This window comes from Providencia sp. PROV261 (genome assembly GCF_028477945.1).
GTDB lineage: Bacteria > Pseudomonadota > Gammaproteobacteria > Enterobacterales > Enterobacteriaceae > Providencia > Providencia stuartii.
Genome location: NZ_JAMPMC010000036.1, coordinates 1 through 46,463 on the forward strand (window position 1 = coordinate 1; position 46,463 = coordinate 46,463).

Consider the following 46,463-nt stretch of genomic DNA (forward strand, 5'->3'; position numbering starts at 1 on the left):
TGCGTACCCAGAGGATGGTGAGTTTTATGCTCCGGAATCAGTGGAGCCATTTTCTCCCAGAGTCCATCACTGATCTGCCACTTGTTGCCCGTCACGCTTCGCCCTCAGAAATTATCATTATGTATTATCTGACAATTCCTTTTGGGATAGGTTCTAAGACTTCCTTTCGTATACTCACGTTTTTATGAATTTTAGTTAAATAAACCAGCATATTATTTTTTTGCTAATATCCAAGATTAATTATAGCGAAATAATAAAGCTCGTCTTTTTTATTAAGTTAAATATTGATATCAAGCATTAAAATCACTATTTTGCTGATAATGCTACCTTTTTATTTCAGGTAACTTTCAGAGACAACTGATTTTTAATTATTAAAAATATAAGTTATATTTATAACATGCTATTGATCGCAGATCCGTATCCACTTACATCATGCTAAAGGAAATATTTATGAAAAAGAAAATATTAAGTTCTCTTATTCTAGCAGGTATTATCGCTATGGCGGTAGGTTGTGATGATTCATCAAAGACAGATCAAACGATGAAACAAACTGAAGAAAAAGTGGAGCAATTAAAAGATGCTGGTGAGCAAAAAGCAGCCGAACTTAAGGATAGTGCAGAAGCAAAAGCGAATGACCTTCAAAAACAAGCTTCAGAAAAAGCGGATGAAATTGCAGATAAGGCTAAAGAAGTAAAAGAAGCTAGCGAACAAAAAGCAGCTGAGCTTAAAGAGAACGCCACAGAGAAAGCTAATGAATTGAAAGAAGCTAGCGAGCAAAAAGCGGCTGAGCTTAAAGAGAGCGCTACAGAGAAAGCCGATGAATTAAAAAAGGCTAGCGAGCAAAAAATCTCTGAATTTAAAAATAGTGCCACAGAGAAAGCTAACGAACTTGAAAAACAAGCTTCAGCTAAGGCAGATGAGCTATCTGATAAAGCTAAAGAGCTAAAAGATGCGGCTGATAAAAAATCAGATGAATTAACTGAATCGGCAAAAAATAAGCTATCAGAAACAAATGTTGACATCCTCCCCCGCCTAAAGGCGGAGGATTCCTACAGCGTTCAGACCGAAGCCTGACTCGCCTCGGTGGGTTCCTGCTTCGACGGGCGGCCTGACTGCACCATCCCTCCACAGGCAAGTACGGCATGCCCTGCCGCTAATATGTTACGTGCGCCGTTGATATCGGCGTTCTCGGTGTAACCGCATACCTGACACACGAATTTACTTTGTGACTGACGATTATCCTTCGCTGTATGACCGCAGCAGGCACAACGCTGGCTTGTGTATGCCGGCGGTATGGCAAGTACCTGACCACCGCGCCAGAGCTGCTTGTACTCAAGCTGACGGCGCATTTCGTACCAGCCTTGATCCAGTATCGAACGGTTCAGTCCTGATTTGGCTCGGACATTTCGTCCGCGTTGCTCTGCCGTACCTTTTGCCGATTTCGACATGTTACTGACCTTCAAATCCTCAATGACAATCATTGCGTGGTTTTTGCTGATTTCCGTTGTGGTTTTATGAAGGTAGTCTTTCCTGATGTTGGCAATATGAGAATGCAGACGCTGGATTTTTCGCTTCTGTTTTTTCCAGTTGGCACTGAATTTGACTTTACGGCTTAATTTCCGTTGAAGCCTTGTCAGCTTTCGCTGGTTTACTTTAAAACTGTTGACTGACGGATATATCTTGCCGTCTGAAAGCGTGGCGAGTTTGGTTACTCCTGCATCAAGCCCTACTATTGAGGTTGATTCATGTTGTGGTTCTGTCGCTTCATACTCAGTCTGAATGCTGACGTACCATTTACCGCATGACTGACTGACCGTGACGTTTCTCACTTCTCCGACGACTTCACGACTGTTGCGGTAGCGCATCCATCCCAACTTTGGCAATGATATACGACTATTGGATTGATCGAGCTTCACTCCCTGCGGGTAGCGAAAAGCGTCATTTTTACTGCGTTTCTTGAATCGAGGAAAAGCGGTACGCTTCTGGAAAAAATTCTTGTAAGCCCGTTCCAAATCTTTAAGTGACTGTTGTAACGGTTGTGATGGGGCTTCCTTCAACCATTGTGTCTTTGTGTCAGATTTCCACTCAATGAGCCATGAAGCCATTTTTGTATAGGGAATGTATTTATTCCCTGCTTCGTGATTCTCATTCTGACGTGCTAATGCCCGATTGAAAACAAAACGACAAGCCCCTGCAAAGCGTCTCATCTCACGCTCTTGCTGAACATTGGGTCTTAACTGGAATTTAAAGGCTTGTAGACGTTTCATATTACCCATTATACTTTGGTCTATGAAAAATGAAACTAATATTCGCCGTGGCAGACATTGTATATTCCTGATGCACGTCCATTTGGTCTTTGTCACAAAATACAGACGAAAAATATTTGATCAGGATGCAATTGAAAAATTGCGAGGCTACTTTGCCAGTGTTTGTGCTGATTTTGATGTTGAACTGGTTGAAATGGATGGGGAACGGGATCACGTTCATTTACTGATTAATTACCCGCCAAAACTGGCTATATCTAATCTGGTTAACAGCCTTAAAGGGGTATCGAGTCGATTACTTCGACGTGATCGTCCTGATATTGCCCAACGTTATTACTACAAGGGGGTTCTTTGGTCGCCGAGTTATTTCGCGGGGAGTTGTGGTGGCGCACCAATATCCATTATCCGCCAGTACATTGAGCAACAGGAAACACCTAGTTAGTTAAAAAAACGCGCCTTATATCCCCGACCTGAAGGACGGGATTTTACGGCGCATCGGATAAATTGGAGACAACATGCAAGTGAGATATAGCCTTGGGTATACTGATCCTAAAATCGTTAATCACGCTTTCGCGCTTCGCCAACAAGTTTTTACCCATGAACAAGGCTTTCCTGCTGAAATCGATGTAGATGTATATGATGATGACGCATTACATGTGGTGCTATACCTAGAAAATAGCCCTGTTGCTGTACTACGTTGTATTTTACAAGCCGACAAAGTGATAAAAGTGGGCAGAGTCGCGGTACTTAAACAATATCGAGGCAAAGGCTTTGGACGTAAGTTAATGAAATTTGTTGAGCAGTACGCTATCGAGAACCAATTTCATGCTGTAGGACTATCTGCACAACATACCGCAATCGCCTTTTACGAAACATTAGGCTATCACACACAAGGCGAAATGTATGACGAAGATGGTATGGATCATATCTATATGGTTCTACCGTTAATTTAAGTTCTAACGCCTTGAATTTTCCATATCACCCCTTATGATCAATAAAGTGATGCTTTTTTGTACGAGGTGATTATGGCAAATGGTTGGGCTAACGAAAATGCGGTTCAAGAACAAATTGATGCCACTCTTGATGACGCTATCGCTAAGGCTCGCAGTCAACTCCATTCAGGCGAAAGTGCTGAATACTGTGTTGAATGTGGTGAGCCTATTCCTCTCGCCCGCCGCAAGGCACTCCCTGGCGTACAGCTCTGTATCACTTGCCAAAATGCCGCCGATCAAAAAAGTGCCACATTTAGTGGTTATAATCGCCGAGGGAGTAAAGATAGTCAGTTACGGTGAATATGCCCTATTCCTAAATAACACCGAAACTCTACCAATATTTATTTCTACCTAAAATCCGAATATTAATGTTAATTTAATTAACCTTTCTAAGCTTTTTATCTAACTTTTTGTTAAATAGTTAAAAAGATAACAACAATGATAGTTAATAATATGATTTATAAGGCTATATTTTTATGAAAACATAGAGGTTTTTCCTGTTTATTTGAAACCAGTCTCGATATATGGCAATATATCCGCCGGTTTTTTCGCAAATGGAGTAATAACAGCTAAAAAAACATTTGATAGCAACGGGCGCAATAACCGTTTTTATCGCTATCTCTGCAAACTGTTTCATTATTGTTCTTTCTACTGTTTCCCCACTGGGAACCCTTTCGCAATTTCATTGTTTCATTAAGAAGGACAGCGCGTTGCATACCCAACAGATTATTGGTATGTCAAAAATAAAATAAATCAAAGAAGGTTGTTATGAGTCAAAACGATACTGATTCTAAAAAAAATCGCTCAAAAATTAGTCCCCCGGTATTTTATACCTCTGCACTTGTGATTATGGTTATTGTTGGTTTTGCCGCCATCATGCCGGAAGTAGCAGAATCTCATCTAAGTCATCTCCAACAAAACCTATTCAATAATGCTAGCTGGTTCTATATTCTAGCCGTCGCTATCATTCTTTTGAGTGTGACTTATCTGGGACTCTCTCGTTATGGACAGATAAAACTCGGCCCCGATCACGCACAACCTAATTTTAGCTATGTGTCTTGGTTTGCCATGCTGTTTTCCGCAGGTATGGGGATAGGGTTAATGTTCTTTGGTGTTGCAGAGCCTGTAATGCACTACCTCAACCCACCAGTCGGTGATCCGCAAACGGTTGAAGCCGCGAAAGAGGCAATGCGTTTGACCTTCTTCCATTGGGGCTTACACGCTTGGGCGATTTACGCCATTGTGGCGCTGATTTTAGCCTTTTTTAGCTACCGCCATGGGTTACCGCTGACCCTCCGCTCCGCACTGTATCCTATTATTGGTGATCGTATTTATGGCCCTATTGGCCACTTTGTCGATATTTTCGCGGTTGTCGGTACTGTTTTTGGGGTTGCGACATCATTAGGCTTTGGCGTATTGCAGGTTAATGCAGGGATGAATCACCTGTTTGGTCTGCCTGTTAGCCCAACCGTACAAGTTATTCTGATCGTTGTCTTTACTGGCCTTGCGACGCTGTCTGTGGTTTCAGGCCTAGATAAAGGGATCCGCATTCTTTCTGAATTAAACTTAGGTTTAGCCTTTATATTGATGCTGCTGGTGTTGATCTTAGGGCCAACCGTTTTATTACTGAAATCATTTGTTGAAAACACAGGTGGTTATCTATCCGAGATAGTCAACAAAACCTTTAACTTGTATGCCTATGAGCCTAAATCCAGTGATTGGTTAGGTGGTTGGACATTACTTTATTGGGGTTGGTGGCTCTCTTGGTCGCCATTTGTTGGGATGTTTATCGCGCGAATTTCACGTGGACGTACTATTCGTGAGTTCGTCACTGGCGTTCTATTTGTTCCTGCTGGCTTTACCTTGATGTGGATGACGTTCTTCGGTAATTCCGCCATTAACCTGATTAAAAACCAAGATGCCGTTAAACTGGCAGAAACAGTGCAATCAGATGTTTCACTCGCCCTGTTTGAATTTTTAACCTACTTCCCTTTCTCTACCGTACTGTCATTTTTTGCTATGCTGATGGTGGTCGTCTTCTTTGTCACTTCGGCTGACTCTGGGGCAATGGTTGTTGATACTTTAGCATCGGGTGGTGATTCAAATACCCCAGTTTGGCAGCGTATTTTCTGGGCTGGCTTAATGGGTGTCGTTGCTATCACATTATTACTTGCAGGTGGCTTACAAGCACTACAAACCTTAACTATTGCCAGCGCCTTACCGTTTGCGATGGTACTATTAGCAGCAATTTATGGCTTATTTAAAGCATTGCGTATTGATGCTTATAAACGTGATAGCCAACAATTAGCCACAATTGCTCCGACAGCGAGCCGCAATCCAATTCCATGGCAACGACGCTTACGTAATATCGCGTATTTCCCAAAACGTAACCAAGTAAAACGTTTTCTCGGTGAGGTTGTTCATCCATCGATGGAAATGGTCTCAGAGGAGCTTGAGAAGCAGAATACGACTTGCCATATCTATAATGATAAAGATGATAGGATTGGCTTCGAGGTCGATTTAGGTGAGGATATGAACTTCCTATACGAAGTTCGCTTGCGCTACTATGTCCAACCTTCTTTTGCCCTTTCTGGCATGGGAACAGAGAGCGATGATGAAAAAAGCGAAGAGCAGAAATATTATCGTGCAGAGGTTCACCTTAAAGAAGGAGGGCAAGACTATGATGTTATGGGCTGGACCAAAGAACAGGTCATCCATGATATTCTCGACCAGTACGAGAAACATATTCACTTCCTACATCTACTAGGTAAGTAAACAACAAAAAGCCCCCTAATCAGAATGTTGCTGATTAGGGGGCAATTTATTTATTGCCCACGACATGCGAAATTCGCCCTAAGCGCTCTCTTTTTTATCCGCAATATGGCTGTAATCAGGACTTTCTAAAGCAATTAATTCATCCAGCAGTGCGGTTAATTGTTGCATTTTCTCCTGAGAAAATGCCTGCTCAATTTTTTGATAGCCCTCTTCCACTTCTTGACGTGCTTTATCGTACAATGTTTGACCACTAGGCGTCAGAGAAACATAGAGCTTACGCTGATCATTGAGTGGCTTTAAGCGAAAAATTAACCCTTCCCGCTCCATACGAGTCAAAATCCCTGTCAAACTTGGACGAAGAATACAGGTTTGAACTGATAACTCATGGAAATCAATAGAGCGTTTATCGGCAAGTACTCGGATAATACGCCATTGCTGTTCAGTCAAATTGTATGACTTTAAAATAGGGCGAAAGAACCCCATCGCGGTCTCTCTTGCCTGTAATAATGCAATTGTCAATGATTCATGCATAAGTTTAAAACTCACCACTCTAAAATGTTTATTTAATACCAATTAAATTGGTATTACACAATCTATTGCGCCTTTACACCGCAAATTTACCCTTAGTGATAGCCTATTCTATCCACTTAAAACCAAGGTTAGCACGGTAAAATAACAATCACAAAGAAAAACCCCAAAATATTAATGAGTAAACAATTCAACAGCAAACCAAAAAGTTAATAAAAAGTTACAATAAAAATTCAAAAAAAATATCAGAATACTGAATATCAATAGGTTACATAAAAACCTTCTGAATATGTTAAAGAGATCACAATTAAAATTAACAATTTCTCTAGCCTATTGCCAATTACCACTTTATACATTATTAATATATTAACAATCATTCGAAATCATCGTTTTCCTAATAAGGAGTTGTCAATGAAAGGCACTGTATTTGCCGTTGCCCTCAATCATCAAAGCCAAGTGGCTCACTGGCATGAGGCATTCGGGCAAGCCCCTTATAAAACCCCACCAAAAACACCTGTGTGGTTTATAAAGCCGCGTAATACTCGGATCAATTCAGGGGAGCCTATTTTGCACCCTGCCGGTGAAGTGGTGCAAAGTGGTGCAACGCTAGCACTGGTTATTGGTAAAGATGCACGTAAAGTCAGCCAGTCAGAAGCCAAAAATTATATTGCGGGCTTTGCATTAGCAAATGAAGTCAGCCTACCTGAAGACTCATTTTATCGTCCTGCTATCAAAGCAAAATGCTGTGATAGTTTCTGCCCTATTGGGGAAATGGTTGAAACAACATTAACTGCCCCTGTCGACATTATCACCCTCATCAATGGTAAAGAAGCTGACCGTTGGTCTACAAAAGATCTGGTTCGTGATGCCAGTGAGTTAGTTGCCGCACTCAGTGAATTTGCCACGTTAAAAGCGGGTGATGTGATACTGATGGGCACGCCTCATCAACGCGTCACCATTCAGCCTGGTGATGAAGTCACTGTTCAAGCAGAAGGCTTTCCGAGCCTAAGCAATAACGTTGTTGTGGCAGGAGGACAATAATGAAACACGCAAAAATTCGTTACCAAGGTACTGAGTATTCCGTTACGGTTGGTGAAAACGAGCAAATCACATTACCAAATGGCCAAGTTATTGCAGGCGATGATGCTAATGTTGAATGGTTACCTCCTGTTAGAGGCACACTGTTCGCACTGGGCTTAAATTATGCCGACCATGCTACTGAACTTGATTTCAAGCCACCTGAAGAGCCTCTGATTTTTATCAAAGCAGATAACACATTAACAGGCCATCGCCAAGTTTCAGTGCGCCCCGATAATGTTGACTATATGCATTATGAGTCAGAGCTTGTTGTGGTCATTGGTAAAGCGGCATACAAAGTATCACAAGAAGATGCGATGGATTATGTTGCAGGCTACACCGTATGTAATGATTATGCGATCCGTGACTATTTAGAAAATTACTATCGCCCCAACCTGCGTGTTAAAAGCCGTGACACTTTAACGCCTATCGGTCCATGGGTTATCGATAAAGATCAGGTTAAAGATCCCCATAACCTTGCGCTATATACCTATGTAAACGGTGAGTTGCGCCAGAAAGGAACCACTGCTGATCTCATTTTCAATATCCCATTTTTAATTTCCTATCTCAGTGATTTTATGACACTGCAACCGGGTGACATGATCGCAACAGGAACACCAAAAGGCCTTTCTGATGTCGTACCTGGTGATGAAGTGATCGTTGAAGTTGAGGGTGTAGGCCGGCTGATTAACTATATTGTCAGCGAAAAAGAATATGAGGAACGAGTGTAATGACTAAGATTAACCATTGGATCAATGGCAAAAATGTTGCCAGCAAAGAATATTTCCAAACCACCAACCCTGCAACAGGTGAAGTACTCGCTGAAGTGGCTTCTGGTGGTCAAGATGAAATAAATCAAGCCGTTGCGGCAGCCAAAGAGGCATTCCCTAAATGGGCTAATACGCCAATGAAAGAGCGTGCTCGTTTGATGCGCCGTCTTGGTGAATTGATCGACCAAAACGTCCCTGAAATTGCAGAAATGGAAACTCAGGATACAGGTTTGCCAATTCATCAAACCAAAAATGTGTTGATCCCTCGTGCTTCACATAACTTTGAGTTTTTTGCCGAAGTCTGCCAACAGATGAATGGTCGTACCTACCCTGTTGACGACAAAATGATGAACTACACCCTAATCCAACCTGTTGGTGTTTGTGCACTGATCTCCCCTTGGAACGTGCCATTCATGACAGCAACATGGAAAACAGCACCTTGTTTAGCCCTAGGTAACACCGCTGTTTTAAAAATGTCTGAACTGTCACCATTATCAGCAAACCGTTTAGGTGAGCTGGCATTAGAAGCGGGGATCCCTGCTGGCGTACTTAACGTTGTGCAAGGTTACGGCAGCACAGCAGGTGACGCTCTAGTCAAACACCATGACGTTCGTGCCGTTTCCTTTACTGGTGGAACAGCAACAGGCCGCGTGATCATGCAAAACGCGGGTCTGAAAAAATATTCGATGGAACTTGGCGGCAAATCCCCTGTTCTGATATTTGAAGATGCTGATATCGAACGTGCATTAGATGCGGCTCTGTTTACCATTTTCTCAATTAATGGTGAACGTTGTACTGCCGGTTCTCGTATTTTCATCCAAGAAAGTATCTACCCTGAATTTGTTAAGCGCTTCGCTGAGCGCGCTAATCGCCTAATTGTCGGCGACCCAACGGATCCAAAAACACAAGTTGGTGCCCTGATCAGTGAACAGCATTGGAACAAGGTATCCGGCTATATTCGCCTTGGTGTAGAAGAAGGGGCAACATTACTGGCTGGTGGCCCAGACAAGCCAACCGACCTACCTGCACATCTGAAAAATGGTAACTTCTTACGCCCGACCGTATTAGCAGATGTCGATAACCGTATGCGTGTTGCGCAAGAAGAGATCTTTGGGCCAGTTGCCTGCTTGATCCCATTCAAGTCAGAAGAAGATGGCCTACGTATGGCAAATGATGTTGAGTATGGTCTCGCATCTTATATTTGGACACAAGATGTCAGCAAGATCCTCCGCTTATCACGCAACATTGAAGCCGGTATGGTGTTTGTTAATACACAAAACGTACGTGATTTACGTCAACCATTTGGTGGCGTTAAAGCCTCTGGTGTTGGTCGTGAAGGCGGTGAATATAGCTTTGAAGTTTTTGCAGAAATGAAGAACGTTTGTATTTCCTTCGGGGATCACAACATTCCTCGTTGGGGTGTTTAATTTATTGAGATATTTAGTTTATTGGAAATTCAATAATAAATATTTAATCTAACTTATGCCCTAAATAATTCGGGCTGTAGCGAAAAATCACTCACACGCTACAGCTCGAAATATCACGGGGGAGGTAAAAACTTATGGGTAAATTAGCACTTGCGGCAAAAATAACGCATGTTCCATCCATGTACTTGTCAGAATTACCCGGCAAACATCATGGCTGCCGCCAATCCGCCATTGACGGTCATAAAGAGATCAGCCGCCGCTGCCGCGAACTTGGTGTTGATACTATTATTGTTTTTGATACTCACTGGTTAGTTAACAGTGCATATCACATCAACTGTGCCGATCACTTTAAAGGGATCTATACGAGTAACGAACTCCCTCATTTTATTCGTGATATGGAATATGAATATGATGGTAACTCCGAGCTTGGTCGCATGATCGGTGAAGAAGCCCGTAAACTAGGCGTTCGTGCTCAATCCCACGAAATCCCAAGCCTAACGTTAGAATATGCCACCTTAGTTCCTATGCGCTATATGAATAGTGATCGCCACTTTAAAGTGATCTCTATTTCTGCATTTTGCACCTCTCACAGTTTTGAAGACAGCCGTAAATTAGGCGAAGCCGTACTCACAGCCATCGAAAAATATGATGGCACGGTTGCTGTACTCGCGAGTGGCTCATTATCGCATCGCTTTATTGATGACCATCGTGCAGAAGAAGGGATGAACAATTATACCCGTGAATTTGATGAGCAAATGGATAAGCGTGTCGTCAAATTGTGGCGTGAAGGCCGTTTTAGTGAGTTCTGTAAGATGCTGCCGGAATACGCTGACTACTGTTATGGCGAAGGTCATATGCACGATACGGTGATGCTATTAGGCATGCTAGGTTGGGATAAATATGCAGAAAAAGTTGAAGTGCTGACCGATTTATTCGCCAGTTCAGGTACCGGACAAATTAACGCTATTTTCCCGTTGCCAAGCTATATCACCGATAAACAAAAAGTCAGTGCGTAAGGAGTCGTCATGCCGCATTTTATTGCTGAGTGTACCGACAATATCCGTGAACAAGCGAATTTGCCTGAGCTATTTTCCAAGGTAAATAGTGCATTAGCAGGAACTGGTATTTTTCCTTTAGGCGGCATTCGTAGCCGTGCTATTTGGTTAGATACTTGGCAGATGGCTGATGGTAAACATGATTACGCCTTTGTCCATATGACACTCAAAATTGGTTCAGGGCGTTCTCTTGAAGATCGTCAAAAAACAGGTGAGATGCTATTTACCCTCATCAAAGAACACTTTGCTCAGTTAATGAGTGATAGGTATCTCGCTCTATCATTTACCATGGAAGAGCTTGATCCCGTGTTGAATTACAAACAAAACAATGTTCACGCTTTATTTAAATAAGGAAGCCTGATGCCGACGCCATTCGATAAACAGATCCCTCGCTACTTGATCCCATTATTAGGGTCACTGGTTGCATTTGGGCCATTATCGATAGATATGTATCTGCCTGCTCTGCCGCAAATGGGAAATGACCTCCAGGCGAGCCAAGGGCAGATGCAGTATACACTCGGCGCATTCTTTGCTGGCTTCTGTATTGGCATGTTGTTTTATGGGCCACTCAGCGACATTCTTGGTCGCCGTAAGATGCTGTTAAGTGGCCTAACTATTTTTACGCTCGCAAGTTTACTGTGCGCGCAAGCCTCTTCGGCTGACGCATTAATTGCTTTTCGTGCGTTACAAGCCTTCGGTAGTGGAGCCGCCATTGTCATGGCACGAGCCATTGCTCGAGACGTTTACCCAACAGGTGAACTGCCTAAAGTTTTATCTTTGATGACGTTAGTCACTATGATAGCGCCCTTACTGGCTCCCCTACTCGGTGGCTTTTTATTAATTCACTTTCAGTGGCAAGCGATCTTCTATCTTCTTGCACTGATAGGTCTTTGTTCTGCAAGTTGTATTTTCTTCTTGCTTCCTGAAACCTTGACACCGCAGAAAGAATCTAAAAATTTACTCAGTGTCGCGTTTCAAAATTACGCTCAAGTTTTAAGCGATAGAGAAGCACTGAGTATTATCGGTACGATGGCATTCTCTTTTGCGGGTATGTTTGCCTTTATCAGCGGCTCTCCCTTTGTTTATATCAACTATTTTGGCGTATCGGAGCAACACTACGGTTTATTATTCGGCTGTAATATTCTCGGGATGATAGTGGTATTACTACTGAATGTCAGACTGCTCAAAGTATACAGTTTAACTCGCATACTCTGCCTACAAAGTGGTGCGCAATTACTGTTTGGGCTATTACTACTCATTTTCTACCAGCAAAGCCTGCCTATTATTGTTATTCTGGTGGTGCTGTTTTTATCGATGGTCAATGCTATCGGTACAAATAGCTTATCACTGTTATTGCAGCATCGAGGAAAAATTGCCGGTAGCGCCAGTGCGCTTGCTATTTCGATTCAATTTGCATTGGCGGCGCTGGCAAGTGTTGCAGTTTCTGTACTACAGGATGAATCCCCATTTGCTATGGCACTGGTTATGGCTGTCTGTGCCGGATTAAGTTTCACAAGCCAACGTTTCTCGGCTAAAAATGTCCGCTCACAGTTAGTCTCAGTGCCTTCGGAGAAAAAAGAAAAATGAGTATCAATGTCAATTCTACCTTATTCCGCCAGCAGGCTTATATCAACGGTCAATGGGTTAACGCCAACGACAATAGTCAATTCGATGTCACTAACCCTGCGAACGGTGAAGTCATTGCAAAAGTCAGTAATGTAGGTGCAGCACAAACCCAACAAGCGATTGATGCTGCGGAAAAAGCCCTACCCGCTTGGCGTGCTAAAAGTGCCAAAGAGCGTAGCCAAATTCTTAATAAGTGGTTCCAATTGATGATGGAAAACCAAAAAGAGCTTGCAGAGCTACTCAGTTGGGAGCAAGGCAAATCCATCACAGAATCAATGGGTGAAATCGCCTATGGTGCAAGCTTTATTGAGTGGTTTGCCGAGGAAGGTAAACGCGTTTATGGCGAAACAATCCCATCTCCACTTCCTGGTCGCCGCTTAGTGACGATTAAACAGCCTGTGGGTGTGGTCGCTGCGATTACGCCATGGAACTTCCCAAATGCCATGATCACCCGTAAGGTTGGCCCAGCACTGGCGGCAGGATGTACGATGGTACTGAAACCTGCGGCTGAGACCCCATTATCAGCATTAGCACTAGCAGCATTAGGTGAAGAAGCTGGTATCCCAGCAGGGGTGTTCAACATCGTGCCAGGTACAGATGCAAAAGCCATTGGTGGTGTACTCACATCAAGTCCTGTTGTTCGTAAACTGACTTTCACTGGCTCCACACGCGTTGGCAAATTACTGATGGCGCAATGTGCCGATACAGTGAAAAAGCTATCATTGGAGCTCGGTGGCAATGCGCCTTTTATCGTGTTTGACGATGCCGACCTTGATGCCGCCGTACAGGGCGCATTAGCGGCTAAATTCCGCAACAGCGGGCAAACCTGTGTTTGTGCTAACCGTATTTTAGTTCAAGAAGGCGTCTATGATGAATTTGCTAAACGCTTAGCAAAAGCAGTCACTGAGCTAAAAATCGGCCCAGCAACTCAAGCCGATTCACAACAAGGTCCTCTGATTAACCAAGCTGCGGTTGATAAAGTCACCGAGCATATTGCAGATGCGGTTTCTAAAGGCGCACGCGTACTGGCAGGCGGTAAACCTGCTTCATTAGGCGGATTGTTCTTCGAGCCAACCGTATTAGCAGACGTCACTGAATCTATGATCGTCGCCAAAGAAGAGACTTTTGGTCCATTGGCGCCTCTGTTTAAGTTCCGCGATGAACAAGAAGCCATTGATTTAGCAAATGATACCGAATTTGGTCTGGCTTCCTATTTCTATTCTAGAGATATCGGCCGCATCTACCGTGTTGCAGAAGCACTCGAAAGCGGCATGGTCGGTATCAATGAAGGCATTATCTCAAATGAAGTTGCCCCATTTGGTGGCATTAAGCAGTCAGGGCTGGGGCGTGAAGGTTCACGTTACGGAATTGAAGACTATCTGGAAGTGAAATATCTCTGCTTCGGTGGGCTATCTACAAACTAATTTGACCTTTACAGATTAGCGCACTGCCATCTGGCAGTGCGGGTTAGAAAGCGCCCAACGTTTCTTGCGTGATAAGCAGAGTTCAACAGGAGCAATACTCGCATGTTACAAAAAGATGTCATATCGCAAGTTGCACAGCGCCTTAATCAGGCCGAGAAAACACGTGAACAGATCCGTCAGATTTCATTGGATCATCCACAAATCACCATTGAAGACGCATACGCTATTCAACGTGAATGGGTTGGCCTAAAAATCGCTGAAGGTCGTTCACTGAAAGGCCATAAAATTGGCTTAACATCGAAAGCTATGCAGGCTAGTTCTCAAATTGATGAACCTGACTACGGTGCACTTCTCGACGATATGTTTTTTGACGATGGTTGTGAAATTCCAACAGATCGTTTTATCGTTCCACGTATTGAAGTTGAGCTAGCATTTGTTTTAGCAAAACCCTTAAGTGGCCCAAACTGCACCCTGTTTGATGTTTATAACGCAACTGATTATGTCATACCGGCACTTGAGCTTATTGATGCCCGTTGCCACGGTATTGATCCTGAAACAAAGCGCCCACGCAAAGTATTCGATACCATTTCAGATAATGCGGCGAATGCGGCGGTGATCTTAGGGGGGAGACCAATCAAACCTCGCGACCTTGATTTACGATGGATCAGTGCATTGCTGTACCGTAACGGTGTTATTGAAGAGTCTGGCGTCGCGGCTGCGGTACTTAACCACCCTGCAAACGGGGTTGCTTGGCTGGCAAATAAACTCGCGCCACACAACGTCCAACTAGAAGCTGGCCAAATCATTTTAGGCGGCTCATTTACTCGACCGGTTCCTGCTCGTAAAGGGGATGTATTTCATGTGGACTACGGCGTGATGGGTTCCGTCAGTTGCCGCTTCGTATAAGGAGATCATCGTGGATATCCTACAAAATAAATTTAAACATGCACTAAAAGAAGGCCGACCACAAATCGGTTTATGGCTGGGGCTATGCAGCTCATATAGTGCTGAATTGGTGGCTGGAGCAGGTTTTGACTGGCTACTGATTGATGGTGAACACGCTCCTAATAATGTACAAACAATATTAACTCAATTACAGGCAATCGCACCTTATCCATCGCAGCCGGTTGTACGTCCACCTTGGAATGATCCTGTCATTATTAAACAGTTATTGGATATTGGGGCACAAACATTATTACTGCCTATGGTGCAAAATGCAGAGCAAGCACAGCAAGCTGTTCGCGCCACACGCTACCCTCCGGCGGGGATCCGCGGTGTGGGGAGCGCTCTAGCACGTGCATCACGTTGGAATCGTATTCCTAATTATCTGCAACGGGCCAATGATGAGATGTGTGTCATTGTGCAAGTCGAAACCCGTGAAGCTATCAATAATCTTTCGGAAATATTACAAGTCGAAGGGATCGATGGCGTCTTTATTGGGCCAGCTGATCTCAGTGCAGACATGGGCTATTCAGGTAATCCAAATCATCCCGAAGTGAAGGCAGTCATCGAAAAGGCTATTGTCCAAATTCGTGCTGCGGGTATTGCCCCTGGTATTTTAATGGCAGCGCCAGACGTCGCTGAACATTATTTAAAATTAGGTGCACTATTTGTTGCGGTTGGTGTGGATACAACATTGCTAGCGCGTAGCGCAGAAGCATTAGCGGCTCGCTTTGGCAATACCGTTTCTGAAGTGACATCTAACACACCCAGTGTGTATTAGTGATTTGCAATACAGTAGTAAACACCCAAAGCCATTAAGATAACTCGATCTTTCGGTTGTAAATACTTCGAGTTTGTCTCTAAGCGCTAAGCAAAAATCGCCGAGGAGCATGGATTATTGTGTGACTCGGATAGATAAGCAAGAGCGAATAATGAAACAACTTGGAATATGGCAAACCAATTACCCTACAAATATCAATCTGGTGGCTAAGGGAAAACAACATTAACAACCCTGTACCTACGGGGCAGACATGTTATATGGCTGCCTAAGAGCTTTTTGTACCCATAATAGCATTAAATGCATATAAATGAGGGAATTACAAAATGAGCAATTTATCCAATGTTGCTGAAAAAAATCCTGCTGAACAGCATAAAAATTTAACTGAACCACAACAACGCGTAATTAAAAAATTATTTCGCCGCCTAATTGTCTTTTTATTTGTATTATTTGTTTTTTCTTTCCTTGACCGCATCAATATCGGTTTTGCGGGTCTGACTATGGGGAAAGACATTGGTCTGACATCAACGATGTTTGGCCTTGCTGCCACACTATTTTATGCAACCTATGTTATTTTTGGGATACCTAGCAATATTATGTTGGGTATTGTGGGCGCCCGCCGTTGGATTGCCACCATCATGGTACTGTGGGGCATCGCCTCAACAGCCACAATGTTCGCAACAGGCCCGACAAGCCTCTATATTTTGCGGATGCTAGTCGGCGTCGCCGAAGCTGGCTTTTTACCGGGTATCCTAGTTTATTTAACTTACTGGTTTCCTGCTTATTTCCGCGCCCGTGCTAACGCTTTATTTATGGTGGCCATGCCTGTCACAATGGCATTTGGTTCCCTAGCATCGGGTTACATCCTCGAAATGGATGGTATTTTAAACCTAAAAGGCTGGCAGTGGCTGTTCCTGCTGGAAGGTTTCCCTTCAGTGATCTTAGGCGTGCTGGTCTGGTTCTACCTTGATGATTCACCAGATAAAGCAAAATGGCTAACGAAAGAAGACAAAGAGAGTCTTCAAGAAATGATGGAGCAAGATAAGTTAGAATTGGTTCAGCCGCACGGTTCGAAAAGCCATACGGCATTACAGAATACTAGCTTATGGAAAGAGATTTTTACCCCTGTTGTCTTAATGTATACCGTGGCCTATTTCTGCCTGACCAATACGCTCAGTGCCATTAATATCTGGACGCCACAAATTATGCAGAGCTTTAATGAAGGCAGTAGTAACGCCATGATAGGCCTACTGACGGCTATCCCTCAGTTCTGCACTATACTTGGTATGGTGTATTGGAGCCGGCGTTCTGACAGATTACAAGAACGTAAAATGCACACCGCACTCCCCTACCTATTTGCAGCGGCAGGTTGGGTATTAGCGGCACTGACACATCATCCTGTCATCCAATTAATTGGTATCATTATGGCATCGACAGGTTCATTTACCGCAATGGCTGTATTCTGGACCACGCCAGACCAATCCATCAGTTTACGTGCTCGTGCTGTTGGTATTGCTGTTATCAACGCAACAGGTAATATTGGTTCAGCGGTCAGCCCACTACTGATTGGTTGGCTAAAAGACCAAACAGGTAGCTTCAATTCAGGGCTGTACTTTGTCGCTGGGTTGTTGGTCGTTGGGGCGCTATTAGTCGCATTTATTCCCATGAAGAGCTCACGTCCTAGAGCAACACCGTAATATTCAAAGATAACAAAATAGTCGAGCCGCAATCCTCTGTATTGCGGCTCGAAACCAACAGAGTAAAGGGAGAATGTGGTGTCATCATTAATAACCAATATTGATATCAGTAAAGATTATGATGAAACACAAGGGAATGATGATGTTCATTACCAAACATTCGGTAATATGGCCGCCTTTTTTGGCCGTGATATGCAAGCACATCGACATGATGGCTTTTTTCAGTTGCACTACCTTGAAACAGGTCATATCACATTACAACTTGATGACCTACGTTATTCAGTCCAAGCCCCTTTATTTATTCTAACGCCGCCTTCTGTTCCTCATGCCTTTTTTACTCAAGAAGATACAGATGGGCACGTGCTGACCGTTCGCCAAGATTTAATCATCCCTTTATTAGAATCACTTTACCCTGCTAACCCTGATTTAGTCTCTATTCCTGCGATTTGTTTGTCCGTTGCTGATAAACCCGATGACCTTGAAACTTTTAATCACTATTGGGCACTAATGGCTCGCGAATCGGCCAATAGCTACGCCGGACGCGATCAGGTATTATCCTCTTTAGCTCAAGCGCTATTTACTTTCCTATTACGCTCAATTCCCCTTGATGACCACCCAGTTAGTGGTGTAAGAGGAGAACATCGCCTATTCCAACGTTTTAACCAGCTTATTGATTCACACTACCATGAGCACCTTTCTGTTCCCGAATATGCCGACAAACTGGGTGTTACCGAATCTCGTCTCAAAGATATGTGCCGACGTTTCGCTAACCGCCCCCCCAAGCGCCTGATTTTTGACCGCATATTACGAGAAGCGAAACGTATGCTATTGTTTTGTGACAGCCCTGTATCAGAAATAGCCTACCAACTTGGATTTAAAGATCCGGCTTACTTTGCACGCTTCTTTAACCGTTTAGTTGGGGATTCCCCTAGCCAATGGCGAGATAAAAATATCCACTAATCTATGATAGTTAAACTTAATCATGACACGTGGTTATTGAAAATTTTAACGCTGTCTATTAACGCGTTTCTCTGTTATTTATCGCAATAACCATAATAAAAATGTTTAATAAACTGCTTTATTTATAAATTGTTCATTACTAATATCTATAAGTAATAATCAATGCGTATTTTCTATTTTTCATTGTCATTTTTATTTATTAATAATAACTATTAAAATGAAATAAATTAACAATTACTATTTATTCAAATTTCACAATTAAATCATATTTTAAAATTAAATCAGGATGTTATATAACGTATCTCTATAGATTATTTACATATTAATCAATTAGGTATTTTTACTTAATTCTATAACTAAATATTATATCAAAATAAGATGATTTACCTAAAAGACCATGGTAAAAATCACTCATTCTACGTGTAATGGTGTTTGTTATTCTCAGGGTGAAGGTTAACTATGTACGATGATTTAAATTCATTAAGCCGTCAGCTTAAAATGGATAATTTTTCTTTCCTTGAAATTGAAGAAACCACTCAATCCAAGGATGAACAGCCATTATCTAATATGGCTATTAAGCAAGAACTCCCATTACCTGAGAAAATTGAAGTGGTTTCTGAATCAACGACTCAGCCCCAGCCAACCCAACCAAATGAGTCTCACTCAACAATTAATGAGTTTTCTCATTTCCTTAATTATAAAAATAATCACTACCATAATACAGCGGACTCAGCTTCTCATACGGAGCAACTTGTTATACTCAGTGAACTCTTTTCAAGTATTAGTAAAAAATAAAATACTCATTTACCTATAGTATAATAAAACCTCATTATGAGTTAGTGACATGCAAAAAACACTCAAAATCGTTACGTCTATACTTTTGTTATTCTTATTTATTTTATTAATTATCATTCCTCTAGATAGTGATAAACAGTTTCTATTAGGAGGCGTGTTAATTGTATTTACATTCTTTATTGGAATATTTAAAAATAAAAAACTACAGCTTGCCTTGATATTAATATCACTACTTTGTACTTCTCGTTATATCTGGTGGCGGGCAACAACGACCCTTTATTTTGATTCTTATATTGAGCTGATTTTAGGATCATTACTATTTATTGCGGAACTATATTCATTAGCTATTCTATTATTCGGTTATATTCAAACCTGTTGGCCATTAAAAAGAACGATCGCCTCCTTACCGAAAGATACTTCATTATGGCCAACGGTTGATCTATTTATTCCAACCTATAATGAAAGTATTGATATCGTCAAAGATACAGCGCTTGCTGCACAGTGTATCGAATATCCTAAAGATAAATTAAAAATTTATATATTAGATGATGGGAAGCGAGATGCGTTTCGCCAGTTAGCTGAAGATATTCAAGTTGGCTATATGATCCGCCCTGATAATAACCATGCAAAAGCAGGAAACCTTAATCATGCATTAACAAAAACGCATGGTGAACTGATTTGTATTTTTGATTGTGACCATGTAGCGACACGCGTATTTTTACAAGCAACAGTAGGGGCATTTTTAGTCGATGAAAAACTCGCTTTGATCCAAACCCCCCATTATTTTTACTCTAAAGATCCCTTTGAACGTAATTTAAGTGCGGCTAAAAGAGCGCCGCATGAAGGTGCGCTATTTTATGGTCCAGTGCAGCAAGGTAACGATAATTGGAATGCCGCGTTTTTCTGTGGCTCTTGTGCGGTAATTCGCCGTAGTGCCTTAAAAGAGACAAATGGATTTGCGGTAGAAACGGTTACCGAAGATGCCCATACGGCCCTTAAATTGCAGCGTAATGGATGGAATACCGCTTTCTTAGATATTCCTCTTTCAGCGGGTTTAGCGACTGAACGCTTAACTTTGCACATTAACCAACGTATACGTTGGGCACGAGGCATGACACAGATTTTTCGCGTCGATAACCCGCTATTAGGTAAAGGTCTGACATTTACACAACGTATCTGTTATTTAAATGCCATGCTACATTTTCAGTATGGGCTACCTCGAGCGATTTTCCTCTTATCCCCTTTGGTTTTTATTCTATTTGATTTAAATATTATCTCATCATCCGCAACACTCATATTTTCTTATGCGCTACCTCATTTGATTACTTCTAACTATGTCAATTCAAAACTTGTCGGTAGCTATCGCTATTCTTTCTGGGGGGAAATTTATGAAACAGTGATGGCTTTTCATTTAATACTCCCAACATTGATGAGCTTAATATCGCCAAAACTCGGTAAATTTAATGTTACTGATAAAGGTGATTTAACAGATAAAAACTATTTTGATCACACGGCCGTTCGCCCGCTCCTTATTGTCGCCGTACTTTTAGTCGCCGCAATTGGGATTGCCTTATTCAAATGGATTATGGGTCTATATCATTATATTGATGACGGTGTCATTGTGATTAACCTTATATGGGGTATTTATAGCTTACTGATTGTCCTCGCCTCTATATCGGTAGCAAAAGAGACCAAACAGTTACGTCGAGCCACGAGGGTTCCTGCATCAATCCCTGTGACCGTTTATTTTTCTGATAATAGCGTTATAGAAACTCAATCCATTGATCTCTCCATGAGTGGGGCAAGACTTAACTTCCCATTTGAGCATAATGTTACACAGACATTTATTACACAAATTGCCATTGGTATAGGCAAAGAAAGAGCATTTATCCCGATCCAGCAAGCATGGATTGATAATAAGCAATTAAGAATGGAATTTGCTCACTTAACTCATGCTATTCGACGTGATGTTGTACGTGTTGTATTAACTCGAGCAGATGCTTGGTTTAAACCTAAACATGCAAACGACAAACCATTAAGGTCATTTATCGACGTGCTGCAATGTGCATTTGAATTGTTCATTATCCGTAAAGATAAGAAGGCCACGGATAATTCCATTTTGCTTTCAAAACAAAATAGTAAAGAGCAGCATCATGTTTAACCGCCTGAAATTAATATTTATCGCTTACGCGTTATTAATAAGTCATACGGCCGCATTTGCCGTAGAGAGAGTGGATACACAGAAAAAAGTTTCTGCGCCATTAGACTTTATATTAAATAATGGGCTAATAAAAAATAGCGATGTTATAGACACTACCGCTGAAGAAATTACCTTGAAAAAAATTGGCCTCATAAACGGCCTGACCTTAAGTAGTGATAAACTCCAATCTGGTATTAGTTTTACTTTGCCCTATGATTTTATTGTTATAAATGCAGAAATACGCTTAATCATTTCAATCAAAGAAACTGAAAATATCGAAAAGGATAATTTACAAATAACGCTAAATGATCAGTCTTTAGGTTCGATACCGTTATCTCAACTTCATGAAAATAAATCGACTTTTACTTTAAAAGTACCAAACGCCATTCTCTCTTCAAAGAACAATTTAAACTTTCAGATCATTAGTAATGATGACATCATTAATAATGAGTGGACATGCCAGCGCCCAGACTTAAAAGATCTTAATCTTGAGATTTCCCCTTTAACCTCAATGGCATTAAAAGGGGTATTAATGAATACGCGTAAATCACTCATGGATTTTCCTCGGCCATTTTTAGATCCTTTAAAAATGAATAGCAATGAACTTGCTTTTATCTATGCCGCTTCACCGACCCCAGATACCTTAATGGCCTCTGCCATTGTAGCCTCTATTTTTGGCATCAAAAGTGGGGAAAAAGGGAACCATTTCAATGTTTATCTTGATGAATTACCGGAAAAGCATGCTGTTTTATTCACAATGGCGGATGAGACCATTTCAGGGATCTCCTTTAATCAGGCTAAAGGCCCAAATATCAGAATTATAGATAACCCTGTAAACGAGAAATACAAAATCTTGGTCATTAGTGGACGTCATGCACATGAGCTGCGTCAGGCCGCTTACCAACTCTTTACACCTGATTTACCTGACAGCAGCGATATGGCTATCGCCAACTATCATGTACAAAAACGGCAAGCTTATGATGCCCCTAACTGGCTTTCGGCGAAAAAAATAATCACTTTCAGCCAAATAATTAAAAGTCGCGACGCCCTGCAATCCCGCTTGTTTTGGAATGAAGAGAAAAACATTATTTTTCGCCTTCCACCTGATGTATTCATGTTATCAGGGAACAAAATCCCCGTGAAAATAGACTATACGTTTGATGGTAAAAATTGGATTGATATGAAGCATTCGATGCTAACTATCGCATTGAACTATCAATTTTTAAAAAATATTTCTGCTCAAAAACACAGCATTATTAGTCCAATCACAGAGTTTTTTACTAATAACCACGACAACAGCACAACACTTTATCTTGATAGCGCAAGCTTATTTGGTGAAAACAGACTAAGCTTTTATTTTAATATCACACCGCATCAAGAAACGCCTTGTAATATCCGTAATAATGGTGAGATTGTTAATCAAATATTGTCTAGCTCTACATTTGATCTCAGTAATATTTCCAATTTTGGGGAGCTACCAAATACGGCTTGGTTTTTAAATGGCCTATTCCCATTTACGAAATATGCCGATTTATCAGATACCGTCATTTTATTAACCAAAAATCCAGCTAAAGAAGAAATCGCATTAATGCTTCATTTAATGGAAAAAGCAGGACGCATTACTGGCTTTCCGGTTAGTCAGGTCACCATACTCACTGATACAACAAAACCACAAAATAATTTAAAACTCACGAGTTCGAATATTATTGCAATCTCTAAATTAAAAGAGATCGCAGCATTCAAGCCACTAATAAAAGATACCTCTTATCATTATAGTTATGGGCAATTACAAGTCATTCCCCCTTCTCTATTGCAGAAACTGAAACTGCTTCTACTCGGAGAATGGAAAAATCAATTTGAAGAAGCAAACAATATTTTAATAAATTCACAAAAATGGCGAGGGTTACTCAGTTTCCCATCACCTTGGTCTAGCAACAAAGTCGTGACCATTTTAACTGCGACTAACAGTGAACAACTGAAAAAACTCCATGATGATATTGATAAGCCTGGAAGACAACAACTCGAATCGGGTGATATCTTGCTATTTAATGATTTTGATGATGTTAAGGTTCTGCGAGTTAATGCATCATTTTTATCAGGCGAATTACCGCTACACACATTAGTCCTTTGGTTTTTTAGCCAACATTTATTTCTATTAATGGCTATGTTATTTACCACCTTATTCCTTATGAGTTTGTATTTGTTTAAAAGATTAAAAAACCATGAATCCAAACGTCTATCAAGGATGAAAAAATAAAATGAAAAATAGCTTATTAATAAAAGTATTTATTACTTTGCTCTGTGGTACATACCCACTATCGACGTTAGCTCGATCATTAGAAAATGAAACAGCCATTAAAGTTCTATTAGAAAAGGCCAATTATTGGCACAGTAAATCTAACTATGACCTTGCTTACGATGCGCTGAGTAAAGTTTTTGCCATTGAGCAATATAATATTGAAGCATTATATCTAATGTCATATTACAAAATTCAGCAAGGTAAAAAACAAGAAGCGGCTCTCTGGGTTAATAAACTCAAAAAATATGCCCCAGACGATCAGCGGCTTTCACAATTAGCCCAGTTTTCGCCCCGTGAAAATCGTTCCGATGAGATACTCAAAAAAGCCCGAGAATTTGCAACACAAGGTCAGATTGAACAAGCAATACAGGCGTATGACAAATTATTTACGCATAATCCACCTAGTGGTGACTTAGCGATTGAGTATTATGAAACACTCGCTGGCAGTAAAAAACACCTAGAAAAAGCGATCGCTGAGCTAAGAAAAATAGCACAGCAAACACCATCAGATGAGAAGGTACAGCGTATTCTTGCAACGGTATTAACCTATCAAGAGAAAACAAGGCGAGAGGGAATTCAAAAGCTCATCCAGATCGAAAATAAAGATAAGGCGGTGGTTAATTCATTGAAGCAAGCACTACTGTGGTTACAACCCGATGAAAAAGATCTGCCCGCTTACCAGCATTTTATGAATTTATCACCAAATGATAGCCTTGTAATGGAACACTATAACAATCGCATTGGTAACAGTGATATTCGTGCTGGATTTACGCTATTAAATAGAGGTAGCCTTGAACAAGCAAAGCAAAAATTCACACAAGCGCTAACAAATGATCCTAAAAATATCGATGCCACTGCGGGTCTGGGCTACGTGGCGCTCCGTCAAAAAAACTATCAAGAAGCAGAGAAGTTATTAAGTGAAGCGGCTAATAACACAACGGATCATAAAAGAGCCCAATGGTTAAAAGATATCAAAAATATTAACTACTATTCGCAACTAGATAGAGTTAAACAATTAGCGCGTAATCAGCAATTTGATCACGCGATTAGCTTACTTAAAAGTACCAGTGTGAGTGACCCACAGCAGCAACTTGCTCTCAATTTATTACTAGCACAAACCTATCGTGATAAAAAAGACTATGCTAGCGCAGAGTCGTTATATCGGACGCTTCATCAAAACTACCCTAATAATAAAACAGTGAAAGAGCAGCTAGTCTGGTTATTTAACGAACAAAAAAAATATCAAGAATTAGAGCTATTATTACAAACCTTCTCTCCTACTGAGCGCTATGATTATCAGCAAAAAATAAATTTCAGTGAGCAATACCGAAAAAATGCAGAAAAAGCACTTAATAATGGCTTAGTGAATGAAGCGGAAAATATTCTCACACAAGCCATTAATAAAGATCCTCAAAATGCTTGGCTGCACCTCGATTACGCCAGACTGCTACTTAAAAAAGGTGATCATCATAAAGCAAATGCAGTGATGAATAATTTGGTTGCAACCTACCCTTCACCTGCAACTTGGCATAGCGCGATCATTTTGGCAAGCGAGCAAAATCACTGGAAGGATGTATTGAATTTAATTCATAAAATTCCTAGTGGATCACAAACGGCAGAAATAACAGAGCTTAAACATCGCGCTAAATTTAATCAACAAATTGATATTGCCCAACACTACATTGATAGTGGGAATCACAATGCAGCATTAAATACCCTAAAAATAAATATTAAATCATTACCTCAGAACCCAGCCGATATTGGCCGCCTTGCTCAGCTATATATAGATGCGGGTGATAGTCAAATGGCGCTAAATGTGATCCATCAAAACCTATCCGTTGAACCACAAGGAAGCCTAAAAGATTATACACAGCAAATCCTTATCTTACGCCGCTTAGGATACTTTGCAGAAGCAGAGAGCTTGATGAACTCCCCGGCTTTACTCGCCACAACCAGCGAAAAAGAGTTAAATCACATTAGAGCGGGCTACCTCAGCGAACAAGCCGATTTATTTCGCGAAAAAGGTCATCTCAACGAAGCTTGGGAAATATTAGCGCCAGAAATAAAAAATGATCCGAATAATAGCCAACTCTTATTAGCTGTTGCCCGAGTTTATCAATCAAATGATCAACCCGAGCAAGCGAGTGATGTTTATCAATACCTATTAGCTATTTCCCCTAAAAATCAGGATGCATTAATAGGCTTAGTTGATCTAGCGATTAACAATGACGACAGTGTGGCAGCAAGAAAATATTTTGCAGAGATCAAGGCAACCAACAAAACCGATTACCTGATTTTGTCGGCTCGCCTTGCTGAGCTGGAAGGTCATAATACCCAAGCACTCAAATTATTAAAAACAGCACAATGGGGATTAATTCAGCCGCAAGAACAGCCAACTTATTTACCAGTAAATCACCCATTAGCTGGGCAAATACTCATGCACACTCAGCACAATCCTCGCCAAAAGGCCCAGTTAGACCATATTGAAATGATGCTTACAGATTTACAGCAAAAAACATCTGTCGCATTGAATAATACCATTCAGGTAAACAGCCACTCAGGGGAGTCAGGATTAAGCAAATTTACCGAAATCAAAGAGACCCTCACACTCTCTCTTCCACTGCTTGATAATATTAAGTTAGCGCTGAGCGTATCCCCTTCGGTTATTAGTTCAGGCAAAACTCCCGCTGAAAATGCCAGCCTTGTGGGCAGTGGAGCGTTAACGAGAGCCAATCGCCGTAGCCTAGTTGAAAGTGCTTCACGCGCTAATGTACATGCCGATGAAATTAATAGCCGTTCAATTCAAGGCTTAGAATCAAATATTTTATTGAAAGGCGATAACTTTCAATTGGATTTCGGGCATACCAATAGTGATGGCTTAATTGTTTCCTTAGTTGGCGGAGCTGAATGGTCAATTAACACCTCACCACATAGCCAATTAACTTTAGCAGCCGAACGGCGAGCGGTAACTGATAGCCAACTTTCATACAGTGGGCTTAAAGATAGTGTAACAGGTAGAACATGGGGAGCCGTGACACGCAATACGCTGTCAGCACAATACGCATGGGATAATAGCCATTATGGTACTTATGCCAAAGTTGCCGCTAATAAGTATATTGGTACCCACGTTCCTAATAACCAATCTGTTGATCTCAATGCTGGCTCTTATATTTATGGAATAAATGAAAATAATAAAACTCTAAAATTAGGCGCTAATATTCATTATATGGGATTTGATAAAAACCTTAATTATTATACATTAGGGCATGCAGGGTATTTCAGCCCACAGAAATATATTGCAGTTTCATTGCCTATTTCTTATGAGCAAAAATTAGATAATTTATCAGTAAAATTAAACTCCACTGTTGGATATCAATCGTACACGACTGAAAGTGCAGATTATTACCCTACAGATAGACAACTACAAGATGAATTAAACAGTTACACAGATAATGATGAATATATAGATACTCACTATAAAAAGAGCAGTAAAAATGGCATAAGTTATTCTTTTGGCGTAGAGACTAACTATAAAATATCACCATCTTCATTTATTGGAGCGAATGTTAGTTATAATACTTTTGGTAATTATGATGAGACAAAAGCTAATATTTACTTTAAATATTTATTCGACAAAGATATACTAGGAAAATAAAAATGATGTTTGACCAAGATAGTTACTTACAACGTGGTTATAAAACAGGCTGGCATGATTTAATTAATTTTTTATTTTATGAGTTTTCGTCAGGTGAAACTAATGAAGGCTGTAAAACGCTACGGCGAATTGGGAAACAGCTTGGTGAATTACACACTATTGAGAATTCAAGTACATTAAGTCAATTAGAAAAAAATATTAATACTGTTCTAGAAGTGTTCAATTGGGGGTTTGTTAAAATGGCACCCGCAAATAGTGAATTGCTTATTATGCATTGTGCGTGGCCTCACGCGCCTAAATCGGTCAATAAAAAATGGCGTCGAGCTAGCGCTAGTATTTTAGAAGGCTTATATACTCAGTGGTTAACATCGCAAGGTGGTAATAAATCAGTGCCTGTATTGTGGAATGAAAATGCAACTGAAGATATTTTCATATTTCGTTATGCTTTATTTAAATAGATTCATCAAATATAAATTATCATGATTAATAAAACCAAAGAGTTATCAATAAAAAATGAAAAAATCTCATTGGACTTAATCATTGGTCAAACCTGTCTTTTTTTATTAATTGATATATATGGAAGAGTTTCATATGTTAGTCAACGTTTCTTAGAAACTTACAACTACAATCGTGCAGATGTTATTGGATATAAGCCAAGCATAATAAATAATCAGTTGGTTTTAGAAAAAAACAGTCTTGATTATATTTCTAATTATAGTAACACTGAAGATATTATTTTTATAACTAAAGAAAATAAAAAAATATTTTTTATAGCTAGATTAATGGAGATAGAAGAAAATAGCAACAATGTCTATCATTACTGTCTTATTTTATCTGAAGTAACAAGGCTAATAGCAGCTAAGAATAAACTCTCTTTCCAAGTATACCATGACCCTCTAACTGGACTATTAAACAGATATGGTTTTTATAGAAAAGGCAAAGAAGCTCTTAAATTAGCCAAAAATAGTAAAACAGAATGCTATTTGGCGCTTATTGACATTGATAAATTTAAAAAAATAAACGATACCTTTGGTCATGATTATGGTGATCGACTATTAAAACAGTTCACTAAAAATGTAAAAAAGCACTTACCGAGTGAGGTTATTTTTGCTCGATTAGGTGGCGATGAATTTGTGTTAATGGTGAATGACATACATCATCATCATGCAGAATCTATCTTTTGGGAGCTGGTTCACTTTATGGGGACTTATTCATATTGCCATTTAGAAGGAGAAGTATCGAATATCAATATTAGTGTCGGCATTGCACAATACCCGCGTGATGGTGAGCGTTTAGGGAGTTTAGTAAAAAATGCCGATATAGCCTTATACCATGCGAAAAAACAAGGAGGAAATCAAATAAAGAAATGTATTTAGGTTTAACTATATAGCTGTTTTAACTAATAAAATTTAAAACCGTACTTAGTTGAAAACTACACTCAACAAGTAAAGATTATAATAAATATTTTATTTATCAAGGATTATATATGTTGAAAGCTGTCATACCTGTTGCGGGGTTAGGTACTCGCATGCTACCAGCAACAAAAGCGATACCTAAGGAGATGTTACCTCTTGTAGATAAACCTATTATACAATACATAATAAAAGAATGTTATATGGCGGGTATCAATGAAATTATATTTGTTACTCATTCATCTAAAAATTCAATTGAAAATCATTTTGATACCTCTTTTGAATTAAAATCGTTATTAGAACAAAAAGGGAAAGAGCAATTACTCAATGAAATAAATGGTATTTGCCCTGAAAATTTAAAAATTATGCATGTTAGACAAGGCTGTGCAAGCGGTCTAGGCCATGCGATATTATGTGCTCAGCCTTTTATTGGTGATAATGATTTTATTGTTGTTTTACCAGACGTCATTATTAATGAATATGATTGTAATTACGCATCTGATAATTTACCCGCAATGATTGACCGCTTTTACTCGACAGGAAAAAGCCAAATATTAATTGAACAAGTCAATATCGAGCATGTCGAAAATTACGGGATTGTAGATTGCCATAATGAGGTTACTCATAGCGGAGAGTTTAATAATATCTATGCGATTGTAGAGAAACCACATAAAGAGAGTGCGCCATCAAACTTAGCTATTGTTGGCCGTTATGTTTTAAGTAAAGAGATTTGGCCATTGCTGGCAAAAACACCTATTGGTAAGAGTAATGAAATCCAACTGACGGATGCATTATCCATGCTTCTGAAAACCCATGCTATCGAAGGTTATCACATAAAGGGGCGTTCTCATGATTGTGGCGATAAAATGGGGTATATGAAAGCGTTCTTTGAATATAGTCGTCAGCATCAAACATTTGGCTCACAGTTTCATCGCTGGTTGAAAGATTCGGTAGAAACTGTTTAATCATAACGCCTATTTATAGGGTAGATTTTATGAATCAACAAAATCCAATCGCTAGTCTGATTTTTAGTTATATGCCTAATGCGAGATCTTGTTCTTTATTTTTTATATTTGTTTGTTATTCAAATAGATATAACAACTTTAAAAATCAGGATTGGATTTTTATTGCTAACAGAATAAGAAGATTACAATTAATCATGTTAATTCTTTTTTATTAAAAAAGTATGGGTCGTATTGAGAAATATTTTACCTCTGTCTGAATAAACTTATCTGATAATGATATCTCCTATGTAATACCTTAACAATGATGGATTAATTCGAGATTTCATTATGAATGAGTTTAGTCATCAGCTAAGTAAAACTGACTTCATTGAAAACAGATGTTTTATTATCCCATTACTTTAATGATTTTTGTTTAATTTTTATTAGTACTCATTCTCAGTCATGTAAGCAATGGACAATAACAACGAAATTTGATTTTTAAACCACAGCAGAGGCAACAAAATGAATATTAGAGATTTCGAGTATTTAAACGCATTAGGTAAGTTTCTTAACTTTAAAAAAGCGGCTCAATATTGCAATGTAGCTCAACCAACCTTAAGTATTCAGATTGGTAAACTAGAAAACACACTCGGCTGTTTTCTGCTAGAAAGAACCACCCGTCGGGTTAACTTTACACCTTTGGGTCTACAAATCTTAGAGCACAGCAAGATTATTTTAAAAGAGATAGAAGAAATTAAAGCCATTGCACAGCAATCTACAAATAATAATATAAAAACTTTTCATATTGGCATTTCTGATTCATTACCAGAGTATTTTGCCTCCTACATTACAGAAGCCGTCTTAGCAAGTGACCCTAATATTAACTTAATAGTCACGGTGGATAGCTCAGAGGAACTGTTTGCCCAACTCGCCTCGATGTCCTTAAACTTGCTGATCGTTTCTTCAACAAAATGCTCCGATAACTTTATTTCAGCCTCCTTGATAAGCTTCCCTATAAACCATCAATTTGTCACCCAAAAAGGACATAGTACAGAGCAGCCAACGAGTATTTTAGGTTCGTATTCAGAAATAAAATCTAAAATCTGTTTTCGAAATGGCGATAGAAATATGGATAACTACTTGCACATTGGTAACTTAATCAATGAATCGATAGATCTTTTATTGAAAAAAAACCATATCGCCTAGCGCTTCTCTTACTGGAACTCAGCGTGCTACATATCGAAAACTCAATCTTCGCTATTGTAGTACGCTTAACCTAAGAGAAGTTTTAGCACCGACAACGTCTTGCAATGCAACTTTTTGTTAACTTTATTATTGTCATCGGTTCTCGATAGAGAAAGATCAGCACACCTTTTTTTCTTCCTAGGAAAAGTACTTTTTCTTTTAAAAATCACTGATAAAGCAATTTTTATTGGTAGTTTTTTTATCAAAAAATCCTGTAAAATTTAAACTCATTAAGTAGTTAATAAATTTTAATTTATTGAATTAAATGATTATTTTTATAGTGCATCGATCATTTGTTAATATTAAAAATACTACCGTGATCACATTCTTATCATAAACTCTCTTTTTCAACGAAAAGTACCAGCGATCCTTTCTAAAGTCTCTTTCTTATTTTTAAATAAAAAGCTTCAATTAAGAAACACAAAATAAACATAAAATTAACATAATCCAGATGCCAGCGAAAATATGTACCCTATGATGCGCCGGCGCTGTTTGTGAGATAACGAGGTAGACATGAAACCAGAAGATTTTCGCTCAGATGCCAAACGCCCATTTAACAGCCAAGAATATTTAAAAAGCCTACAAGATGGCCGTGAAATTTATATCTATGGTGAGCGTGTTAAAGATGTCACCACTCACCCAGCATTTCGTAATTCAGCCGCTTCAATAGGACAGTTATATGATGCACTCCATGATAAAGCAACTCATGACAGCCTTTGCTGGGGAACAGATACCGGAAACGGCGGCTATACACACAAATTCTTCCGTTTCGCCACCAGCGCCGATGAACTGCGCCAACAACGTGACGCCATCGCTGATTGGTCACGCCAAAGCTATGGATGGATGGGACGCACTCCAGACTATAAGGCGGCATTCGCCAGTTGTTTAGGGGCTAACCCAGAATATTACGGCCAATTCGCTGATAACGCGCGTAATTGGTATAAACGTATTCAAGAAAGTGGGCTTTATTTTAACCATGCGATTGTTAATCCACCAATCGATCGCCATAAACCTGCTGATGAAGTAAAAGATGTCTATATCAAGCTGGAAAAAGAAACTGATGCAGGTATTATCGTCAGCGGCGCAAAAGTGGTTGCCACTAACTCCGCCCTAACTCACTACAACTTTATCGGTTTCGGCTCTGCACAAGTGATGGGGGATAACCCTGATTTTGCACTGATGTTCGTCGCACCAATGGACGCTGATGGTGTGAAACTAATTTCACGCGCATCATACGAATTAGTTGCTGGCGTAACAGGCGCACCTTTTGACTACCCACTATCAAGCCGTTTTGATGAAAATGATGCGATATTAGTCATGGATCATGTGTTGATCCCATGGGAAAACGTATTAATTTATCGTGATTTTGATAGAGCGCGTAATTGGGCTGTACAAGGTGGTTTCGCTCGCTTGTTCCCATTACAAGCCTGCGTGCGTTTAGCGGTTAAATTGGATTTCATTACAGGCTTACTGCAAAAAAGCCTTGAATGTACTGGAGTTGTCGACTTCCGTGGTGTACAAGCAGACTTAGGTGAAGTGGTCGCATGGCGTAATTTATTCTGGTCACTTACCGATGCAATGACTTCGGAAGCGAAGGCTTGGGAAGGCGGAGCCTATCTGCCAGATACGCAAGCAATCCAAACTTATCGCGTAATGGCACCAATGGCCTATACGAAAATCAAGAATATCATAGAAAGTAATGTCACCAGTGGTTTGATATATCTACCATCCAGTGTGAAAGACATGAACAACCCAGAAATCGATAAGTATCTGGCAAAATATGTGCGTGGCTCTAACGGTATGGATCATGTAGAACGTATCAAGGTGTTAAAGCTAATGTGGGATGCGATTGGAAGCGAGTTTGGCGGACGTCATGAGCTTTATGAAATCAACTATGCGGGTAGTCAGGACGAAATTCGTCTGCAATGTCTACGCCATGCTTATGGTTCGGGTAATATGAAAGCAATGACAGATATGGTTGACCGCTGCCTGTCTGATTACGATCAGCATGGTTGGAAACGCCCACACCTGCATAACAACAACGATATTAATAAGTTAGATTCGCTGCTGAAATAATCGGCAGCAGGAGGTCAATATGTCTTTAGAAAATGAACATCGCCTGCGTTTCAGAGATGCGATGGCAAGTCTTGGTGCAGCAGTTAATATAGTCACCACGGATGGCACAGCAGGTTGCTGCGGTATTACTGCAACAGCAGTCTGTTCAGTCACGGACACGCCACCCACTTTGATGGTGTGTGTTAACCGCAACAGCGCTATGAATGCGGTCTTTCAAGAAAATGGCCGCCTGTGTGTCAATATCCTTAACCATGAACAAGAAGAGATGGCGTGCCACTTCGCGGGAATGAAAGGCTCTACAATGGAAGAGCGCTTTGCTTGGAGCATCTGGGATAAAGGTATTTTGCAACAACCATTATTGAAAGATGCACTTGCTAACCTAGAGGGTGAAATAACCCAAGTGCAAGACATTGGTACGCATTCTGTTTATTTGGTTGAAATGAAGCAGATTATCGTGAGAGAAGAAGGTCACGGGTTAATTTACTTCAAACGTAAATTCCACCCAGTTATGCACCAGACATTAGCAGTAACCGCATAACGGATTAAACCATCAATATGCTTAGAGGGGCTATGCGATATAGCCCCTCTTTTTGATCCAACGCTAAGAAAGTCCTTTCTAAGCAATATGTTCCTACCGATACAGTCACCCTTCTTTTTTTCAATATCCCAACAAACACTATGTAATTATATTGACTGCCTAAATACAAATTAGTCATGTTTATAATTTTTCTAAATCAATACATTAGTACAAATCTATCTTTTATTGTTAATGTTTAGTTATTTTATTGAATGATAATAATTATTATTTACAATCTCATTACCGATTGATCTTTAACAATAATGGCTATGAAAAATGACACTATGAAGCCTGTCACTCGGCTTCTTCAATTAATGATTGGTGTGAGTCCGTTTATGGCAAGCGGCATGATGACTGCACAGAGTGCAACTCAAGAACCAACACAACTAGGCCCTCTCAAAGTTTCCGCAAAATCACAAAAGGAGCTAGATGCTGAATATCCTTATTTGCAGCTTGGCTCCTCGTCCTATATTGATGGCAAAACCGTTGAGAGATTCCGAGGTAATTCAGCAGCCGATTTTCTACGTGGCGTCAGTGGCGTCCATCTTGGGGATATTCGTAATGGCGGAGCGTTAGATGTCAATATTCGCGGTTTACAAGGCCAAAGCCGCGTTCCCGTTATTGTCGACGGTACGCAGCAATCCATTGATGTTTACCGTGGTTACGCTGGTGTACAGCAACGCAGCTATTTAGACCCCGACTTGATTAGCCATGTTACCATCGACAAAGGTCCTACCCTTGCGACAGATGGCGCGGGAGCTATCGGAGGAGCGGTGCGGGTCACAACCTTACAACCTGCTGATGTTATTCCGAAAGGTGAAACTTTTGGGGTACGTTTAAGAGGGGGGCTTGCCAATAACACGGTCTCAGAACGATCCGGTTTTTATACTAAAACCAAAGAGAGTAATGACGCCAATCCGTGGCCGAATATGAATAGCCGCTTTGGTAGTGTCGCTATCGCAACAGATCAGGATCGCTATCAATTACTTGCAGCTTACGCCTACCGTAATCAAGGTAACTATTTTGCAGGTAAAAACGGCGCGAAACGCTATCGTGACGCCCATTATTCGTCAACGGGTGGCACGGGGATGACAACAGCCGCGGTGATTGACGCCTATCCTGCTGGAAAAGAGGTTCTTGATACCCATAGCCGTAGTGAATCTTGGTTAGTCAAAGGGGCTGGCGAGCTTACTGATACCCAAAAACTTGAGTTAATTTATCGCCGTTATGACGCTAAATGGGGTGAAATCATGCCATCGATGATTACAACCCCCAATAGCAAAGGGGAATCTAATCAATTTATCCCGAGTAAAATTACCATTGATTCATTATCAGCAAAGCACAATTTTGATCCGGATAATGATTGGGTCAATTTGACCTCTGAATTGTGGTATACCCACTCAGTCAGCCGTATGTACAATGCAAATATCGGTAACGTTCCTGTTTTCGATCAAAGTACTGAGCAGCGTCCAGACCCACAAAGTGAAGAGTACAAACAAGGGCTATTATCCGATATTAAAGCGGATAGATATGGCGTGAATTTAACCAACCGCTCAACGTTCGAAAATCGTCTTGGTGAGTTTAATTTAACAATTGGTGGTGCTTTCCAGTATGAAGATACCGGCCCTAATTCACCTGTCCTAAAAGAAAATCTGCAAAAAAACTATTTCTTGCGCAGTGGTGTTCGCAAAGAGTATAGCTTATCAAGCTCCCTAGAATATAAACCCGTGAATTGGTTAACAGTTCAAGTTGGAGGGCGTTATACCGAATATCATGTTAGAGATAGAAACAGCACCGCTTATGCGGCGAAATCTCGCACTCAAGAGTACACGTTTGCTCGCTTAAAGAAAAACGGTGAATATTTCACCAAATGGCCTGAAAGCTGGTATATGGAGTGGTGGCCTGATGAACAAGGAAACTACACGTTAGACTCTTTAAAGAAAACCCCATACGCAAACACAACGCTTGGCGAAAAGTATGACTTTGATGGTTATGACCCTGACCCAAGAGGGGAAAAAGGTTATCTGAAAAAAGAAGTCACCACAGAATACGCTTACACCAAACCTATTGAGCGGAAAGGAAGCGATTTCAGCCCACAGGTAGGGCTGGCATTTCACCTTGATGACAATAGTCAAATCTATGTTAAATACAGTGAAGCCGTTAAGAACCCAACTATCTTTGAGTCAACTTTAGGCAACTGGACCTCAATGCCGTCTGCTGATTTAAAACCAGAGAAAAACAAAGTTCTTGAAATCGGTGCATCAACTGTACAAAACTCACTATTTACCGAAGAAGATAAACTTGCCGCTAAGGTATCCTGGTTTAAGAGTGACTTACATGACATGATCACTCGAGGCTATCACCCAAATAACGCTTCTTGGTTCATAGAGAATGTGGATCTTTATAAAACATCCGGTATTGAATATAGCTTAGCTTATGATCAAGGTCGCTTCTATGCTGATGTATCGGGTAACTACTATTTAGAAGCCACAACGTGTGATACGAAAACTGCTGAGCGTTTTCGTCAGTACGCTTATGGCGATCCTAATACCCCAAACTGTGTGAATGGTGGTTTTGGCACCTCGTTAGTTAATATCACTAACCCACCCAAATACAGCATCAATACAACACTTGGGGTGAGGCTACTTGATGAACGCAACTTAGATATTGGCGTTCGCCGTATCTATAATAGCGGTCCTACTCATAAGTTAAACCGTTCATGGAATACCGTTGGGATGACGGGAACCCAGTTAATTTATTTATCAACCGTGACTTATGATGCTTACGCTAATTATCAGTTCAACCCTAATGCGGATATCAACCTTACCGTCACTAACCTCACTAATGAATACTATGTTGATCCAATGGCGCTTAGCTTGATGCCTGCGCCAGGTAGAACGGTTTCAGTTGATTTTACTTATCGCTTTTAAATAACAATTCCTGCCCAAGGAGTGGGCAGGAAGATGACAATTAAGCTTCGATTTTTTTCATATAACGATAGTGAGAAAAGGTGACTAATAATGCAACAAATGCAATACCAGCCCCTAGCATAAACCCGCCAGAATAGCCTACCGCCGCCGTTAGCCCCACCAGCATCATTGAGCTAGCCAATTCACCAATATCACGAGTACTCTGTACTGCTGTCATATCCGTTCCTGCTTGCGTATAGCGAGAAGCGAATTGCATACCTGCGGTCATAATCGCCACAGAAGTGACACCGGAAGATAATGAACCAAGTGTGATACAGGTAGCCACTAATGCCATTGATACGCCGCTCATCGACTGGAATGTCCATAATAGCGATGAGAGTAATGCGAATAATAGGCCAAATGAGAATGCGCGCCAGACGCCGATTTTACCAATCAACCAAGCGCCGCCCCCACAACCTAACACTAACGTGACCATGCCACCTGCCATTCCCATTTTCCCAATCTGAGCCAGCGACCAACCTGTATCATTTAAGAATAATTTTGCCAAACCAAAACCAGAAACGGCGGTCACCGCAGAAAGTAAGGTTAGCAGCAGTAGACGAGGTGCACCTTGACGCTTAAAGGTTTTTAATAAGCTCGCTTTTTCATCTTCCTGAATGGCTTGTGATGTTTTTAATGGGCACAACGAAATAAAAAACAGACTTAACAACGGCACACAAGCCAAAATCGCTAATGCCATATGCTGACCCAATGACTCACTCATAATCATCAGCCCTGCACCACCAATAAAAAAGCCAGCCATCACGCCCGCTATCTGCACGGCATTGATTTTTGATAGCATTGAGCCGCTGACTTGCTCTGCCGCCATACCGTCGGTGGCAATATCTTGTGTCGCACTCGCTAAAGAAGCAATAAATAGCAATACAACACAAGCCAGTGCATTTTCCACAGAGAAACCAATAAAGCTAAGTGCAAACATGGTGAGTGTCACGATAACCTGCATAGGAATAATCCAGCTCTTACGACGTCCTAACCGTTTTCCCCAATGGTTATCAACAAAAGATGCCCATAAAAATTTTACTACCCAAGGTAAGCCCACAAGTGGCAAAAATGCGAGTACCTTTAACTCACCACCATCATGTCGTAAAAAGGTAGGTAGAGCATCCATCGCAATCCCCATCGGTATACCTTGAGCGAGGTATAACAATCCTAAGGTCATCACCAGTTGTTTATTCTGTAACAGATCTTTCATATCCACTCCGACCACTTTTTTGTGTCGCAGATAACTTAGCCACACATCCAAGTGTTAATAACAAAAACAAGCCACAAAATAGCAGCATGACATCAATACGGTTAAAGCCAGCAGGCTGCTGCCATAACGAGAAAATAAATGCGATGAAAAAGAGTAAAGTTGATAAAGCAGCAATTAAAATCAGCATCTTGCGAGCATTTTTAATCACTAGACAGAGGATAAAAATGCCTCCCCAGCACAGGAAAAAAGCACTTATTGGCAATGTTAATGACAGAGACATCACAACCAGCAATGCGCTTACTGACAGCAACAGTCCACCACAGCATCCAACGATCCCCCCGGCAATCCGCGAGGCAGCATGCCGCCAACACCACATTGCCAACCCACTCGCTACCAAGACACAGCCACTAAATCCCGCGATAAAATGCAAAACGCTAAATAGCGTTTCGACGTTTGGTAGCCATTGATACTGGCCATAATGCAGTGGTTGAATACTGATAAAAGCACGAGTCCAGAAAGCGTGATCAGAGGAGTCTCGAACACCAACAAGCCGCCCTTCATTCAAATCAAAACGATATTGCTCAAAGTTAGCACTACCCGGTTGCCCCGCGTGTACTCCACCAATCACCAATGAATCGCCTTGGCGCATCAAGGTTTGTGGCGTAAAAGAGGGATAAGTTTGTTTAAGCCACTCGAATACTTGCTCTGGTTGATGCTCGCGTAGAACTACTTGGTGGTTATCAACCTTACGAAAGCCCCCCATCAATTGCTGCATGACCAACTGTGGATTATCAGGGCTTACACTTGATGCCAAGCCAACGGTTCCTAACGCACCTAACCCTGAAAGCGCCCCTGTCACAGCAAATAAAATTAGCCATGGATAGCACCATAATCCCAGCCAATTATGCAGATCATGAATAAATAAGCGTAAATTCAGCCGACGCGGTAAGCGCATCATCGAAGCTAGCTTGCGGCGGTTAATAATAAAGCCGCTAATTAACAGTACTGCCAACGCAAAACCAAATAGGCTAATCAGAATACGTCCTGGAAAATCAATAAATAGGTTTTTATGCAATGTGACCAGCCACATTGCAGGAGTATTCTGCGCTAAAGCTTGGCCCGTAATGGCACTATAGCTGTTATCGCACTGCCCCATCCCAAGGCAAAAAGTGATGGTAGGATTGGCTGATTGAGGTAACTGCACCAATGCAGCCTCTGGCTGTAACGTTAGTAATTGTGATAGCGGCAGGAGTTCTCCTGAAAGGGGCGCTTTATTCCACCAAAGACGTAAAGCATCACTTCCTAAGCTCCAAGTGCCACTTAGCATAATCACAAATAAAAAAACGCCCAAAAATGCACCCGCACTACGATGTAGATCGGACATTCTGCGCGTCAGTGGGACTTTCATTGTCCTCCCCCCCACAGCAATAACCACAATAGAGGAAGCGGCCACCATCCGTAACTGCGTAATAACATTTGTCGCCAGCTACTCGCGGTAAAGCTGTAGACAAACATCCCCATGGTGCAAAAAACGGCAAGAAAAACTGCTCCATACAAGCGGTTTAGAAGATCATCCGAAGGGTAAATGCGAACGAATAATAGGGAGAGAACAACTCCCCCTATTAAAGTGCCAATGATGGAAATCGCACTGACTAATTTCATTAAAAATCAGCCTTTACAGTCAACATCACGTTACGAGGTTCGCCGTAACGGTTATTCCATTGTGGAGAGAAAAGACCTGAATAATAGCGGCGATCGAATAAGTTATTCACATTGACCGCTGCGCTCCACGTTTCGTCAATTTGATACCCCAAACGCGTATTAAAGAGTGCATAACCCCCTTGACGTAAAGTGACATTGCCGTTGGTGGTACTATAAGCACTTTGTGCTTGCATACCGCCCCCAATGCTCCATTTACGTTCATCCCAAGGAAGATCGTAGTTGGTCCATACACGTAACATATGACGAGGCGTTAACGTGTTGTAGGCATTACCTTTGTTTTGGCTATCATCGCGATATTTGGTGTCTGTATAGGTGTAGCCGACAGAGACATCCCAAAATGGCGTAATATAGCCAACACCTTCTAATTCAAAACCTTGGCTACGTACTTTGCCCCCACTAATAAAGTAATTATCAAAGCCTCCCGTCGGGTGATCAGGGTCAACTTGAGGATTGTTTTTGATATCTATCTGATAGATAGCCCCTGATAAGTTCAAGCTACCGTTGAGTAATCCCGCTTTAATCCCCGTCTCTAGCGTTTGCCCTTCAACGGGTTTCAGCATTTTACCACTCCAGGTTTTCGCGGTTTGAGGCTGATAAACGGTTGAATAGCTGCTATACCAAGACCAATCTTTTGCAAAATCCCAAATCACACCGCCATAAGGGGTGATCCGGCCATTTTCAGTAAATTTAGACGTTGGCGATTTCAATTCCCACCAGCTATCGCGAGCCCCAATGATCACCGTGACAGGCTCTACAACCTTAATGCGCCCCATACCATAAACGCCTTTTTGAGTTGTTTTCGTTGCACCTGGAGAGCTATAAGGCCCGACATTAGGCTTAGGTACGCTGTGTGGATCCCAGCGATAGACGTTCACGGGAACATTCAGTGAAGGGTCAAATTCCGCGCTATACTGCTTTTCACTCGCATGCGAGTAATTAACCCCCATAATCACATCATGCTTCTGCCCCCAGCCTTCAACCTTACCATTCAAGCTTGTATCAAGACTGATTTGTTCATTGCGGAATTTATAAGCGCCCCCCATCAGCATGGCGCCATCCCCAGTTTCAGGGTCGATATTGCCCCATGCACCTGCATAAATTAGGCGAGCATTAACATGTTGATATTCAGTATTGAGTTTGTATTGCCAATCATCATTGATCTGGTGCTCAATCGCAGCAAAGGTGCGTGTGGTATCCCATTTAAAACGGTCCCAATCCACATCAAGGTAGGTTTTACGTGGAAGATGCAAATCACGACCATCTTTCCCCATAGGTACGCCAGCCATATTGGTGACTGAATCGATAGTTTGATATTGTGCACCAACACGTAATAAAGTATCAGGGGTGAGATCCGCATCAACCGTCGCGTACATTAAACGTGTTTTTTGATCGGATACATCATAGAAGAAATCCTTATCCTCCCACGCCATCACAAATCGCCCACGCACACTGCCTGCTTCATTGAGTAATCCACCAACATCCGCTTCACCGCGATAACGGTTCCAACTCCCCGCTGTTAAGCTGAGTTTCGCCATATCTTCCTTTGGTGCATGTTTGCGAACCATATTGACCGTCGCAGCAGGGTTTCCCATTCCATGAAGTAGCCCATTGGAGCCACGTAAGATCTCAACACGCTCATACACCGCCATATCTTGCGGTGAACTCGCCATATTACCGAGCAACGCTGGCACACCATCAATTTCAAAGGAGTCAATTTGGAAGCCACGTACATAGTAGGCGGTCGTTAACTTGACGTAAGGGGCACTCGTTACCCCTGTGGCTCTTTGCATAACATCGTCAAGGGTTTGTAGGTTTTGCTTTTCGATTTGCTCGCGGTCAATAACACTGACAGATTGTGCAACTTCTCTTGGTTTTAGGGCTATTTTGCCTAATGTTGTGACGCCAGGCTCCACATAATCGTCATCAGCACTGGAGGTCGTTGTTACTTGCATGACATCATGCTTAGGTTGCGAGCTTTGTTCTGCCCCTGCTGATAAAGCCCATGGAGCAGTTGCTAAAAACAGTGCGCAAGGGGCAAGTTTTAGCCCTTTTAAGCGCTTAGCATTATGAACGGACAACATTTTCTACCCTAAAAAGTTAAATGATAATTGTTATCAATTTAGCAATTAATGGGGTGGGATACTTTCGAATGCCGGATTTTGTCTATCGCTATCCGGCAATAACTAACGTTTTTTGAGTTGATTTGGTGAGATGCCAAAGCGCTTACGAAAAGCGACGGAGAAGTGAGCGGGAGTATAGCCAACCTGATAAGCTACGGTAGAAATATTCGCATCATGGACGCTCAATAGCTGATAAGCCGTTTCCAATCGATACTCTTGCAACCAACCGTAAATACTATTACCAAACAGTTGGCGAAACCCTTGCGTTAACTTACGAGTATTCATACCAACACGCTTCGCTAATTCATCCAAGCTAGGCGGGGATTCTAACTCCTGCATTAAGATAGATTTCGCTATCTGCAAATTATCAATATCACGTTGACGCAATTTAGGCGCTATTTGCGATGGCTCATGTAAAAAGTGATCTAAGCATAACGCTGTAATTTCAGTTACTTTAGCGCATAAGTAGAGCTGATGTAATGATGGATGAGTAGGACAGGCAAATAGCTGCTGTGTCATTGCTAGTACACTTGCAGGAATTGAAAAATGTAATAATTGAGCTTTACTTGGATGATAGCAGCTTTCAGGTAACTTTAATTGATGTTGTTCCAACCATTCAGGTGAAATATCGATCATCGTATATTTCATCGGTTGGCAGGCGCGAAACAGGTTGCATAGCTGGTAATTTTTCTGGCTGCCAGAGAGTATCAATGAGGGTGAATTAACCTCGACATTATGTCCAGAGCTGCTACGACAACCCATTGCGCCTTGATGTATGGCCACTAACTTCAGGCCTGCCTGTTGTTCTTCATTAATCCCCAGATCATGTGGGATCACAAACTCACCGCGACTGATGCGCACAAAAGGCCCAACAGTATAATCTTCGCGGTTAGAATGCGCTTGATTAAGTTTATCTTCAGAACGTTGCTGCATGATTTTTTTCGAAACAAAGGCGATGTACTGACTATCTTGTCAAATAAATAAGAAAATAACAATCATTATCATTTGCAAATTGTGCAATGCCAATTATTTTAGATTGAATAATCTGGCGTAATGCTTTGGATTAAGACGTAAAAATAACAACAAGGTTATCAAGATCATCAAAATATGCGCTATCCAAACCAAAGCAAAACTTTGGCTTACCTCATGTAACCAAGCAGCAAATAGAGGCCCAAAGGCCGCGATAATAAACCCGCCAGCTTGCATCAAAGAGGTTAATGCCCCCGCACTCTCAGGGTGCGGAAGATGATCAAGAGAAGCAATAATACTCAATGCAAAACACCCACCTAACCCAATACCGATTAAACAAACCCACAAAAAAGCGAATAACTGAGGGAAAAACACTAACCCTGTAAACCCGATCATTTGGCTACATAATGTCACAATCAGCCAAAATCGACGGTCAATATTGTGAGAAGCAAGAATGGGAATTAACAAAGCAGAGAGGGCTTGAAACACGCTCAGTAAGGCAACCAGTGAACCACTATCAGCACTGCTCATACCTTGCTCAATAAAAAATGGCGCTAACCATGTGACTACCGTTCCATATCCTGCATTAACAAGGCCAAAACCAACCATGAGTAGCCAAGCCCTCGGCTTCGCTAAAAAGACAAAAACCGATCCTCGCCCATGGTTTTGATGCGTGGCTGATGAATCGATATTAACGACAACGGCGATTAGTGCAAATAAAGCGGGTAATGCCATCCATGCTAAAGCAATTTGCCAATGTCCTGAGGCTGTTGTACATGATTGTGCCATCTCGTTACAAGAAATATTGGCAAGCATCGGGGTCAACTGTGCCCCCATCGCCCCACCCGCCATTAACATCGCGGAGTATAGCCCCGTCATCGCGGCCATTTTTTGTGGGAAACGTAATTTAATTAGTCCCGGAAATACCGCTTGAATATACGCAGCTCCCACACCACAAATAAAAGCGGTGATTAAGAGCTGCTCTCCATTAGTCACAAATAGACGCGATAAAGAGCCGATAAGCAACAATAACATCGCAAGGCTAAGCCCAACTCGCTCACCTAGCCTTTGGTTCAAGGCAGGAACAATTAAAGCGCCAACCCCCATTAATAGCATCGGTAACAGCGTCAGTAATGAAATGCTTTGGTAAGTCATCCCCGTAGTTTGGATAATCCCCTCGATCAGTGGACCTGGCCCCGTGATAAAGGGCCGTAAATTGATCCCGACTAATACGATGGTCATAACCAAACCTAATGAAGCGGTTTTATGCCCAGCCATTAATGTTGTTGTTCCCGCCAGAAAGTATAAAGCGCGGATTGAGCCTCATTTTCGGGTTTTAATTGAATAAAAGTCAGCCCATGTTGTTGCTGTGGCTCGACTCTCAGTGATTGGGCGATAGCCTCTGTCGATAAACCAAATGGCTCTGCATCTTGATTTGAATACGCATAAACAATCCGCGAAATCCCCGCCATACGCATCGCAGCTAAACACATTGGGCATGGCTGACCACTCGCAAATACCACACAATCTTCTAACCGAGTGCGTTTTAAGGTTTCGCCTGCTTGACGTAGCGCCATTAGCTCTGCGTGAGCCGTTGGATCGTTCAGCTCAAGCATCTGATTAACACCTGTTGCAACCACTGCGCCATCACGCACAATCACGGCGCCAAATGGCCGGCCACCAGCTTTAACATTCTCTTTAGCCAGTGAAATAGCTTGTTGTAAAAATTGTTTATCTTGCATTATTTCGCTCCTGAACGTTCAAGGATTTCAACCAAGTTGCTATATCCTTTCTGCTTTGCCAACGTCAATGGAGAATTGCCTGACGCATCTGCTAAATTAACATCAGCACCACCTTTGATAAGTTGCGTCACAATCGTGGCATATTTTTCGCTGCCATCACCGAGTATGATAGCTTCTATTAATGCCGTCCAACCAAGTCTATTTACATGGTTAACATTAACACCGGCATCAATTAGGGTTTGCACAGTTTTCACGTGACCGCGTTCAGCAGCGGGGATCAATGCGGTTCCCCCATAGCGGTTAGTACTTGCTAGATCTGCACCATTTTCTAGTGTCATCTCTAGAATTTCTTGTAGCCCTCTGGCCCCCGCATACAGATAAGGTGAATCTTGGATTGCATCACGGGCATTGACGTTAGCCCCCTGCTCGATTAGAAAGCGAGCCACTTCGATTTGATTGGCATGTGTCGCTGCCATTAAAGGAGTACGTAAACGTAAATCACGCTGTTCAATATTTGCACCTTGCTTAAGGGCTTGAGTCACCCCAGAAAGATCCCCTTTTTCAGCAAGAGTCACCAACGACGATGAGTCTACTTGTGCAAATGATTTTGCCATTAATATCAGTGACATACTAAGAATACCTAACATATAAGCTAACCACTTGGTCGTTAAACACCATTTTTTCATTGTGCTCCTCCTTTGTCGTCTATTTAATCTACTGAAAATATATGCTATTTAAAAATTAAATATTTAAATGTCAGGTATCTATAAAATGAATACATTGCTGAATTTTATTCTACTTAAGACCTTTATTACTGTGGCAGAAACCGGTAATTTCACCGTCGCTTCACAACATTTAAACTCAACTCAATCCACGCTAAGCCAGCAAATCCAACGCTTAGAGGCTTTGGTTGGACAGCCTTTATTTATCCGTGGTCATCGTATGCTCACACTGACGGAAACCGGCGAAGTACTTTTCAGTTATGCAAAGAAGATCATCGCGCTCAACGATATGTTTTTTATGAAAATCACGGGAAATGCGGTGATCCAAACGCTGCGCTTAGGTTTTCCGGAAGATTTTGCTTCAGGGCAAGTAACCCCGACTCTCGCCGCTTTTATGCATGAACACCCCAATATTCGTTTAGAGGTCACAAGTGGTCTTAGTCGCCAGTTATATCAACACTACCAGCAAGGAGCGCTTGATTTGATTATCGTTAAGCAGCGCAAGGGGGAATTTAAGAGTGATTATCGCTGGCCGGAGCCGCTATGTTGGCTAACGAGCGCCAATAATGAGTATTTAAATGCCGATTCTTTGCCTTTGATTGTTTTCCCTGAAAATGGCTTGTATCGTAACGATATGTTCCGCTTACTGGATATTGAACAGCGCCCTTGGCATATAACTTACACCTGTTCAAGCCTTGCAGGTATTCAAAGTGCCATTGCTGATGGGCTTGGGATCAGCTTACTGCCGTTACGCGCTAAGTTACCACAACATCGGATCCTGACGGAGCAAGAAGGTTTCCCCGCCGCCGAAGAGATGGAAATAGCGATGCATGTCCACGATAGTTCCGACTCGATTAAGGTGTTAGCAGAACGGTTGGCAAGACAGCTTGAACAACTTTGATAAAGAACATGATATGCAGAAACTCTTTGATCACCTAATCACGCTAGAAAAAAAGCTACATCATTATTCAAATAGAGATAATTTAGAATTTCTTGAAAATATTCTGCACCCAGCGTTTTTAGAATTTTGCCGCTCTGGTGTGAGCGCCGATAAAACAGAGACACTTTTAGCCCTCACCCAAGCTAATAATTTATTGGAAATTCACTCCGAAAATTTCCAATGTGCACAGATAGATGCGAATACAGTGCTCATCACCTATTTAAGTTTTCAACTTGATAATGAGATACGTATTAAACAAACACTACGTTCATCGATTTGGAGCAAAAATCATCACAACCAATGGCAGCTCCGTTTCCACCAAGGAACACCAAGCTCGTTATAAATGCTTTTTTGCTGCATCGTAAACGTCATTACGATTACACTTTCCTATGACATATAAACAAATTTCGTTTATTTACTCTATGCAATTTCATGGCTACTATTTTATTTGTTTATTGAAAATAATATCTAATAAATTTAAATAGTTAATGGAATAAATAAAAGGAAATTAAAATGAAAAGACACCCTATTCGGCCTAACTACGACCC

The 46,463-nt window shown here is 41.2% G+C and carries 39 protein-coding genes and 1 pseudogene; 29 read left to right on the forward strand and 11 right to left on the reverse strand.

Going from position 1 to position 46,463, the window contains the following annotated elements; translation table 11 throughout:
- A pseudogene (locus tag PR675_RS17245) lies at nt 1-95 on the reverse strand (IS5/IS1182 family transposase); the annotation flags it as partial.
- A gap of 355 nt (nt 96-450) precedes the next feature.
- Between PR675_RS17245 and PR675_RS17250 the strand changes: the two are divergent.
- Nucleotides 451-1,074: a hypothetical protein gene (locus PR675_RS17250; protein WP_272582824.1), complete on the forward strand. Its 624-nt coding sequence runs from the start codon at nt 451-453 to the stop codon at nt 1,072-1,074.
- On the opposite strand, the gene PR675_RS17255 is transcribed toward PR675_RS17250, so the two are convergent.
- On the reverse strand, nt 1,059-2,267 hold the full coding sequence (locus PR675_RS17255; protein ID WP_272582825.1) for an RNA-guided endonuclease InsQ/TnpB family protein: 1,209 nt from the start codon (nt 2,265-2,267) through the stop codon (nt 1,059-1,061). The two genes, PR675_RS17250 and PR675_RS17255, sit on opposite strands and share 16 nt — an antisense overlap.
- Nucleotides 2,268-2,289: 22 nt before the next feature.
- Between PR675_RS17255 and tnpA the strand changes: the two genes are divergently transcribed.
- The 4 genes from tnpA to PR675_RS17275 all read left to right on the forward strand — a co-directional run bounded on the left by tnpA (nt 2,290) and on the right by PR675_RS17275 (nt 6,031).
- The gene (tnpA, locus tag PR675_RS17260; RefSeq protein WP_272582826.1) at nt 2,290-2,706 is read left to right on the forward strand and encodes an IS200/IS605 family transposase; all 417 of its coding nucleotides are present in this window, start codon (nt 2,290-2,292) and stop codon (nt 2,704-2,706) included.
- Nucleotides 2,707-2,779: 73 nt separating this feature from the next.
- Nucleotides 2,780-3,217 carry a GNAT family N-acetyltransferase gene (locus PR675_RS17265; RefSeq protein ID WP_004927383.1) on the forward strand — a complete coding sequence of 146 codons (438 nt, stop codon included), beginning with the start codon at nt 2,780-2,782 and terminating at the stop codon, nt 3,215-3,217.
- Nucleotides 3,218-3,289: 72 nt separating this feature from the next.
- Nucleotides 3,290-3,556, forward strand: a complete 267-nt coding sequence (locus PR675_RS17270; RefSeq protein WP_004927380.1) for a DksA/TraR family C4-type zinc finger protein — start codon at nt 3,290-3,292, stop codon at nt 3,554-3,556.
- Nucleotides 3,557-4,024: 468 nt separating this feature from the next.
- On the forward strand, nt 4,025-6,031 hold the full coding sequence (locus PR675_RS17275) for a BCCT family transporter (RefSeq protein WP_014656736.1): 2,007 nt from the start codon (nt 4,025-4,027) through the stop codon (nt 6,029-6,031).
- A gap of 78 nt (nt 6,032-6,109) precedes the next feature.
- Here PR675_RS17275 and hpaR read toward each other — a convergent pair whose 3' ends face one another.
- Entirely contained in the window at nt 6,110-6,562 is a 453-nt protein-coding gene (gene hpaR / locus PR675_RS17280) for a homoprotocatechuate degradation operon regulator HpaR (protein WP_004927374.1), read from the reverse strand.
- Between the two features lie 408 nt (nt 6,563-6,970).
- Between hpaR and PR675_RS17285 the strand changes: the two genes are divergently transcribed.
- The 22 genes from PR675_RS17285 to PR675_RS17390 all read left to right on the forward strand — a co-directional run bounded on the left by PR675_RS17285 (nt 6,971) and on the right by PR675_RS17390 (nt 36,448).
- Entirely contained in the window at nt 6,971-7,600 is a 630-nt protein-coding gene (locus PR675_RS17285; RefSeq protein ID WP_004927370.1) for a fumarylacetoacetate hydrolase family protein, read from the forward strand.
- Nucleotides 7,600-8,367 (forward strand): fumarylacetoacetate hydrolase family protein, encoded by a 768-nt coding sequence (locus PR675_RS17290; protein ID WP_004927367.1) that lies wholly within the window; start codon nt 7,600-7,602, stop codon nt 8,365-8,367. Before PR675_RS17285 ends, PR675_RS17290 begins: the two co-directional genes overlap by 1 nt.
- Nucleotides 8,367-9,833, forward strand: a complete 1,467-nt coding sequence (gene hpaE, locus PR675_RS17295) for a 5-carboxymethyl-2-hydroxymuconate semialdehyde dehydrogenase (RefSeq protein WP_004927363.1) — start codon at nt 8,367-8,369, stop codon at nt 9,831-9,833. The genes PR675_RS17290 and hpaE overlap by 1 nt, the downstream gene beginning before the upstream one ends.
- Nucleotides 9,834-9,967: 134 nt before the next feature.
- On the forward strand, nt 9,968-10,849 hold the full coding sequence (gene hpaD, locus PR675_RS17300) for a 3,4-dihydroxyphenylacetate 2,3-dioxygenase (protein ID WP_004927362.1): 882 nt from the start codon (nt 9,968-9,970) through the stop codon (nt 10,847-10,849).
- Between the two features lie 9 nt (nt 10,850-10,858).
- Nucleotides 10,859-11,239 carry a 5-carboxymethyl-2-hydroxymuconate Delta-isomerase gene (locus tag PR675_RS17305; RefSeq protein ID WP_004927358.1) on the forward strand — a complete coding sequence of 127 codons (381 nt, stop codon included), beginning with the start codon at nt 10,859-10,861 and terminating at the stop codon, nt 11,237-11,239.
- A gap of 9 nt (nt 11,240-11,248) precedes the next feature.
- Nucleotides 11,249-12,475 (forward strand): Bcr/CflA family multidrug efflux MFS transporter, encoded by a 1,227-nt coding sequence (locus PR675_RS17310; RefSeq protein ID WP_004927355.1) that lies wholly within the window; start codon nt 11,249-11,251, stop codon nt 12,473-12,475.
- Complete coding sequence (locus PR675_RS17315) at nt 12,472-13,938, forward strand: NAD-dependent succinate-semialdehyde dehydrogenase (protein WP_004927350.1); 1,467 nt, start codon at nt 12,472-12,474, stop codon at nt 13,936-13,938. Before PR675_RS17310 ends, PR675_RS17315 begins: the two co-directional genes overlap by 4 nt.
- Before the next feature lie 102 nt (nt 13,939-14,040).
- Nucleotides 14,041-14,844: a 2-oxo-hept-4-ene-1,7-dioate hydratase gene (hpaH, locus tag PR675_RS17320; protein ID WP_004927346.1), complete on the forward strand. Its 804-nt coding sequence runs from the start codon at nt 14,041-14,043 to the stop codon at nt 14,842-14,844.
- A gap of 10 nt (nt 14,845-14,854) precedes the next feature.
- Nucleotides 14,855-15,661, forward strand: a complete 807-nt coding sequence (gene hpaI / locus PR675_RS17325) for a 4-hydroxy-2-oxoheptanedioate aldolase (protein WP_014656738.1) — start codon at nt 14,855-14,857, stop codon at nt 15,659-15,661.
- Between the two features lie 323 nt (nt 15,662-15,984).
- A complete protein-coding gene (gene hpaX / locus PR675_RS17330) occupies nt 15,985-17,355 on the forward strand; it encodes a 4-hydroxyphenylacetate permease (RefSeq protein ID WP_004927339.1) in 1,371 nt (456 codons plus the stop codon).
- Between the two features lie 75 nt (nt 17,356-17,430).
- Nucleotides 17,431-18,315, forward strand: coding sequence for a 4-hydroxyphenylacetate catabolism regulatory protein HpaA (hpaA, locus tag PR675_RS17335; RefSeq protein WP_004927338.1), 885 nt, complete (start codon nt 17,431-17,433; stop codon nt 18,313-18,315).
- Nucleotides 18,316-18,774: 459 nt separating this feature from the next.
- The gene (locus tag PR675_RS17340) at nt 18,775-19,110 is read left to right on the forward strand and encodes a hypothetical protein (protein ID WP_193450859.1); all 336 of its coding nucleotides are present in this window, start codon (nt 18,775-18,777) and stop codon (nt 19,108-19,110) included.
- A 49-nt stretch (nt 19,111-19,159) separates the two neighbouring features.
- Nucleotides 19,160-21,271, forward strand: a complete 2,112-nt coding sequence (bcsA, locus tag PR675_RS17345) for a UDP-forming cellulose synthase catalytic subunit (RefSeq protein WP_193450860.1) — start codon at nt 19,160-19,162, stop codon at nt 21,269-21,271.
- Nucleotides 21,264-23,567 (forward strand): cellulose biosynthesis cyclic di-GMP-binding regulatory protein BcsB, encoded by a 2,304-nt coding sequence (locus PR675_RS17350; protein WP_272525952.1) that lies wholly within the window; start codon nt 21,264-21,266, stop codon nt 23,565-23,567. Before bcsA ends, PR675_RS17350 begins: the two co-directional genes overlap by 8 nt.
- 1 nt (nt 23,568) lies before the next feature.
- Nucleotides 23,569-27,264, forward strand: a complete 3,696-nt coding sequence (locus tag PR675_RS17355) for a cellulose synthase subunit BcsC-related outer membrane protein (protein WP_052038352.1) — start codon at nt 23,569-23,571, stop codon at nt 27,262-27,264.
- 2 nt (nt 27,265-27,266) lie between these two features.
- Entirely contained in the window at nt 27,267-27,722 is a 456-nt protein-coding gene (bcsD, locus tag PR675_RS17360) for a cellulose biosynthesis protein BcsD (protein ID WP_272582827.1), read from the forward strand.
- A gap of 21 nt (nt 27,723-27,743) precedes the next feature.
- Nucleotides 27,744-28,640, forward strand: a complete 897-nt coding sequence (locus tag PR675_RS17365) for a sensor domain-containing diguanylate cyclase (RefSeq protein WP_163885826.1) — start codon at nt 27,744-27,746, stop codon at nt 28,638-28,640.
- A 110-nt stretch (nt 28,641-28,750) separates the two neighbouring features.
- A complete protein-coding gene (gene galU, locus PR675_RS17370; protein WP_040132854.1) occupies nt 28,751-29,641 on the forward strand; it encodes a UTP--glucose-1-phosphate uridylyltransferase GalU in 891 nt (296 codons plus the stop codon).
- 501 nt (nt 29,642-30,142) lie between these two features.
- On the forward strand, nt 30,143-30,826 hold the full coding sequence (locus tag PR675_RS17375) for a LysR family transcriptional regulator (RefSeq protein ID WP_272582828.1): 684 nt from the start codon (nt 30,143-30,145) through the stop codon (nt 30,824-30,826).
- Nucleotides 30,827-31,378: 552 nt separating this feature from the next.
- The gene (gene hpaB, locus PR675_RS17380; RefSeq protein ID WP_004927302.1) at nt 31,379-32,941 is read left to right on the forward strand and encodes a 4-hydroxyphenylacetate 3-monooxygenase, oxygenase component; all 1,563 of its coding nucleotides are present in this window, start codon (nt 31,379-31,381) and stop codon (nt 32,939-32,941) included.
- Between the two features lie 19 nt (nt 32,942-32,960).
- Complete coding sequence (gene hpaC, locus PR675_RS17385; RefSeq protein WP_004927299.1) at nt 32,961-33,479, forward strand: 4-hydroxyphenylacetate 3-monooxygenase, reductase component; 519 nt, start codon at nt 32,961-32,963, stop codon at nt 33,477-33,479.
- A gap of 308 nt (nt 33,480-33,787) precedes the next feature.
- Nucleotides 33,788-36,448: a TonB-dependent receptor domain-containing protein gene (locus tag PR675_RS17390; RefSeq protein ID WP_232074367.1), complete on the forward strand. Its 2,661-nt coding sequence runs from the start codon at nt 33,788-33,790 to the stop codon at nt 36,446-36,448.
- Nucleotides 36,449-36,488: 40 nt separating this feature from the next.
- Here the strand turns inward: PR675_RS17390 and PR675_RS17395 are convergent, their stop codons facing one another.
- From PR675_RS17395 to PR675_RS17430, 8 genes are all read right to left on the reverse strand, one after another.
- Nucleotides 36,489-37,700 (reverse strand): RhtX/FptX family siderophore transporter, encoded by a 1,212-nt coding sequence (locus PR675_RS17395; RefSeq protein WP_036941737.1) that lies wholly within the window; start codon nt 37,698-37,700, stop codon nt 36,489-36,491.
- Nucleotides 37,678-39,108 carry a PepSY-associated TM helix domain-containing protein gene (locus tag PR675_RS17400; protein WP_036941739.1) on the reverse strand — a complete coding sequence of 477 codons (1,431 nt, stop codon included), beginning with the start codon at nt 39,106-39,108 and terminating at the stop codon, nt 37,678-37,680. Before PR675_RS17400 ends, PR675_RS17395 begins: the two co-directional genes overlap by 23 nt.
- Nucleotides 39,105-39,362, reverse strand: coding sequence for a hypothetical protein (locus PR675_RS17405; protein ID WP_014656748.1), 258 nt, complete (start codon nt 39,360-39,362; stop codon nt 39,105-39,107). The genes PR675_RS17400 and PR675_RS17405 overlap by 4 nt, the downstream gene beginning before the upstream one ends.
- Nucleotides 39,362-41,503: a TonB-dependent siderophore receptor gene (locus PR675_RS17410; protein ID WP_014656749.1), complete on the reverse strand. Its 2,142-nt coding sequence runs from the start codon at nt 41,501-41,503 to the stop codon at nt 39,362-39,364. The genes PR675_RS17405 and PR675_RS17410 overlap by 1 nt, the downstream gene beginning before the upstream one ends.
- A gap of 102 nt (nt 41,504-41,605) precedes the next feature.
- Entirely contained in the window at nt 41,606-42,475 is an 870-nt protein-coding gene (locus PR675_RS17415; RefSeq protein WP_004927282.1) for a helix-turn-helix domain-containing protein, read from the reverse strand.
- A gap of 93 nt (nt 42,476-42,568) precedes the next feature.
- On the reverse strand, nt 42,569-43,789 hold the full coding sequence (locus tag PR675_RS17420) for a cyanate transporter (RefSeq protein WP_040132852.1): 1,221 nt from the start codon (nt 43,787-43,789) through the stop codon (nt 42,569-42,571).
- Entirely contained in the window at nt 43,789-44,253 is a 465-nt protein-coding gene (locus tag PR675_RS17425) for a nucleoside deaminase (RefSeq protein ID WP_036941744.1), read from the reverse strand. The genes PR675_RS17420 and PR675_RS17425 overlap by 1 nt, the downstream gene beginning before the upstream one ends.
- Nucleotides 44,253-44,939, reverse strand: a complete 687-nt coding sequence (locus tag PR675_RS17430; protein WP_014656752.1) for an ankyrin repeat domain-containing protein — start codon at nt 44,937-44,939, stop codon at nt 44,253-44,255. Before PR675_RS17430 ends, PR675_RS17425 begins: the two co-directional genes overlap by 1 nt.
- Nucleotides 44,940-45,024: 85 nt before the next feature.
- On the opposite strand from PR675_RS17430, the gene PR675_RS17435 reads away from it, so the two are divergent.
- Both PR675_RS17435 and PR675_RS17440 read left to right on the forward strand, forming a co-directional pair.
- Nucleotides 45,025-45,876, forward strand: coding sequence for a LysR substrate-binding domain-containing protein (locus PR675_RS17435; protein ID WP_014656753.1), 852 nt, complete (start codon nt 45,025-45,027; stop codon nt 45,874-45,876).
- Between the two features lie 13 nt (nt 45,877-45,889).
- Nucleotides 45,890-46,258 carry a nuclear transport factor 2 family protein gene (locus PR675_RS17440; RefSeq protein ID WP_223854846.1) on the forward strand — a complete coding sequence of 123 codons (369 nt, stop codon included), beginning with the start codon at nt 45,890-45,892 and terminating at the stop codon, nt 46,256-46,258.
- Nucleotides 46,259-46,463: the final 205 nt, after the last annotated feature.

What these genes read in the sequence shown, in the direction of transcription:
- hpaB (WP_004927302.1), top strand. Translation starts at nt 31,379, where the DNA reads ATGAAACCAGAAGATTTTCGCTCAGATGCCAAACGCCCATTTAACAGC.
- PR675_RS17410 (WP_014656749.1), bottom strand. Translation starts at nt 41,503, where the DNA reads ATGTTGTCCGTTCATAATGCTAAGCGCTTAAAAGGGCTAAAACTTGCC.
- PR675_RS17430 (WP_014656752.1), bottom strand. Translation starts at nt 44,939, where the DNA reads ATGAAAAAATGGTGTTTAACGACCAAGTGGTTAGCTTATATGTTAGGT.
- PR675_RS17375 (WP_272582828.1), top strand. Translation starts at nt 30,143, where the DNA reads ATGAATATTAGAGATTTCGAGTATTTAAACGCATTAGGTAAGTTTCTT.
- PR675_RS17340 (WP_193450859.1), top strand. Translation starts at nt 18,775, where the DNA reads ATGTACGATGATTTAAATTCATTAAGCCGTCAGCTTAAAATGGATAAT.
- PR675_RS17415 (WP_004927282.1), bottom strand. Translation starts at nt 42,475, where the DNA reads ATGCAGCAACGTTCTGAAGATAAACTTAATCAAGCGCATTCTAACCGC.
- PR675_RS17435 (WP_014656753.1), top strand. Translation starts at nt 45,025, where the DNA reads ATGAATACATTGCTGAATTTTATTCTACTTAAGACCTTTATTACTGTG.
- PR675_RS17420 (WP_040132852.1), bottom strand. Translation starts at nt 43,789, where the DNA reads ATGGCTGGGCATAAAACCGCTTCATTAGGTTTGGTTATGACCATCGTA.
- PR675_RS17390 (WP_232074367.1), top strand. Translation starts at nt 33,788, where the DNA reads ATGAAAAATGACACTATGAAGCCTGTCACTCGGCTTCTTCAATTAATG.
- galU (WP_040132854.1), top strand. Translation starts at nt 28,751, where the DNA reads ATGTTGAAAGCTGTCATACCTGTTGCGGGGTTAGGTACTCGCATGCTA.
- PR675_RS17270 (WP_004927380.1), top strand. Translation starts at nt 3,290, where the DNA reads ATGGCAAATGGTTGGGCTAACGAAAATGCGGTTCAAGAACAAATTGAT.
- bcsA (WP_193450860.1), top strand. Translation starts at nt 19,160, where the DNA reads ATGCAAAAAACACTCAAAATCGTTACGTCTATACTTTTGTTATTCTTA.
- PR675_RS17310 (WP_004927355.1), top strand. Translation starts at nt 11,249, where the DNA reads ATGCCGACGCCATTCGATAAACAGATCCCTCGCTACTTGATCCCATTA.
- PR675_RS17290 (WP_004927367.1), top strand. Translation starts at nt 7,600, where the DNA reads ATGAAACACGCAAAAATTCGTTACCAAGGTACTGAGTATTCCGTTACG.
- PR675_RS17305 (WP_004927358.1), top strand. Translation starts at nt 10,859, where the DNA reads ATGCCGCATTTTATTGCTGAGTGTACCGACAATATCCGTGAACAAGCG.
- PR675_RS17350 (WP_272525952.1), top strand. Translation starts at nt 21,264, where the DNA reads ATGTTTAACCGCCTGAAATTAATATTTATCGCTTACGCGTTATTAATA.
- hpaE (WP_004927363.1), top strand. Translation starts at nt 8,367, where the DNA reads ATGACTAAGATTAACCATTGGATCAATGGCAAAAATGTTGCCAGCAAA.
- hpaR (WP_004927374.1), bottom strand. Translation starts at nt 6,562, where the DNA reads ATGCATGAATCATTGACAATTGCATTATTACAGGCAAGAGAGACCGCG.
- tnpA (WP_272582826.1), top strand. Translation starts at nt 2,290, where the DNA reads ATGAAAAATGAAACTAATATTCGCCGTGGCAGACATTGTATATTCCTG.
- PR675_RS17395 (WP_036941737.1), bottom strand. Translation starts at nt 37,700, where the DNA reads ATGAAAGATCTGTTACAGAATAAACAACTGGTGATGACCTTAGGATTG.
- PR675_RS17440 (WP_223854846.1), top strand. Translation starts at nt 45,890, where the DNA reads ATGCAGAAACTCTTTGATCACCTAATCACGCTAGAAAAAAAGCTACAT.
- PR675_RS17250 (WP_272582824.1), top strand. Translation starts at nt 451, where the DNA reads ATGAAAAAGAAAATATTAAGTTCTCTTATTCTAGCAGGTATTATCGCT.
- hpaC (WP_004927299.1), top strand. Translation starts at nt 32,961, where the DNA reads ATGTCTTTAGAAAATGAACATCGCCTGCGTTTCAGAGATGCGATGGCA.
- PR675_RS17255 (WP_272582825.1), bottom strand. Translation starts at nt 2,267, where the DNA reads ATGAAACGTCTACAAGCCTTTAAATTCCAGTTAAGACCCAATGTTCAG.
- PR675_RS17365 (WP_163885826.1), top strand. Translation starts at nt 27,744, where the DNA reads ATGATTAATAAAACCAAAGAGTTATCAATAAAAAATGAAAAAATCTCA.
- PR675_RS17355 (WP_052038352.1), top strand. Translation starts at nt 23,569, where the DNA reads ATGAAAAATAGCTTATTAATAAAAGTATTTATTACTTTGCTCTGTGGT.
- bcsD (WP_272582827.1), top strand. Translation starts at nt 27,267, where the DNA reads ATGATGTTTGACCAAGATAGTTACTTACAACGTGGTTATAAAACAGGC.
- PR675_RS17425 (WP_036941744.1), bottom strand. Translation starts at nt 44,253, where the DNA reads ATGCAAGATAAACAATTTTTACAACAAGCTATTTCACTGGCTAAAGAG.
- hpaX (WP_004927339.1), top strand. Translation starts at nt 15,985, where the DNA reads ATGAGCAATTTATCCAATGTTGCTGAAAAAAATCCTGCTGAACAGCAT.
- PR675_RS17265 (WP_004927383.1), top strand. Translation starts at nt 2,780, where the DNA reads ATGCAAGTGAGATATAGCCTTGGGTATACTGATCCTAAAATCGTTAAT.
- PR675_RS17405 (WP_014656748.1), bottom strand. Translation starts at nt 39,362, where the DNA reads ATGAAATTAGTCAGTGCGATTTCCATCATTGGCACTTTAATAGGGGGA.
- PR675_RS17315 (WP_004927350.1), top strand. Translation starts at nt 12,472, where the DNA reads ATGAGTATCAATGTCAATTCTACCTTATTCCGCCAGCAGGCTTATATC.
- hpaH (WP_004927346.1), top strand. Translation starts at nt 14,041, where the DNA reads ATGTTACAAAAAGATGTCATATCGCAAGTTGCACAGCGCCTTAATCAG.
- hpaD (WP_004927362.1), top strand. Translation starts at nt 9,968, where the DNA reads ATGGGTAAATTAGCACTTGCGGCAAAAATAACGCATGTTCCATCCATG.
- PR675_RS17400 (WP_036941739.1), bottom strand. Translation starts at nt 39,108, where the DNA reads ATGAAAGTCCCACTGACGCGCAGAATGTCCGATCTACATCGTAGTGCG.
- PR675_RS17285 (WP_004927370.1), top strand. Translation starts at nt 6,971, where the DNA reads ATGAAAGGCACTGTATTTGCCGTTGCCCTCAATCATCAAAGCCAAGTG.
- PR675_RS17275 (WP_014656736.1), top strand. Translation starts at nt 4,025, where the DNA reads ATGAGTCAAAACGATACTGATTCTAAAAAAAATCGCTCAAAAATTAGT.